The organism is Streptomyces sp. NPDC058045 (assembly GCF_042885635.1).
Taxonomy (GTDB): Bacteria; Actinomycetota; Actinomycetes; order Streptomycetales; family Streptomycetaceae; genus Streptomyces.
This window is the reverse complement of the sequence record NZ_JBHVRR010000043.1, coordinates 1-47,846: the sequence shown is the minus strand read 5'-3', so window position 1 is coordinate 47,846 and position 47,846 is coordinate 1. Positions and strand designations below refer to the sequence as shown.

The following is a 47,846-nucleotide window of genomic DNA, read 5'->3' as shown; positions in this document are numbered from 1 at the left end:
GACTCCGGCGGCGGAACGCGCTCCGAGCCCCCGGATCCAGCCGAATTCCCGGTACATCAGTCACCCGCAATCCCCGGATTACGGACATCAACGGGTGCCCGTACACAGGAAGTTGCCGTAAGGTCGCCCACGCTGCCGTGCCAGTCGCCGAAGGCCCGACGCGAGGAGTCGGGAACCGGCCAGGGGAACGCCGCACGGCGCACCGGACCGTCGACGGAGGGGTGTTGGGCATGGCGGCGCAATTCGGCAAGAGGCTGCGCAGGGGAGCGGTGACCACCGCGGTGGCGGCGGCCGCGATCGCGGCGCTCTCCGCATCGCAGGCCCCCGGTACCCCGGTCACCCACTCCGACGACCGGAACACCGGCTCCACCCCGCCGCCCGCCGAGGAACCCCCGTCCTCCGCCACCGGCGACTCCCCCTACTACACCGACCTGCCGCCGCTGCACAGCCCCGCCCCGCCCGCCGGCGGCAAGACGCCCCCGGACGCCGCCGGGTCCGGCATACCGGCGACCGTGCTCGACGCCTACAAGAAGGCGGAGAGCGCGGTCCGGCAGACGCAGCCCCAGTGCAAGCTGCCGTGGCAACTCCTCGCCGCCATCGGCAAGGTGGAGTCCGGGCACGCCAGCAGCGGCCGGGTCGACAAGGCCGGCACCACCCTCCGCCCGATCCTCGGCCCCGTCCTCGACGGCAACGGCTTCGCCCGTATCACCGACACCGACGGCGGCGCCTACGACGGCGACACCGAGCACGACCGGGCCGTCGGGCCCATGCAGTTCATCCCCTCCACCTGGGCCACCGGCGGCCCCGAGCACCACGGTTGGGGAGCCGACGGCAACGGCGACGGCCGCCGCGACCCCAACAACGTGTACGACGCCTCGCTCGCCGCCGCCCGCTATCTGTGCGCCTCCGGCCGCGACCTGTCCGACGAGCGCAATCTGCACGCGGCGATCCTCAGCTACAACCACTCGCAGGACTACCTCTCCACCGTGCTGGCCTGGATGGAGTTCTACCGCAAGGGCGGCGGGCACGGCGTTCCGGACGGCTCCGACGGTCTGCCCAGCGGCCGCACCCCGACCACGCCCACCCCGACGCCCACCCACCCGAGCCCCTCGCCGACCGACCCGGGCAGGGGCGGCGGCTCCGGCGGCGGCAGCGGTTCCGGCGGCGGCTCCGGTTCCGGCGGCGGCGGCGGTTCCCACGACCCCAAGCCCACCCCGACGCCCACCGAGCGCGTGGCCCAACTGGAGAACGCCGGCAACGCCGCGGTCACCGCCACCGCGGGCGAGTCCTTCGCCGACCGGGTCGCGGCGCGCACCGAGGACGAGGCCGGTACCGCGCTCGCCAAGGTCCGCGTCCGCTTCACCATCGTCGGCGACACCGACACGGTCTTCGACGGCGGCGAGACCACCGCCACCGTGCGCACCGACGCCAAGGGCATCGCCACCGCCCCCGTCCTCAAGGCCGGTGAGAAGACAGGGGACTTCACCGTCCGGGCCACCGTGGTGGGCCGCAAGCTGCCCGCCGTGGACGTCAAGGCCACGGTCAACGCCCGCCAGGCCGACAAGCTGGCCCGCGCCGACGACAAGGACTTCACCAGCACCGCCGGCGGTACGTTCACCGACCGCGTGCAGACGAAGGCCACCTACCAGGACAAGGCCACCCCCGGTGTGCGGGTGCGGTTCAGCCTGGTCGGGACCACCGACGCGGTCTTCGAGGACGGGAAGTCCGCCGCGACAGTGGAGACCGACAAGAAGGGCGTCGCCACCGCTCCGGTGCTCAAGGCCGGTGAGAAAGCAGGGGACTTCACGATCCGGGCCACCGTGGTCGGCAGCAAGGTCCCCGCGGTGGACGTCAAGGCCACCGTCACCGCCCGGCAGGCCGACAAGCTGGCCCGTACCGACGACAAGGAGTACACCAGCACCGCGGGCGGCGCCTTCGCCGACCCGGTCGAGGTCAAGGCCACCTACCAGGACGAGGACGCGCCCAAGGTCGGCACCACCGCCACCCTCGTCAAGTCCGCCGAGGACGGCAGCACCAACGACAAGGGCCCGTACTTCAAGGACGCCGAGGGCCAGCCGGTACGCACCCTCAACCTCGCCACCGGCGCCGACGGCCTGCTCGAACTCCCCGAGCTCTACGCCGACGACTCCACCGGCACCTTCCTGCTCCGCCTCACCACCGAGGGCGGCGCCACCCTCACCGTCGAACTCAAGGTCGCCGCAGCCCCGGCGGCCTAGACAGACAGCACGTCGGGCGGGCCGGGTCGCGCGACCCGGCCCGCTCAGCGTTCCCGGAGCCGGGCGTTGGTGTGGCGGGTGGGCCGGGCCGTGGCGGGGTCCTCGGGCCAGGGGTGGCGGGGGTAGCGGCCGCGCAGTTCGGCCCGCACCGCGCGGTAGCCCTCCGCCCAGAACGACGCCAGGTCCGCCGTGACCGCGGCCGGACGTCCCGCCGGCGACAGCAGATGCACCAGCACCGGCACCCCGGCCACCTCCGGAGTCGCCGCCAGACCGAACAACTCCTGCAGTTTCACCGCCAGTACGGGCTGCCCGCCCGAGTAGTCCAGCAGGACCCGCGAACCGCTCGGCACCTCATACCGCTCCGGCGCCAGCTCCTCCAGGCGCGCCGCCTCACCCGTCGCCCACGGCAGCAGCCGGCGCAGCGCCTGCCCCGCGTCGATCCGCGCCAGGTCCGAGCGGCGCCGCGCCCGCCCCAACTCCGGCTCCAGCCACTCGTCCGCCCGCTCCAGCAGCGCCCCGTCCGACACCCCGGGCCACGCCCCACCCAGCGTGCGATGCAGGAAACCCAGCCGCTGCCGCAACCCGACCGCCTCCCGCGACCAGTGCAGCAACCCCAGCCCCTCCTCCCGCAGCCCGGTCAGCAACGCGGCCCGCAGCAACGCCGGTTCGGCCTCCGCACCCAGCGGGCGGGCCGCCAACTCCACCGCACCCAGCCGCGACACCCGCCGCGCCAGCACCTCACCGTCCGCCCAGCGCACCTCCACCGCCTCCCCGGCCAGTGCCCCCGCCGCGTCCAGCGCCGTCACCTCGTCGATCACCGCACCGAGCCGCACCCGCGCCGACCCCGCCCCCACCGGCCGATCCGCCACCGCCACCGCCAGCCAGGCCGCACCGCCCAGCGCACTCCCCGCCCCCACCTCCGCCCGGGTCCCCGACACCATCAGATACGAGCCGCCACTCGCCCGAGCCACCCGGTCCGGATACGCCAGCGCCGCCACCAGACCCGCCACCGCGTCCTCACCCGACACCCCCTCCACCCCCCGCGGCACCTCCGCCGAACGCAGCGCCGACACCAGCCGCCGGACCTCCTGCCGCCAGCGCGCCCCGTAACCGTCGCCGCCGCGCCGGGCCGCCCGCCACGCCGCGCACAGATCGTCCCCGTAGGAACGCGGCGGCTCCTCCGACAGCAGGGCCACCACCTCCGCCGCCGGCCGCACCCCCGTCCTCGGTGCCGCGTCCAACAGGGCCCGGCCGAGCCGCGGTTGAAGTCCCAGCCGGGCCATCAGCGTCCCGCGGCGGGTGGCCCGGCCCGCGGCGTCCACCGCGCCGACCGCGCCCAGCACCTCCCGCGCGGCCGCCATCGCCCCCGCCGGAGGAGCGTCCAGCAGGGCCAGACCCGAGGCGTCCGGATCACCCCAGCAGGCGGCCTGGAGCGCGAACGCCGTCAGGTCCGCCACCCGGATCTCCGGCAACGGGAACCGCGGCAGCCGCCCGTCCTCCGCCTCCGCCCAGCAGCGGTACACCGTGCCCGGCGCCTCCCGCCCGGCCCGGCCCGCCCGCTGCCGCCCGGCCGCCCGTGAGGCCCGCACCGTGGTCAGCGCGCTCAGCCCGCGCGCCTGGTCCACCCGCGGCTCCCTGGCCAGCCCCGAGTCCACCACCACCCGCACCCCCGGCACCGTCAGGCTCGACTCGGCCACCGAGGTGGCCAGCACCACCCGCCGGCCCGCGCCGCCCGACAGCACCGGGTCCTGCACCGCGGCCGGCGCCCGCCCGTGCACCTGAAGCACCTCCACCCCGCCCAGCTCCCCCAACTGCCCCGCCACCCGCGCGATTTCGCCCACCCCGGGCAGGAAGCACAGCACATCGCCGTCCCGTTCCCGCAGCGCCCGGCGCACCGTCCGCGCCACCTGGGCGAGCAGCGCCGGATCGACCCGCATCCCGTGCGGCGGCCGTACCGCGACGGTCGGCGGCGCCCACACCACCTCCACCGGATGCGCGGTGCCGTGCGCCGCGACCACCGGCGCGTCCCCGAGCAGCCGCGCCCACCCCTCCGTGTCCGTCGTCGCCGAGGCCGCCACCAACTCCAACTCGTGCCGCAGCGCCGCCCGTACGTCCAGTACGAACGCGGCCACCGTGTCCGCGTCCAGATGGCGCTCATGGCACTCGTCCAGCACCACCACGTCCACCCCGGCCAACTCCTGGTCCCGCTGGAGCCGTTGGAGCAGCACCCCGGTGGTGACCACCTCCACCCGCGTCCCCGGACCCGCCACCCGCTCGCCGCGGACCGTGTACCCGACCCGGCCGCCGGGCTCCTCGCCGAGCAGCCACGCCATCCGGCGGGCCGCGGCCCGGGCGGCGATCCGCCGCGGCTCCGCCACCACCACCCGCCGCTCGGGCCCGCCGTCCAGCAGCCCCGCCAGCACCGGCGGCACCAGCGTCGTCTTCCCCGTCCCCGGAGGAGCGGTCAGCACCGCGCACCCGTGCCGCCCCAGCGCCGCCCGCAGTTCCGGCAGCGCCTCCCGTACCGGCAGCGCCCGCCACTCGTCCTCATGTGTCAGGCCCCCAGTCTCACCCACCGTGCGGCGGGCCCGAGTTGGGGAGTTCAGGCCGGGCGCTCGCAGACGAAGATCGCCGTACCGGGGATGAGACGGCCGCGCAGCGGGGACCAGCCGCCCCACTCCTGGCCGTTCCAGTCCGGCCACTCCGGCTCCACCAGGTCGACCAGCCGGAAGCCGCCCGCCACCACATCCCGCACCCGGTCGCCGATGGTGCGGTGGTGCTCCACGTACACCGCCTCGCCCTGCTCGTCCTGCTCCACGTACGGGGTGCGGTCGAAGTAGGAGGAGGCGACGGAGAGGCCCTCGGGGCCCGGCTCGTCGGGGAAGGCCCAGCGGATCGGGTGGGTCACCGAGAAGACGAAGCGCCCGCCCGGCCGCAGCACCCGCCGCACCTCCCGCAGCACCACCACCGGCTCCGCCACGAACGGCATCGCCCCATACGCGGAGCAGGCCAGGTCGAAGGCGCCGTCGGCGAACGGCAGCGCACCCGCGTCCGCCTGCACCAGCCCCACCGGGCCCGCCCCGTCACCGCCGTCGCCGTCACCGATCCGCGTCGCGTGCTGCAACTGCCGGAACGAGAGGTCGAGCGCCACCGCGTCGGCGCCCCGGGCCCGGAGCCAGCGGGAGCACTGCGCGGCCCCGGCACCGATCTCCAGCGCCCGCCGGCCGCGCAGTGAATCCGCCGGACCCAGCAGCCCGGCCTCGGCCTCGTCCAGGCCCTCGGGGCCCCAGACGAAGCGGTCGTCGCCGAGGAAGGCGCCGTGTTCGCGCTGGTAGTCGTCGGCGTTCCGGTCCCACCAGCCGCGGCTGGCCCGGCTGCTCTCCGCGTCGGAGGCGGCACGGCGGGTCGCCGTCGGCTCGGGATCCTCGGCGGCCGGTGCCTGAGCGTCCATCGCGAGCGTTCCGGGGTCTTGGATGATCTGCTCCATAGTCGTATTCTCCGGTCGAACACGCGGACCGGCCGCTCGGCGGGGGCCCGCGCTCCGCCACCGGGGCGTCCCACCAGACCGGTATGCGGGGTTCCGTCGCCGGATGGACCGGGATGCCCCTTGGCGCATTGACCCGCTCCGGCCGCCCCCGTATGCTACAAGTTGCGCTGCGGGCCTGCGCGCTTCAGACAGAGCAGGCTGCGCTCGCATCTGTTGCATGTCCCCTCGGTTGTCGAGGCGCAGACGTTCATTCCCGCTGGTGACACCGGTGGAGAACGGAAAGCGCGCCTCCAAGGCTGTCCGGCTTCTGCAGAGCGAAACAGGCTCCTGGCGTAAGCAGTACCTACGACTCAATGTCCGTACCGGAGCCCTTTCCCACATGACGAGCAGCACCGAGACCACCGCCACCACCCCGCAGGTAGCGGTCAACGACATCGGTAACGAGGAAGCCTTCCTCGCCGCGATCGACGAGACGATCAAGTACTTCAACGACGGCGACATCGTCGACGGCGTCATCGTGAAGGTCGACCGGGACGAGGTCCTGCTCGACATCGGTTACAAGACCGAAGGTGTCATCCCGAGCCGCGAGCTCTCGATCAAGCACGACGTCGACCCCAACGAGGTCGTCGCCGTCGGCGATGAGATCGAAGCCCTTGTTCTCCAGAAGGAGGACAAGGAAGGCCGCCTGATCCTCTCGAAGAAGCGCGCGCAGTACGAGCGTGCCTGGGGCACCATCGAGAAGATCAAGGAAGAGGACGGCATCGTCACCGGTACCGTCATCGAGGTCGTCAAGGGTGGCCTCATCCTCGACATCGGCCTCCGCGGCTTCCTCCCGGCCTCCCTGGTCGAGATGCGCCGCGTCCGCGACCTCCAGCCCTACGTGGGCAAGGAGCTCGAAGCGAAGATCATCGAGCTGGACAAGAACCGCAACAACGTGGTCCTGTCCCGCCGTGCCTGGCTGGAGCAGACCCAGTCCGAGGTCCGCCAGACCTTCCTCACGACCCTCCAGAAGGGTCAGGTCCGCTCCGGCGTGGTCTCCTCGATCGTCAACTTCGGTGCCTTCGTGGACCTGGGTGGCGTCGACGGTCTGGTCCACGTCTCCGAGCTGTCCTGGAAGCACATCGACCACCCCTCCGAGGTCGTCGAGGTCGGCCAGGAGGTCACCGTCGAGGTCCTCGACGTCGACATGGACCGCGAGCGCGTCTCCCTGTCGCTCAAGGCGACCCAGGAAGACCCGTGGCAGCAGTTCGCCCGGACCCACCAGATCGGCCAGGTCGTCCCCGGCAAGGTCACCAAGCTGGTTCCGTTCGGTGCGTTCGTCCGCGTCGACGAGGGCATCGAGGGCCTGGTCCACATCTCCGAGCTGGCCGAGCGCCACGTGGAGATCCCGGAGCAGGTCGTCCAGGTCAACGACGAGATCTTCGTCAAGGTCATCGACATCGACCTGGAGCGCCGCCGGATCTCGCTGTCCCTGAAGCAGGCCAACGAGTCCTTCGGCGCCGACCCGACGGCCGTCGAGTTCGACCCGACCCTGTACGGCATGGCCGCGTCCTACGACGACCAGGGCAACTACATCTACCCCGAGGGCTTCGACCCCGAGACCAACGACTGGCTCGACGGGTACGAGAAGCAGCGCGAGGAGTGGGAGCGCCAGTACGCCGAGGCGCAGACCCGCTTCGAGCAGCACCAGGCGCAGGTCATCAAGTCCCGCGAGGCCGACGCCCAGGCCGCTGCCGAGGGTGGCGACACCGCTGCTCCGGCCGCCGCTGCCGGTGGTGGCGGTTCGTACTCCTCGGAGTCGCAGGACAACTCCGGTGCGCTGGCCTCGGACGAGGCGCTTGCCGCGCTTCGCGAGAAGCTGGCGGGCGGGCAGAGCTGAGCGCTCCGCTCCTCCGGTAACTGATTGAACGGTGGGCCCGTATCTCCCTCGGGGGGTACGGGCCCACTGTGCGTGGGGCTGGGCGGATTTGGGCGGTGCGGATCTTGCGGTGCGGACGTGCGGTGCGGATGTGCGGTGCGCTGTCGGGTGCGGGTCCGCCGTGGGTGCTCGCGCAGTTCCCCGCGCCCCTTTCGGGTTGGGGAATGGCGCGCCCCTTTCGGGTTGGGGAATGGGTGGGGGTGGGTGGGTGTTCTGGTGGAGTGAGATGAGGAGGAGCGGTCACATTGCTTGATCCGCAGGATTTGTACTCGTGGGAGCCCAAGGGCCTCGCCGCGGTGGACCTGGCGCTGGCGCAGGAGTCGGCCGGGCTCGTCATGCTCTACCACTTCGACGGATACATCGACGCCGGCGAGACCGGTGACCAGATCGTCGAGGCCCTCCTCGACGAACGGCCGCACCAGGTCGTGGCCCGGTTCGACCACGACCGGCTCATCGACTACCGCGCCCGCCGCCCCCTGCTCACCTTCCGCGGCGACCGCTGGACCGACTACGAGGTGCCCACCATCGAGGTACGGCTGGTGCAGGACGCCACCGGTGCCCCCTTCCTGCTGCTGTCCGGACCGGAACCGGACGTCGAGTGGGAGCGTTTCGCGGTCGCCGTACGGCAGATCGTGGAGCGTCTCCAGGTGCGGCTCTCGGTCTGCTTCCAGGGCATTCCCATGGGCGTCCCGCACACCCGCCCGGTGGGCCTCACCCCGCACGGCAACCGGGCCGATCTGGTCCCGGGGCACGCCAGCCCCTTCGACGAGGCGCAGATCCCCGGCAGCGCCGAATCCCTCATCGAGTACCGGCTGATGCAGGAAGGGCAGGACGTGCTCGGGGTCGCCGCCCATGTCCCGCACTACCTGGCCCGTTCCGGCTATCCGGACGCGGCGCTCACCGTACTGGAGTCGATCACCGCCGCCACCGGGCTGGTGCTGCCGGGGATCGCGCACGCGCTGCGTACCGAGGCGCACCGCACGCAGAACGAGATCGAGCGGCAGGTCCGCGAGGGCGATGAGGAACTGGTCTCGCTCATCAGGGGACTTGAGCACCAGTACGACGCGGCGGCGGGCGCCGAGAGCCGGGGCAACATGCTCGCGGAACCGGTCGACATTCCCTCCGCCGACGAGATCGGCAACGCCTTCGAACGCTTCCTCGCCGAACGCGAAGGGGACGCCTGACCGCCCCCGCCGCCGCCCCGACCGCCCCGGCTAAGCTGCGCCCATGCTGAGAGTGGGCCTGACCGGGGGCATCGGCGCCGGTAAGAGCGAAGTGTCCCGGCTGCTGGTGGAGTGCGGTGCGGTGCTGGTCGACGCGGACCGGGTGGCCCGCGAGGTCGTCGCCCCCGGTACGCCCGGACTGGCCGCCGTCACCGAGGAGTTCGGGCCCGAGGTGGTGGCCGCGGACGGTTCGCTGGACCGGCCGCGGCTCGGCGCCCTGGTCTTCACCGACCCGGACCGCCTCGCCCGCCTCAACGCGATCGTGCACCCCCTGGTACGGGCACGGTCGGTGGAGCTGGAGCGGGCCGCGGGCGAGGACGCGATCGTCGTACACGATGTGCCGCTGCTCACCGAGAACGGGCTGGCTCCGCTGTACGACCTGGTCGTGGTGGTCGACGCGGCGCCGGAGACCCAACTCGACCGGCTGGTACGGCTGCGCGGGATGACCGAGGATGACGCCAAGGCGCGGATGGCCGCGCAGGCCACCCGGGAGCAGCGCCGCGCGATCGCCGACATCGTCATCGACAACGATGTGCCGCTGGCGGAACTGCACCGCCGGGTCCACGAGGTGTGGGCCGAGCTGACCGCCCGCGCTCGGCGCGGCTGACCCCTCAACGGCGCGGCGCCGGCGGGGAGTAGGGCGGAATGTCGCGGCCCGGCTGGTAGTGCGGGCCCTGGCGGATATGCCGCACGACCAGCGCCAGGTCCACCGTGGCCACCAGCCACAGCGCCCCGCACACCGCGGCCCACCCGGGCTGTCCCACCAGGACGAAGCCGACGGTTCCGGCGATGAACCACACCAGTCCCCACAGGCTCAGCCAGAACCGCATCCGCAGCGCACTGCGCGCGGTCGCCGGCTCACTTCCGGTACGCACCCCGGGTCACCACCTCCAGTACTCCCCAGTGTGCGGCCGGCGCGCGCCCGTCCCAAACCCGGCGGGGAACGCCGCCCGGGACCCCGCTCGTTGGCACCGCATGACCGGAGACATGCGAGAGGGATACCAGGGCACGGGTCCCGGCGCCATCGCGCCGGACGGCTGTGCCGTCGAGCTGTACGCGCGCCTCACCGCGGGGGAGGAGCCCGAGGTGGTGGCCGGGGCGGTGCCGCCCTGGGCGCACATCCTGGAGCTGGGCAGCGGCACCGGGCGGATCACCCATCCGCTGCTGGACCGCGGGTTCACCGTCACCGCCGTGGACGAGTCGGCCGAGATGCTGGCCCACGTTCGCGGCGCCCGCACCGTGCGGTCCCCGATCGAGGACCTGGAGCTGGGGGAGCGCTTCGACGCGGTGCTCCTCGGCTCCTATCTGGTCCACCATGGCGACCCGCGGGTCCGGCGCGGCCTGCTCGACACCTGCCGGCGGCATGTGGCCGAGGACGGCTGCGTCCTGATCCAGCGCGAGGGCCTCGACTGGCACCGGCGCATCCCCCACGAGCGCACCGACCCGCGCGGCTTCACCGTCCGCACACTGTCCGCGGAGCCGGTCGGCGACGGTGTGAACGCCCTGCGCATCGAGTACGTCTTCCCGGACGCGGTCTGGACGCAGGTCTTCCGCTCCCGGCCGCTGACCCGGGAGGAGTTCGAGTCGACGCTGGCCGAGGCGGGCCTCGCCGTGGACCGGTACCTCACCGAGGACGGCACCTGGGTCCGCGCCGTGCCCACGCCGTAGGGGGTGTCTCCCCGATCTTCGCGGGCCCGCGGCCCCTGGCACGCAGGCTGATCCACGAAGCTCGGGGAGACACCCCCTGGTCCGCTCAGGCTTCCGGGTCGTGGAGGCCGCGGAGGCGTTCCAGTTCGCGGCGGTCGCGCTTGGTGGGGCGGCCGGTGCCGCGGTCCCGGACGCCGGCCGGGGCGACGGCCTGCCGCGGCGGGGGCGGCGGGCTGTTGTCGACATACGCCTCGACGGCCTCCGGGGCGCCGACCCGCTTGCGCAGGACCTGCTTCACCACCACGATCCGTTCGCGCCCCGCGTGCCGCAGCCGCACCTCGTCGCCCGGCTTCACGCCGTACGCCGGTTTGACCCGCTCCCCGTTGACCCGGACATGTCCGCCGCGGCAGGCAGTGGCCGCCATCGACCTGGTCTTCACCAGCCGCACCGACCAGATCCAACTGTCCACCCGCACCGAACCCTCAGCACCCATGCCCCGGAGCCTACGGTCTGCGGCCCGCCCGGCGGTCGCCCCGGCCGCGGTCGTACGGTGGGCGCATGGACGGTCTCGGTGAGCTGGACCGGCGGATCACCGGGTGCCGGGCCTGCCCGCGCCTCGTGGAGTGGCGCGAGGAGGTGGCCCGGACCCGACGTGCCGCCTTCCGTGAGCAGACGTACTGGGGGCGGCCGGTGCCGGGCTTCGGGCCGTCGGACGCCTCGCTGCTGGTCGTCGGTCTGGCGCCGGCCGCGCACGGCGGCAACCGCACCGGCCGGATGTTCACCGGCGACCCCTCGGGCGCCGTCCTCTTCGCCGCGCTGCACGAGGTGGGCCTGGCGTCCCGGCCCACCTCGGTCAGCGCCGACGACGGCCTCCGTCTGCGCGGGGTCCGTATCACCGCGCCGGTGCACTGCGCGCCGCCCGCCAACCGGCCCACGCCCGGCGAGCGCGACACCTGCCGGTCCTGGCTCACCGCCGAACTCGGCCTGCTGCGGCCCGTGTTGAAGGCCGCGGTCATCCTCGGCGGGTTCGGCTGGCAGGCAGCGCTGCCCGCGTTCGCCGGGACCGCGTGGACGGTGCCCCGGCCGCGCCCCGCCTTCGGCCACGGCACCCGCACCGTCCTGGCCGCTCGCGACGGGGGCGCGCCGCTCGTCCTGCACGGCTGCTACCACGTCAGCCACCGCAATGTGGCCACCGGGCGGCTCACCCCGGCCATGCTCCGAGAGGTGCTCGCCGCGGCTGCCGCGGACGCCGGCCTCTGACCGTTCACCGAGGCCAGCCGCCGCCCCGTTCCGCCCGGCCTATCCGCGGTGCGGGGCGAGGAGAGCGTTCCTGGCGTGGGACCGTGCAGCCGTCGACCGGGGCAGGACCGTCGGCTGAGGCCGGGGACCGGTGGGGTGGGCGGCCACGCGGGCCTCGGCGGAGAAGGGGCTGCCCGCGGCGGAGTGCATCGAGGCCTGGACCTCCCGCGGACCGGACGGGCGGCGCTCACGGAGCATTACGGCTGAACTGGCCTTGCGGGGGCGGTGGTTGGGGCTGGGGGACGAGGTGTCGGGGGTCGGTGCGGGTGGCTGGTACGGTCCGCGGTCATGGTGGGTGAGTGTGGGGACGAAGAGTTTCTGGCGGGGTTGGCCGGGCGGTTGATGGGGTTGTCGGGGGTGCGGGCGGTCGCGTTGGGGGGTTCGCGGGCGCAGGGGAGGCATCGGCCGGACAGTGACTGGGACGTGGCGGTCTACTACCGGGGTGCCTTCGATCCGGCGGAGCTGCGGGCGGTGGGCTGGCCCGGTGAGGTGTCCGAGGTGGGGGAGTGGGGTGGCGGTGTCTTCAACGGCGGTGCCTGGCTCACCGTCGACGGGCGGCGTACCGATGTGCACTACCGCGATCTGGACGTGGTGGAGCACGAGTTGGCCGAGGCGCGGGCGGGGCGGTTCCACTGGGAGCCGCTGATGTTCCATCTGGCCGGCATCCCCAGCTATCTGGTGGTGGCCGAGCTGGCCGTCAATCGCACCCTGCGCGGCCGGCTGCCCCACCCGGACGGCTATCCGGAGCCGTTGCGCCGGAGCGCGGAGACCGAGTGGCGGGGCCGGGCCGCGCTCACCCTGCACTACGCGGAGGCCCACCACGCCCCGTACGGGCGGCGTACCGAGGTGGCCGGGGCGCTGGCCACCGCCGCGATGCAGGCGGCTCACGCGGAGTTGGCCGCTCGCGGTGAGTGGGTCACCAACGAGAAGACGCTGCTGGACCGGGCCGGGCTGCGGGCGGTGGACGCCCTGCTGGACGGGCTGGGTCCGCGCCCCGAGGAGCTGGCGGGCGCGCTGACCGCCGCCCGCCGGCTCCTCAGAGTTCTCTAGCCCTTACGGCTTGGGCAGGGTGCAGCCCTCGGCTTCCAGGTCGAGCTTGTTGCCGGCGCCGATGCAGGCGGGGATGAGGTACGTCTGCTGGGCGTAGTTGATGCCCTGGTGGACGGTGACCTCGCCGTTCTCGTCGACCTCGCAGGGGTTGTTCATGGTGCACTCCTCACCGTCCTCGTTGCCGGTGTTGTTCACCGCGACGACCTCCCGGGTGGCGGAGTCGACGACGGGGGAGCCGGAGGTGCCGCCGATGGTGTCGCAGGCGGAGGTGTAGCGCACCGAGTCCTTGAACGTCCAGTCGCCTTCCTTGAGTTCATGGACGAAGGCGTCGACGTCGCAGCTGTAGATCTTCTTCCAGTACCCGGAGACCACACTGATCGCGGTGGACTCCTTCGGGTGCTGGTCGGACACGTTCAGCGGCTCGATGCCGTACTGGTCGGCTATCTCCTGGTAGGTGCTGGTGAGTTGGTACAGGGAGACATCGGTGTCGGTCATGGTGGCGTAGGCGAGCTTGTCCGCCTGGACGGTGCCGAGGTCCTTGCCGGCGGCGTCCAGCAGGGTGAAGCTGCGGTCGGACGGCTGGTCGGTGAGGACCTCGCCGGCGCCCGGCATCCCGCTCTCCAGGCAGTGCCCGTTGGACAGCACCAGGGCGGGGTCGGTGGGCTGCGAGTCGGGCATCCGGACCACGGAGCCGGAGCAGTTGCTGAGTGCCACCGTGCCGCTGAAGTCGACGTCCTGGGAGTGGTGGTGCTTGCCGTGGCCGCGGTCGTGGTGGGGGCCGGCCACCGCGGGGGCGGCGCCCGCGCCCAGGATCAGTACCGAGCTGAGCGCACAGAGGAGAGGCTTGTTCATGTGGGGGGTCCTCTTCGGTCCGTAGGGGGTGTGCAGTTGTCATGCGCATTCTCCTGGTACGGGCGGCTGCGGACAACGGCTACGGACCAGGCGGGCGATGAACGGCAGGTGGGGAGGGGGGAGTTGGCCGCTCTTCGGCGGACCTCAGACCCCCAGCCGGTACGAGGCCGCTTCCCGCCACCCCGCCCCGTCGAAGACCGCCAACTGCACCTCGCGCACCCGCACCGACAGCGGAAGCGCGGGCCGGGCCGCCGCCTCCAGCGCGTCGTGGACGCCGGGCGGGGTGCCCGGCGCGTCGTGGACGGCCAGCGTCAGATGCGGATCGAGCCCCTCCCCGAAGATCCCCCGGTACGGCACCGCGGCCGGCCACCGCTCCCGTACCGCCTTGGTCAGCGCCCGTACCGGGTCCGCCAGTTCCGGCGCCAGGTAGAGCACTCCGGGCCAGCGTCCGAACTCCCTGAAGCCCAGGGTGAACTCCCGCTGTCCGGCGAGGAGTTCGGCGAGCGCGGCCTGGGCCGGGCGGTCGATGAGGGAGTGGTGCAGAAAGGGGTAGAGCACCGTGACATGCCCGGTGGAACCGGTACGCACCAGGGGATCGGCCGCCGGTACCCGGATGCTCAGCGAGGTCTCCCCGACCCGATCCGGCCACCCATCGCCCGCGTCCCCGCCCACCTCATCCACGCCCCGCTCCACCCTGTACGCCCTCACGCCCCGGAACGTGCCGGGTGGACCGTCGCGAACAGGCCCCGTACCGGGGTGCCGTCGGGCAGTCGCCAGTGGCCCGCGACATGGCCGAGGGCGCCCTCGGGCGGGGTACCGGCACCGTCGGACGCCGGGGTCAGCACCCGGTGCAGCCTCAACTCCCCGCCGGGCAACGGCACTTCGGTACCGTCTGTCCCGTCGGCCGCCGCACCCGGCACCACGGCACCCGAGGGCGTCGGCGTACCCGAGAAGGAGCGGACGATGTCCCGGTCGGGGGTGTCGCTCTCGCCCTGCGCCTGCGGCTCCGCCCGCCCCTCCACCAGCGCGGCCAACTCGGCCACCAGCACCGGGTCCTGGCAGCCGTCATACACCCAACGCCGCCCCAGCACACCGTGCTCCGACGTCCCGACCAGCGCCTCCGCGGCACCCTCCAGCGGGGCGCCCCGGTAGGTGAGCGGCACCAGATAGGTGACGGGGCCGCCGCCGTCCGCGCCGTCCGTCACCACCATGAACTCGACACCGACCTCGCCCCGCGGATCGTCCAGCCGGAAACCGCCCGCCTTCGCCAACTCGGGCGCGCCCGCACCCCGGTACCAACTCCGCGAGGGCAACCAGCCCGCCAGCAGCTCCAGTTTGCCGGGCTCCATGGTGGTGCGGTGGATGAACGCCATACCTGTGAACTCTCCCTGCTGTCACGTCGACCGGCGCCGAGCCATGGCAAAAGCCCAGCTATGACAAAGCCGAGCTATGACAAAAGCCGAGCTGCGACGAAATCCGGCCTCCATCCTCACTCATCCCGCCTGACCGCCGCAGACTGCCTAACCTGACCCCCATGACCACCCCCACCGATCCGGCCGAGGGCCTGCTCGACGACCCGTACCGCACCTACGCACGGCTGCGCGGCACCGCGCCCGTGCACCGCATCGCCGGTACCGACGGGCGTCCCGCCTGGCTGGTCACGCGGTACGCCGATGTCCGCGAACTCCTCGCCGACCAGCGGCTCTCGCTCGACAAACGACATGCGCGGCCCGGCTCGTACCACGGCTTCGGGCTGCCCCCGGCGCTCGAAGCCAACCTGCTCAACATGGACCCGCCCGACCACACCCGTATCCGCCGGCTCGTCGTCCGCGCCTTCACCGCCCGCCGTACCGAGGAACTGGCCGCCCCGATCCGGCACACCGCGGACCAACTGCTCGACGCCATCGAGCCGTTGGGGCGGGCCGAGTTGGTCGACGCCTATGCCGCGCCGCTGCCCATCACCGTCATCTGCGATCTGCTCGGCGTACCCGAGGGGCACCGCAGGGACTTCCGGGAGTGGACGGACGCACTGGTCGCCCCGGACCCGGCCGACCCCGGGGCGGCCCGGAACGCGGTCGGCGCGATGCACGCCTTCTTCACCGCGCTCCTCGCCGAGAAGCGGCGCGAACCGGGCGAGGACCTGCTGTCCGCGCTGATCGCCGTCCGCGAGGAGGGCGACCGGCTCAGCGAGGACGAGCTGATGTCGCTCGCCTTCCTCATCCTCGTCGCCGGCTACGAGAACACCGTGCAGCTCATCGGGAACGCCGTACTCGCCCTGCTGGACACCCCCGGCGCCCTGGACGCCCTGCGCGGTGGCGGCCCCGAGCGGTACGCCGCCGCGGTGGAGGAGGCGCTGCGCTTCGACGGGCCCGCGCTCCTCGCCATCCGCCGCTTCACCCGTACCGAGGTCGGCGTCGGTGCGGTCACCGTGCCGGCCGGGGAGACCGTGCTGCTGTCCCTGGGTTCCGCCCACCGCGACCCGGAGCGCTTCACGGAACCGGACCGCTTCGACCCCGGGCGGGACACCTCGGGCCATCTGGCGCTGGGCCGCGGCATCCACCACTGTGTGGGCGCCCCGCTCGCCCGGCTGGAGACCCGGATCGCGCTGGAGGCACTGGTGGAGCGCTTCCCACGGCTCGCCCTCGACCTGCCGCCGGAGGGCCCCGCGCACCGCCGCTCACTCCGGGCCCGCGGACTGACCGCGCTACCGGTCACCTTCTGACGCGCGTACCACTGCCCCAACTCCCGGGCGCCACCGATGAGTTCCGGCGCGCCCGGCGGTCCAACCCCTTGGCAGGCAGTCCACGCCCGAGCACCGGAGGAAACATGTCGCTTCCGCAGATCGTCACCCGTGAGGAGTGGCTGGCCGCCCGCAGGGAGTTGCTGGCCGCGGAGAAGGCGGCCACCAGCGCCCGCGACGAACTCAACACCGCACGGCGCGAACTGCCCATGGTGGAGATCACCAAGGAGTACGACCTGGAGGGCGCCGACGGCCCCGCGAGGCTGCTCGACCTCTTCGAGGGGCGGCCCCAACTCATCGTCTACCACTTCATGTTCGCCCCCGAGTGGGAGACCGGCTGCCGTAGCTGCTCCGCCTTCCTGGACCAGATCGGGCACCTCGCCCACCTCCGGGCCCGCGGCACCACCCTGGCCGCCGTCTCCCGTGCCCCCTTCACCCGCATCCTGCCGTTCAAGGCCCGCATGGGCTGGACGGTGCCCTGGTACTCGTCGTACGGCAGCGACTTCAACTACGACTTCCATGCCTCCTTCGACGCCGCGATCGCCCCCATGTCGTACAACTACGCGCCCATCGAGGCGCCGGCCGACGGGCAGCCCTTCGACCTGCCGGGGGTGAGCTGCTTTCTGCGGGACGGCGGCCGGGTCTTCCACACCTACTCGGCCTTCGCCCGCGGCCTGGACGGGCTGAGCTTCACCAGCAACCTCCTCGACCTGACGGCGCTCGGCAGGCAGGAGGAGTGGGAGAAACCGTCCGGCCGCTCCTCAGCCCTCGGCGCCCCGGCCGGCAGCCCGCGGGTCCGCTACCACGACGAGTACGAGGACTGAGGCGAGTACGGGGCTGATGACGGGTGCGGGACGGCGGCGCCGGTCGTGGTCAGGAGTGGACGGGGCGCGCCCAGCAGGGGCGGGCCCCGGTCATCCCGCACAGGACGAGATAGAGCGGGATCGGCGGTGTGTACGGCACGCTGCCCGTCGGCCGGTGGATCAGCCCGGGGGAGCGGCGGGCGTCCGGGACCAGGGTGCCCGAGGTGTAGTGCGCGGGCGCGGGCCACTCCATGGCGACGTCCGAGTCGGAGGGGACCAGCCACCACATATGCGCCCCGTCGCCGTAGACGCAGCCCACTCGCGGCAGCCGGTCCAGCATCCGGCGGCCGAACGCGGCCGGGACCGCGACCGCGTCGCAGCCCAGCGGTGCCTTCATCCCGTGCGGTACCGCGAGCCGGGCCGGGGTAGCGGTCGGCCTGCGGCGGCGGCGGTCCAGCATGACCAGCGAGTTCAGGCCGAGCGGACGCCGCAGTGCGGTCACAGCCATCCGGCCTCCGTTCCCGGCCCGCTGCCCTCCGATTCCGGTCCCGATTCCCGTCCTTGTGCAGGCCCCGGTCCCGATTCCGGTTCCGGGAAGATCCGCTCGGCGTGGGGCGGGCACGGTTGCTCCGGGACCGCCGGGCAGTCCGGCTCCGGCACACCGTCGTACGGCAGCTCCGCCCAGACCAGCAGCCCGGCGCCGCTGTCGTCGGCACCCCAGGCGCTGCACACCGCGGCCACCAGCAGCAGCCCGCGGCCGTACTCCTCTTCCTCGTCCGCCCGGCAGGGGCGCGGGTCACCGTGTGCGCGGCCCTCGTCGCGGACCGCTATCCGCACCCGCCCGTCCCCGTCCTGGAGTTCGCAGACGATGGACCGGGAGCCGGTGTGCACCAGGGCGTTGGTGACCAGCTCCGAGACGACCAGTTCCGCCGATTCGCAGGTGGCGCCGGAGACCGCCCAGGAGCTGAGCCGCGTCCGGGTGGTCCGCCGGGCCAGCGCGGCCGAACCGGGGTGTGCGGCCAGCTCGAAGCGGTAGCGGCGGGGGCCGGCCACATCGGGGCCCGCCCCGGTCGCCGTACCCGTACCGCCGGCCTCTAGGGCGCCTGTTCCTAACGGCGGAGACGGATTCACGCCTGCCACTATCGCCTCGCCGCCAACACTTGGCAAGTGGCACTCTGAAAAATGCAGAGTGCACTGACTGAGGGCCGGGGCCCGTGGCACACTGCTGGCAACAGCTCGCTGTGCGGGCCCAATTGGCCTGCTTTCGTGCCGTCCGGCACGGTGTGCCCGGGATCTGGAGGAGATGGGACGTGAGCGAACCGCGCTCCGCACCGACCGTCGGCCAGGTCGTCCTCGGGCGCCGCCTCCAGGACCTGCGGGAGGCCGCCGGCCTCAAACGCGAGGAGGCCGCGAAGGTCCTGCGCGTCGCCCCCGCCACCGTCCGCCGGATGGAGATGGCCGAGGTCACCCTCAAGATCCCCTACCTCCAACTCCTGCTGTCCGCCTACGGGGTGGACGAGGAGGAGACCGAAGCCTTTGTCTCCCTCGCCGAGGAGGCCAACAAGCCCGGCTGGTGGCAGCGCTTCCACGACATCCTCCCCAACTGGTTCTCCATGCACGTCAGCCTGGAGGGCGCCGCGAGCCTCATCCGCTCCTACGAACCGCACTTCGTCCCCGGCCTGCTCCAGACCGAGGCCTACGCACGCGACGTGATGCGGTCCGGCGCCGTCGGCCAGACCCGGCCCGAGGACATCGAGGGCCATGTCGCGCTGCGGTTGCAGCGGCAGGAACTGCTGCACCGCGCGGACTCCCCCCGGCTGTGGGTGGTCATGGACGAGACGGTGCTGCGGCGGCCGGTCGGCGACACGGCGCTGATGCGGGCGCAGATCGACCACCTACTGGAGATGGGGGAGCTCCCCCATGTGACCGTCCAGGTCTCGCCGTTCGCCTCCGGACCGCACCCCGGCACCTACGGCCCGTTCGTCCTCTTCCGCTTCCCCATGCCGGAACTGCCGGACATGGTCTACAGCGAGTACCTGACCGGTGCCGTCTACCTCGACGCGCGCGCCGAGGTGGCCACCCATCTTGAGGTCATGGACCGCATGGCGGCCCACGCCGCCACAGCACATCGCACGAAGGAGATCCTGCGCGATCTCCGCAAGGAGCTGTGAATGGACCCCCGGATATACAACGGTATGCCCGCACGCGAACTGGGCACCGCCGGCTGGCACAAGCCGTGGAGCGGGGGCAACGGCGGCAACTGCGTCGAGGCCATGAAACTCGCCGACGGCCGGATCGCGGTACGCCAGTCCGCCGACCCCGACGGGCCCGCCCTGATCTACACCCCCGGTGAGATCCGCGCGTTCATCCACGGCGCCAAGTCCGGCGAGGCCGATTTCCTGCTCTCCTGACCCACCACCAACGGCCGCCGCCCGCCGCCGACTTACCGGGCTCCGCCGGCCCCGCCCGGCGCGGGCGCGGCATGATGGGCGGGATGCGACTCGAAGCGATCACCTGGGAGCGGCTCGGCGAAGCACTCGCCGACCACCTGCGCGAGCTGCGGCCCGCCGACGGCAGCCCCTGGCCGAAGGTCGCCCTCGACGGGGCGCCCGCCGCCGGCCCCGCCGCACTCGCCGCCCGCCTCGCGGACGCCCTGCGCACCCGCGGCCTGCCCGTACTGACCATCGCCGCCGACGACTTCCTGCGCCCCGCCTCCCTCCGCCTCGAACACGGCCACCGCGACCCCGACTCGTACTACGGCGACTGGTACGACACCGGGGCGCTGTGGCGGGAGGTCTTCGGGCCGCTGGAGCCGGGCGGCAGCGGGCGGGTGCTGCCTGACCTGTGGGACCCGGTCGCGGACCGTGCCACCCGCAGCGCCCACGTCCCGCTCGCCCCCGGCGGTGTGCTGCTGCTGCACGGGCCGCTGCTGCTGCACCACTGGTTCCCCTTCGACCTCACCGTCCATCTCGCCCTCACCCCGCCCGCCCTCGCCCGCCGCACCCCCGAGGCCGAGCAGTGGACCCTGCCCGCCTTCCACCGCTACGACCGGGAGACCGCCCCCGCCACCACCGCCGACGTACTGGTGCGCGCCGACGACCCGAGACGCCCCGCCTGGTCCGGACCGCCCACCTGCACCGAGGCGTGAGCGCGGCGCAGCGGGGCGGGCGACCCGGAGGGTGACAGGGGTGCTCCGGGTGCCCGGCCGGGCGCCGCACCGTCGGGCGGCCGGTGCCACCATGCAGATATGACCCACCTCGACGGCTACCTTCTCGACAACCGACGCACCGAGGCGGGGCGCCGCTTCGACGCCTTCACCGAACTCTTCGACCCGTTCACCTTCCGGCATCTGGAGCGCCTGGGCGTGGGGCCCGGCTGGCGGTGCTGGGAGGTCGGCGCGGGCGGGACCTCCGTGGTGAACCGGCTGGCCCGCACCGTCGGCCCCACCGGCCATGTCCTCGCCACCGACATCGACCTCACCTGGGCCGCCTCGACCGCCCGCCCGCCGGTCGAACTGCTCCAGCACGACGTCGCCGCCGACCCGCCACCCGGCCAGGGCTTCGACCTGGTCCACGCCCGCCTCGTCCTGGTCCATGTGCCGGAGCGGGAACAGGCACTCGCCTCCATGGTCAAATCCCTGCGGCCCGGCGGCCGGCTTCTCATAGAGGACGCCGACCCCGCCCTCCAGCCGCTGGCCTGCCCCGACGAGTCCGGCCCCGCACAGCAGCTCGCCAACCGGCTGCGCACCGGCTTCCGTTCACTGCTCGCCGAACGCGGCGCGGATCTCGCCTACGGCCGCACCCTGCCCCGGCTGCTGCGCTCCAGCGGCCTGGTCCAGGTGGAGGCCGACGGCTACTTCCCGCTCGCCTCCGCCGCCTGCACCGCCCTGGAGACGGCCACCATCGGCCAGGTACGGGACCGCCTGGTCGCCGCGGGGCTCGCCAGCGACGAGGAGATCGACCGCCATCTGGCCAATGTCGCCCAGGGCGACATGGACCTGGCGACCGCACCGCTGATCTCCGCCTGGGGCCGCAAGCCCTGACCCGCCCGGCCCGTCCGGGCGGACGCGGGGCGGCGCCGCCCCGCGCCAGTGCCTTGCGGTCCCCGCCCGGTGGCCGCAGCCTTGGCACATGACCGACCATTCGGCACGCTTCGATCATCTCGTCCTCTGGGTCGAGGACCCGGTCGCCTCCGCCGCGTTCTACGAGCGCACGCTGAACCTCCTCCCGCTGAGGCTGGCCGAGTACATCGACCGCACGGTGCCCTTCCCCTCCGTCCGGCTGACCGAGGAGACCATCATCGATCTGATGCCCCGCTCGATGGCACCCCGGATGACCATGCTGCCCGGCGCCGCAGCCAGCGCCGGGCACCCCGTCAACCACTTCTGCGTGGCCCTGACCGGGGCCGGTTTCGACGCCCTGCTGGCCCGGCTCGCAGAATCCGGAACGGCCATCTCCGCCGTCTCGGAGGACTCCTTCGGTGCCCGCGGGAACGCCGTCCGCAGCTTCTACTTCGCCGACCCCGACGGCAATATCGTCGAAGCCCGCCACTACGACCCGGCGCCCACCCCCTGACCTGATCAGGCCCGATCCGGTGCCCGGTCAGAACAGCGGCTCGGGCAGCACTCCCTCCAGGGCGAGCAGCCGCCGCTTCGTCTCCAGACCCCCGCCGAAACCGCCCATCCCGCCGCCGCTCTCCACCACCCGGTGGCAGGGCACCACCACCGGCAGCGGATTGGCGCCCATCGCCGCGCCCACCGCCTGCGCGGCCTCCGGCTGCCCCACCCGCGCCGCCAGCTCGCCGTACCCGACGAGCGTGCCGAAGGGGACGCCGGTGGACAGCTCTTGCAGCACCCGGCGGTTGAAGCCGGTGGTCAGGGACCAGTCCAGCGGCAGCTCGAACTCCCGTCTGCGGCCCGCGAGATACTCCTCGGTCTGGCGTATCGCCCCGGCCAGCGGCTCCGTACCGGGATCGCGTACCGGCTCGGTGCCGAGGCGTTCGCCGAGCCGCTCCACCGCGGCCCGGCGTATCGGCTCCTCGGCGTGGAAGGCGACCTGGACGAGACCCGTGCCGGTGGCGGCGAGCAGCAGCGGGCCGATGGGGGTGTCCAGCACCGTCCATCCCACCGCCGACCGCTCCGCAAGCCCTTCGCTACTCATGCGGACCACCGTAGACGCCGCCACTGACAACGCCCCCGGACAGCCGGTCAGCCCCTCCTACCGGGCGGCCACCGCCGGGGCGGCCGAGCCCGCGGGGCCCGGGGCGCCGTAGCCGCCGAGGGCGCCGCGCACCACATCGGGGCGGTTGGAGATGATCCCGTCCACCCCGTCCCCGGTCGCCTTGCGGGCCGCCGCCGCGTCGTCCACCGTCCACACGAAGAGCTGGAGCCGCCGCCCGTGCGGACCGCGCTGCCCGTGCACCGCCCGCACATAGTCGGCGGAGAGCGCGGTACGGCTCGGGTTGATCTGGTCGCAGAAGGCGGCGTAGCCCGGCAGCCGGTCCTCGGACGGGGCGCCCAGGAAGGCGGTGCGCAGATCGGGGCGGAGTCCGTGCACGGTACGCATACTGTCCGCGTTGAAGCTCTGCACCACCAGCCGGTGCGCCACCCGGCCCGGACTCAGCCAGCCCTCCCGCCCCAGTTCGTCCAGGATCTGCCGCTCGATGCCCGGGTACAGTTCGGGCGCCTTGAACTCCAGCAGCAGGTTCTGGTGGTGTGCCGCCACCCGCCGCAGCCACTGCGCCAGCGTCGGCACCCGGGTACCGGCGAAGCCCGGCGCCTTCCAACTCCCCGCGTCCAGGCCCGCGATCTCCGCCGCGGTGAAGTCCCCGACGCGCCACGGCGCCCGCTGCGGATAGCGCTGCTCGGCGTCGGTGGTGCGCCGCAGATCGGTGTCGTGGATCACCACCAGGCGGCCGTCCCGGGTGCGCTGCACATCGGTCTCCACCCAGTCGATGCCCAGCTCATGGGCCCGGTCCAGGGCGGGCAGGGTGTTCTCCGGGGCCTCGGCGGAGGCCCCGCGGTGCGCCACCACCACGGGGGTCCGCACCGCGCGGGCCGAGGACGCGGGCAGTACCAGCGTGCAGGCGGCGACGAGGACGGCGGTGAGAGCGGTGGCGGCGCGTGGGTGCACAGGGACTCCTTGCGTCGTGAGCCGGGGGCGCGGGCCGGGGCGCGAGCGCCGGACGGCCGTCGCCCTACATCACTTTCAGTCAGAGCCTCCCAGCAGAAAGTGACCCCTGTCCTGGTGAAGCGTGGCCGGAGAGTGAAGGGAGGGGGACGGACGACCACGGTTGACGCGCAATGTGATGGGGCGGAATCCTTTGCCGGAACATCGTTCGCATGGCCCGGTACCGGCCATACCCTCGGCCTCGACCCCAGTGGTCACGGCCCGTCGCACGGGGCGGCGGATTCCCGGCCGGAGGGACGGCGGGGGGACGACAGGTGGGAGGGCAGCCGCGGATGGAAGCCACGACCAACGGCTTCAGCTACGGTCTCGTCACGCCGGTGGTGGCGTTTGTGATGGCATGTCTGGGAGGGGCGCTCGGACTGCGCTGCGTCACCAGATCCCTCAGCACGGTACGGCCCTGGCGGGCGGGCTGGCTGGCCCTCGCCTCCGCGGCCATCGGCTCCGGCGTCTGGACCACGCATTTCGTCGCCATGATGGGCTTCACCATCGAGCACGCCGCCCTGGGCTACAGCACGGCCGTGATCTACGCCAGCCTCGGCGCCGCCGTGCTGATGGTCGGCGCGGGCGTCTTCGTCGTCGGCTACCAGGGCCTCACCGGGCGCTCCCTGCTCACCGGCGGCACCATCACCGGCCTCGGCATCGCCTCCATGCACTACCTCGGCATGGCCGGGATGCGGCTGGACGGCCTGGTCGAGTACAACACGCTCACCGTGACCGCCTCCGTGGCCATCGCGGTGGTCGCCTCGGTCGGCGCGCTCTGGGCCGCGGTCCGCGGGGGCGGGCTGCTGTGGAGCCTCGGCGCCAGCGTGATCATGGGCTCCGCGGTGGTCGGGATGCACTACGTGGGCATGGCCGCGATGCACGTCAAGCTGGCCCACCCGGCGCACGGCACGGTCGCCGACTCACCGGCCAGGACGCTCGCCCCGCTGCTGATCGGGCCGGCCATCCTGCTCCTGCTCGCGGGTGTGGTGGTGCTCTGCGACCCGTTCCTGGTGGCCGGCCGCCGGCGCCGCCCGGAGCCCGCAGGCATCCCGGCACCCGCCGCCCGTGGGGACCGCGCGGACCTGCTGCCCAGGGGCGGTGCCGCGGCCGCGGTGCCCACTCAGCGGGGGACCGGCGGGCAGGTGCCGAGCGGTGTCCCCGCACCGGAGCCGTCCCGCTCCGCACCCTGACCGGACGGCGTTGTCAGTGGCGGGTCGTACGGTGGAACCATGCCCGTATCGAACATCGAAGAGCTCCGAAGTGAAGGCGCCCGGCCTTTCGAGGTCGTCAGCCCGTACCAGCCGAGCGGTGACCAGCCGACGGCCATCGAGGAGCTGGACCGCCGGGTGCGGGCGGGGGAGAAGGACGTCGTCCTGCTCGGCGCCACCGGCACCGGCAAGTCCGCCACCACGGCCTGGATGATCGAGAAGCTCCAGCGCCCCACCCTCGTCATGGCGCCGAACAAGACCCTCGCCGCCCAGCTCGCCAACGAGTTCCGCGAGCTCCTGCCGAACAACGCGGTCGAGTACTTCGTCTCGTACTACGACTACTACCAGCCCGAGGCGTACGTCCCGCAGTCGGACACCTACATCGAGAAGGACTCCTCCATCAACGAGGAGGTCGAGCGCCTGCGCCACTCCGCGACCAACTCCCTGCTCACCCGCCGTGACGTGGTCGTGGTCGCCTCCGTCTCCTGCATCTACGGCCTGGGCACCCCGCAGGAGTACGTGGACCGCATGGTGTCGCTGAAGATCGGCGACGAGATCGACCGGGACGAACTGCTCCGCCGCTTCGTGGACATCCAGTACACCCGCAACGACCTCTCCTTCGTCCGCGGCACCTTCCGCGTCCGCGGCGACACCATCGAGATCTTCCCGGTCTACGAGGAACTGGCCGTCCGGATCGAGATGTTCGGCGACGAGATCGAGGCGCTGTCCACCCTGCACCCGCTCACCGGCGAGGTCATCAGCGACGACCAGCGGGTGCATGTCTTCCCCGCCACGCACTATGTGGCAGGACCCGAGCGCATGGAGCGCGCGGTCAACGACATCGAGAGGGAACTGGGCGAGCGCCTCACCGAGTTGGAGAAGCAGGGCAAGCTGCTGGAGGCGCAGCGGCTGCGGATGCGCACCACCTACGACATCGAGATGCTCCGCCAGATCGGCTCCTGCTCCGGCGTGGAGAACTACTCGATGCACTTCGACGGCCGCGAGCCCGGCAGCCCCCCGCACACCCTGCTCGACTACTTCCCGGACGACTTCCTCCTCGTCATCGACGAGTCGCATGTCACCGTCCCGCAGATCGGCGCCATGTACGAGGGCGACGCCTCCCGTAAGCGGACCCTGGTCGACCACGGCTTCCGGCTGCCCTCCGCGCTGGACAACCGCCCGCTGAAATGGGAGGAGTTCCAGCAGCGCATCGGCCAGGCGGTGTATCTGTCGGCCACCCCGGGGAACTACGAGCTGTCCCGGTCCGACGGCTTCGTGGAGCAGATCATCCGCCCCACCGGCCTGGTCGACCCGGAGGTCGTGGTCAAGCCCACCGAGGGCCAGATCGACGACCTGGTGCACGAGATCCGCACCCGCACGGAGAAGGACGAGAGGGTACTCGTCACCACCCTCACCAAGAAGATGGCCGAGGACCTCACCGAGTACTTCCTCGAACTCGGCATCCAGGTCCGGTACTTGCACAGCGACGTGGACACGCTGCGCCGGGTCGAGCTGCTGCGGGAGCTGCGCGTCGGCGAGTTCGACGTACTGGTCGGCATCAACCTCCTCCGGGAGGGCCTCGACCTGCCCGAGGTCTCGCTGGTGGCGATCCTCGACGCGGACAAGGAGGGCTTCCTGCGCTCCGGCACCTCCCTGATCCAGACCATCGGCCGCGCCGCCCGCAATGTCTCCGGCCAGGTCCATATGTACGCGGACAAGATCACCCCGGCGATGGAGAAGGCCATCGACGAGACCAACCGCCGCCGGGAGAAGCAGCTCGCGTACAACACCGAGCGGGGTATCGATCCGCAGCCGCTGCGCAAGAAGATCAACGACATCGTGGCGACCATCGCCCGCGAGGAGGTCGACACCGAGCAGTTGCTCGGCACCGGCTACCGCAAGGGCAAGGACGGCAAGGGCGCCAAGGCCCCGGTCCCCTCGCTCGGCGCCGCGGACGGCAAGCCGGCGGGCAAGGGCACCCGGGCCAAGGCCGCGGCGAGCACCCCCACCGACCGTCCCGCGGCCGAACTGTCCGAGCAGATCGAGGAGTTGACGGACCGGATGCGGGCGGCCGCCGGGGATCTGCAGTTCGAGATCGCGGCCCGGCTGCGGGACGAGATCTCGGAGATGAAGAAGGAGCTTCGGCAGATGCGCGAGGCGGGTCTGGCCTGATCACGCAGGCGCGCAGGTCGGCAGTGTTGCAAGAGCGACACAAAACGGGGACCGGGGGCGGCGTTGTCAGTGCCGCTGACTAGGGTTTCCGTCAAGCCGTGCACAGCACGGCACAGGGGAACGTTCGAGAGGGGACGGCACGTGACGGTCAACCTGTCCAAGGGCCAGGCCATCAGTCTGCAGAAGAACGACGGGGGCACGCTGACCGCGGTGCGCATGGGGCTCGGCTGGCAGGCGGCGCCGCGGCGCGGGCTGTTCGGCTCCCGCACCCGGGAGATCGACCTGGACGCCTCGGCCGTCCTCTTCGCCGACAAGCAGCCGGTGGACGTGGTCTTCTTCCAGCACCTGGTGAGCGACGACGGCTCCGTCCGGCACACCGGGGACAACCTGGTCGGCGGCGCCGGCCAGGGCGGGGACGACGAGTCGATCCTGGTGGATCTCCAGCGCGTCCCGGTCCACATCGACCAGATCGTCTTCACGGTGAACTCCTTCACCGGGCAGACCTTCCAGGAGGTGCAGAACGCCTTCTGCCGCCTGGTCGACGAGACCAACGGCCAGGAGCTGGCCCGGTACACGCTGGACGGCGGCGGCCAGTACACCGCCCAGATCATGGCGAAGGTCCACCGTGCGGGCGGCGGCTGGCAGATGACCGCCCTCGGCACCCAGGCCAATGGGCGCACCTTCCAGGACCTGATGCCGGCGATCCTGCCGGCGCTGTGACCACGACCCCGTACCGCTGTGCCCGGCACGGCGGTACGGGGCGAGTGCGGCGGCCCGTCCGCCGCTGGACGAGACATCGGACCGCGGGGCGCGGCCGGACAAGGGGGCAGGGGCGATGGCGGCCGAGCTGGTCAGGGGAGAGAACCACCCTCTGGAGCTGACCCGGTTGGAGATACGGGTCTCGGCCGGCGGTCCGGTGGCGGTCGCGGCCACCCTGGGCGACGCGGCGGGCCGGGTGGGCGGCGCGCAGTCCGTGGCCCATCCCGGAGCGCCGGTACTCCCGGGCATCGAGGTGTCCCGGCAGGCCGCCAAGGAGCACCGGGTCGCCGTGGACCTGGAGGCGATGCCCGAATCGGTGCACCGCATCAGCGTGCTGCTGGCGCTGCCCGAAGGCACCGGCGGGCCGGCCCGGTTCGGCGCGATGCCGGCCCCGTTCGTCTCGCTGACCGGCACCGACGGCACTCTGGTCGCCGGCTTCACCCTGACCGGTCTGGACAGCGAGTCCGCGGTGGTGTCCCTGGAGATCTACCGCCGCCAGGCCACCTGGAAGGTACGGGCCGTCGGCCAGGGCTACGCGGGCGGTCTGGCCGCCCTCTTCGCCGACCAGCAGCTTCCGGAGCCGGCCGCCCTGTCCACCGCGGTGCACGAGGCCGTGGCCCAGGGCCTGTCCCGCTCGGTCCCGGCCGGAGCCCCAACCGCCGGCACCCCCAACTCCGTCCCGCCGACCACCGGTCCACCGACCACGGGCAGACCCGACTCCGGCACCCCCAACTCCGGTGCGCCGACCACCGGTTCGCCCCACGCCGGTGCGCCCAGCTCGGGCACGCCGACCGCTGGCTCGCCCAACTCCGGTGCGGCACCCACCGGTTCGCCCCGTGGCGGTGCGGCGTCCACTGGGCGGATCGACTACACCCACCCCGGGCGCAGTACCACCGCCCCGCCGCCGCCCGTGCCCGAGGCGCCGCCCGCCGCCCCCGGGCAGCCCGCGGTCCCGGTCGCCGGGGACGCCACCGGCTGGAGCATGGACGAGCGGCTGTACAACCAGGTCTGGGGCATGTTCGAGGACCTGGCCCGGGCGGTCGCCGCCTACCGCAGCGCGGTCGACTTCGCCGAGTCCCGCCAGGAGCAGGAGCTGGACCGCGCGCTGTCCGACCCGCGGGCCCGGATCGGCGGCGCCGCCGACGCGGCCCGTGCCGAGGCGAGACGCCGCCACGGCGACCTGGTCCGCCAGGCCGCCGGGGTGCTGGACCGCGAAGTCGCCCGGCTGGTCGCCGAGTCCGAGGTGGTCGAGCCGGCCCTGCCCCCGGCCTACGCCCGCTGGGACAACCCGGTCTGGCAGGGCTACCGGGTGCCCGTGGACCCGCCGATGGCGATGCGGCTGGGCGATCTGACCCTGGCGGAGAGCGGCAGCCTGCACATCCCGATGCTGGTCCGGCTGCCGCTGGAGCGCGGGCTGTGGATCGACAGCGGCCGCTCCAGCCGCTCCGCCGCCACCGTCGCGGACCCGGGGGAGCTGCGCCGGCTCGCGCTGGAGAGTGCGGTGGTCATCGCGGCCCGGCTGATGGCCATCCATCCGCCCGGCGAGTTCGGCGTCCAGGTCATCGACCCGGCGGGCACCGCGACCGGCGCGCTCGACCCGCTGCTGCGTTCCGGCGTACTGCCCGCGCCGCCCGTGCCGGGTGCCGCCGGGGTCACCACCACCCTCGCCCAACTGACCCGGCGGGTGGACCTGGTGCAGATGGCGGCCCGCGGCGGTGCCGGGGACGCCCTGCCGCCCGATGTGGACCTGGCCCGGCAGCTCCTCCTGGTACACGACTTCCCGCACGGCTTCGACGACCGGGCGGTGACCCAGCTCCGTTATCTCGCGGACGAGGGGCCCGAGGTGGGCGTCCATCTGCTGATGGTCGCGGACCGGGAGGACGCCGCCGGGTTCGGGCCGCTGCTCGACCCGCTGTGGCGCTCCCTGCTGCGGCTCACCCCGGTCCCCGACGACCATCTCGCCGACCCCTGGGTCGGTCATGCCTGGACCTTCGAGCCGCCGTCGGTTCCCCCCGGCAGCGAGGTGCTGCACCGCGTATTGCCGCAGGTCGCCGCAGCCCGCGAGGCCTGGCGCCGCTGACACCGGCCCCCGCCCCGCCCCCGGAAACACAGACCGTTCTTCACCGATACCGCAGCCTCCCGTTACCCAGCGTTTTACCTTTCCTTGGTGTTTCCTGTACTGTTCTTTGGGCGGAGGGGAGTACTCCTGCTGCGGCGCAGTCGTCAGTACGGACCGTGAAGGTCCCGGGGCGCCGGCCCGAGGAGCGCAGGCCAGATCGGCCCGCCCCGGGTGGAAGAGACCTCCGGCAGCCACAGGCTGAGACCTGCCACACCTACTGCCGGAGGCGTCATGGATGTTTCTCTCACGCTCTGGGCCCTGACCGTCGTGGGCCTCGGGCTCCTCATCGGGGCCGACTTCTTCATCGGCCGCAAACCGCACGAGGTCTCCCTCAAGGAGGCCGCGATCTGGACCGTCGTCTGGATCGTGCTCGCCGGACTCTTCGGCGCGGGCCTGCTGCTGTTCGGCTCCGGCAAGTCCGCCGGGGAGTTCTTCGCGGGCTACATCACCGAGAAGTCGCTGAGCGTCGACAACCTCTTCGTCTTCGTCCTGATCATGGGCAAGTTCGCCGTGCCGGCCCGCTTCCAGCAGCGCGTCCTGCTGATCGGCGTGCTGATCGCGCTGGTGCTGCGCGCCGTCTTCATCGCCGCGGGCGCCGCCGTCATCGACCGCTTCTCCTCGGTCTTCTTCCTCTTCGGCGCCTTCCTCATCTGGACCGCAGTCAAGCTGATCCAGGAGGCCAGGGCCGACGCGGACGACGAGGAGTTCGAGGAGAACCGGCTGCTGAAGGCGGCCGAGCGCCGCTTCGGGGTGGCCGACCGCTACCACGGCACCCGGCTGTGGATCCGGCAGAACGGCAAGCGCGTGATGACGCCGATGCTCGTCGTCATGCTGGCCATCGGCACCACCGACGTCCTCTTCGCACTCGACTCCATCCCCGCGATCTTCGGCCTCACCCAGGACCCGTACATCGTCTTCACCGCCAACGCCTTCGCGCTGATGGGGCTCAGGCAGCTCTACTTCCTCATCGGCGGGCTGCTCAAGAAGCTCGTCCACCTCAGCTACGGCCTCTCCGTCATCCTCGCCTTCATCGGCGTCAAGCTCGTGCTGCACGCACTGCACGAGACCGGCGTGCCCGTCCCGGAGATCTCCACCGCGGTCTCCCTGGGCGTGATCTGCGCCGTGCTGGTCGTCACCACCGTGACCAGCCTCGTCGCCTCCCACCGGCAGGCCGAGGCGGAGGCCGAGGGCAGCGGCGAGGACCCCCTGGCGACCACCGGCGACCGACGGGAGCACTGAACCCAGCCCATGTACGAAGGCCAGCACACGCCCGACACCCAGCACACGCCCGACGGCCGGCACCCCCACGACCCGCACCACGCACCGGAACCGACCGACGCGGGGTGGGACGGGGACCCGGCACCCGGAGTGCACCCTCGCCCCCCGTCTGGAACGATCGGCGGCATGATCACCAGGCTCGCCGCACTCACCCGGCACTGGACGGGCCTGCTCCCGGTCCTCGCCGTGGTGCTGCTCGTCCTCACCTGGGGCCGCGATATGCCGGGCTTCGTCGTCGGCGTGATGACCCTGGTCCTGGCCGGTGCGGTGCTGGCCGCCGTGCACCACGCGGAGGTCGTCGCGCACCGCGTCGGCGAACCCTTCGGCTCCCTCGTCCTCGCCGTCGCCGTCACCGTCATCGAGGTGGCGCTCATCGTCACGCTCATGCTGGACGGCGGCGACAAGAGCGCCACCCTGGCCCGGGACACCGTCTTCGCCGCCGTGATGATCACCTGCAACGGCATCTTCGGACTCAGCCTGCTCGTCACCTCCATGCGGCACCGGGTCGCCGTCTTCAACCCGGAGGGCAGCGGCGCCGCGCTCGCCACCGTCGCCACCCTCGCCACCCTCAGCCTGGTACTGCCGACCTTCACCACCACCAAGCCGGGCCCCGAGTTCTCCACCCCCCAACTCACCTTCGCCGCCCTCGCGTCGCTCGCCCTCTACGGCCTCTTCGTCGCCACCCAGACCGTGCGGCACCGCGACTACTTCCTCCCGATCACCCGGCAGGGCAAGGTCATCGACGTCGACGACCACGCCGACACGCCCAGCCGCCGCACCGCCCTCAACAGCCTCGGCCTGCTCAGCCTCGCCCTCATCGGCGTCGTCGGCCTGGCCAAGGGCGTCTCCCCGACCATCGAGTCCGGGGTGGACGCGGCCGGGATGCCGCAGGCCGTGGTCGGTGTCGTCATCGCCCTGCTGGTGCTGCTGCCCGAGACGATCGCCGCGGTCCGCGCCGCCCGCCGGGACCGGGTGCAGACCAGCCTCAATCTCGCCCTGGGCTCCGCCATGGCCAGCATCGGCCTGACCATCCCCGCCGTCGCTCTCGCCTCGCTCTGGCTCACCGGACCGCTCACCCTCGGCCTCGGCGCCACCCATATGGTCCTGCTGGTGCTGACGGTGGTGGTCGGCACCCTCAGCATCGTGCCCGGCCGCGCCACCCCCCTCCAGGGCGGCGTCCACCTCGCCCTCCTCGCCGCCTACCTGGAACTCTCCGTCAACCCCTGACCGCCCGCGTCAGTACCGCACGGTGATCCGCCGCGCCGGCCCGTCCACCCGCACCACACCCCCGTACGGCACCACCAGTTGCGGGTCGGTGTGCCCGAGGTCCACCCCGAAGACGACGGGCAGGCGCGGCGCGTACCGCGAGAGCGCCCGCAGCACCGCCTCCCGCTGCGCCCGGCGGTACTCCTCCCGCTCCCGCGCACCCCGCCGTTCCGCCAGCGACCAGGCCCGGGCCCGCCCCATCAGCAGCGCCGAGAACCGCCCGAGCAGCCCCCGCTCGCCCAACTCCCCGAGCAACCGGAAGACCTCCTCCGCCGAAGGCAGCTCCTCCGAAGTCTCCAGGAAGAGCACACAGTTGTCGTAGGCGGCCGGGTCGCGGGCGATCTCCCGGCCATCCGCCAGCAGCCGGGCGACGACCTCCAGACAGCCGCCCCAGGTCCGCCCCTCCACCACACCGCCGGGCCCCTCCCAGGGCCCGTGCCAGCACCAGCCGGGCGCCGGCCCGGTCTCCGGCTCCGCAGTGAACGTCGCCGGATCGTCCCAGGGCCGGTTCACCTCCCCGAACCGCTCCGGCGGCCTCAACTCGTAGGGCCCGCTGGTGAACAGCGCGGCCCGCAGCGACTCCTCGGTGAGCGGAGCCATCGCCCCCGGCCGCCCCAGCTCGCACATCACCGACCCGCCGTGGTACCCGACGATCCCGGTGTTCCACAGGAAGGCCAGCAGATTGGTGTTGTCGCTGTACCCGAGGAACCGCTTGGGATGCCCCCCGATCAACTCCCGGTCCAGCAGCGGCAGTACGGTGATCTGGTCCTCGCCCCCGATGCTCGCCAGGACGGCCGCCACCGAGGGGTCCGCGAACGCCGTGTGCAGATCGTCCGCCCGCTGCCGGGGAGTTGAGCGCAGCAGCCGCGTCGACGGGTACTCCACCGGCTCCAGACCGAACACCGAACGCAGCCGCCGCAACCCCAACTCGTAGGGCGCGGGGAAGAGTTCGGGCAGGCCGCCGGAGAGGGACACGACCGCGATCCGGTCCCCGGGGCGCACCGGGGGAGGAGGGGTGAACGTCGGCTGGACCATGCCCGGAGGCTACGGCGGCCCGCCCGCCCGTCGCACCCGATTTCCGGCCCCGTGATAGACCGGCATCCGACAGCCGCCCCAGGCCGCCCGGCCCCCGCAACGCCCAAGGAGCACCGTGCCCCGCACCTTCGCCAGCGCCCCGGTGATGGTCCTCAACGGACCCAATCTGAACCTCCTCGGCAAGCGCCAGCCCGAGATCTACGGCACCGACACCCTCGCCGACATCGAGGCCCTCTGCTCCGAGGCCGCGGCCGTCCACGGCGGCACCGTCGACCTGCGCCAGTCCAACCACGAGGGCGAGCTGATCGACTGGATCCACGAGGCACGCGAGGCGCACTCCGGGATCGTCATCAACCCGGCCGCCTACACCCACACTTCGGTGGCCATCCTGGACGCCCTGAACACCTGCGACGGCCTGCCGGTGATCGAGGTGCACCTTTCCAACGTGCACCGGCGCGAGGAGTTCCGGCACCACTCGTATGTCTCGCTGCGCGCCGACGGCGTCATCGCGGGCTGCGGCATCCAGGGCTACGCCTTCGCAGTGCACCGGGTCGCCACGCTGTGCGGCGCGGGCACCGCTGCCGCCTGACCCTGGTGCGGCGGCCTCCCCGGAGGCGTTTTCGCAGGTCAGGGCTGATTGTCAGTGGCGGGTGCCACTATCGGGGGCATGTCTTTCGGACCGCGCGACATCCCGTACCGCAGTGCCCCGCGCCTGCCCCGCCCGTCTCGGGGCGGGTCGGCGCGGGGCCGGGCGGTGTCACCAGCCGCGCTCGCGCCACTCGCCGAGGTGCGGCCGCTCCGCGCCCAGCGTGGTGTCCTTGCCGTGGCCGGGATAGACCCAGGTCTCGTCCGGCAGCGGGCCGAAGATCTTCTCCTCCACATCGTCCAGCAGCCGGACGAAGGCCACCGGGTCCTTGGAGGTGTGGCCCACACCGCCGGGGAAGAGGCAGTCGCCGGTGAAGACATGGGGGTGGCCGTGCAGGTCGTCGTAGACCAGCGCGATCGAGCCCGGGGTGTGGCCGACCAGATGCCGCACCGTCAGCGCCACCCGTCCCACACGCACCTGGTCGCCGTCGGCCAGCGCCACATCGGTGGCGACGGGGATGCCCTCGACGTCGTCCCGCCCGGCCTGGGTCCGCGCCCCGGTCGCCGCGACCACCTCGGCCAGCGCCTGCCAGTGGTCGGGGTGGCGGTGGGTGGTGACCACGGAGGCGATGCCGTCCTCGCCGATCAGGGTGAGCAGCGTCCTGGGCTCGTTCGCCGCGTCGATCAGCGCCTGCTCGCCGGTGGCGCGGCAGCGCAGCAGATAGGCGTTGTTCTCCATCGGGCCGACGGCCACCTTGGAGATCATCAGGTCCCGCAACTCATGCACATCCGCGGGGCCGCCGACCCGCACATCTCCGCTGTACGTCATGGCCGCCAGCCTACCCAGGGCTACAGCGGCGGCAGCGGCGGCAGTGTGCCACCGGTCACCGCCAGCGCGGTGCCGTCCCGGCGCCCGGCCAGCCAGCCCATCACCTCGGCCGCGGTCCCGGACACCTCGACCGTCCCGCCCCCGGCGCCGCCGCCGGTGGTCCAGCTCCGCCCGTCCGCCGTGATCCGCACCGGCACCACCTCGGGGTGGCCCTCGAAGCGTGCGGTGAGGAAGCCGGTCTCCCGTTCCACGAAGGCGCCCGGCAGATCCTCCAGCTCGTATCCGGCGTCCAGGTCGACATGGTGCAGCTCCACCTCGATCAGCCGCCGGAAGGGCACCCCGGACGCCGAGTCGGTGATGCCGTTGCGCAGTTCCACCGTGCGGGACCAGTCGGTGGTGAGTGCGGCCTGCTCCTCCAGGCGGAGCGCGCTCGCCCTCAGATCGGCGAGCTGCTCGGCCGCGCCACGGGGGGCGTCCCGCTCGATGTCCTCGTCCCGGGCCGTTTCGCTCTCGTACATGGGGCGGCCGGCGAGGACGTTCACCAAGGCGTCCGCGTTGCGGGAGAGATGGGCCAGGACATGGCCGCGGGTCCAGCCCGGCAGCCGTGACGGTCCGGCCAGGTCCGCGTTGTCCAGTCGGGCGGCCGCGGTCAGCAGCCGGTCGGTCGCGTCACGTACAGATGCGAGGTCGTGCACATGATCGTTCATGGCTCCGAAGATAGTCCCGCCACTCCTTCGGGTGAAGGTGGCGACCGACCCCCTTGAATCGAATGTGCGTGCTATAGGCTCGGCCGGGGCATCGGGCATCCTGGAAGTCCGGGTCCGGGCCGGCCGGGAATGACCGGGCGGCGGCGGAGGTTGCACCCAAGCGGGAAAGCACCGCTCGCCGAAGACGGCCCCCTCAAGCCTGTGGGTGACCGGGGCCCTGCCCTTGTCTCCCTCTCTCAAGAAAGGTGCGGACCGGCGTGGCCGACCGTCTCATCGTCCGTGGCGCGCGCGAGCACAATCTGAGGAACGTCTCGCTCGACCTGCCACGCGACTCCCTCATCGTCTTCACCGGTCTGTCCGGATCCGGCAAGTCCTCCCTCGCCTTCGACACGATCTTCGCCGAGGGCCAGCGCCGCTACGTCGAGTCGCTCTCCTCGTACGCGCGGCAGTTCCTCGGGCAGATGGACAAGCCCGACGTCGACTTCATCGAGGGCCTCTCGCCCGCCGTCTCCATCGACCAGAAGTCCACCTCGCGCAATCCGCGCTCCACCGTCGGCACCATCACCGAGGTCTACGACTACCTCCGGCTGCTCTTCGCCCGGATCGGCAAGCCGCACTGTCCCGAGTGCGGGCGCCCCATCGCCCGGCAGTCGCCGCAGGCCATCGTGGACAAGGTGCTGGAGCTGCCCGAGGGCAGCCGCTTCCAGGTGCTGTCGCCGCTGGTGCGCGAGCGCAAGGGCGAGTTCGTGGACCTCTTCTCCGACCTCCAGACCAAGGGCTACAGCCGGGCCCGGGTGGACGGCGCCACCGTCCAGCTCTCCGAGCCGCCCACGTTGAAGAAGCAGGAGAAGCACACCATCGAGGTGGTGGTGGACCGCCTCACCGTCAAGGACAGCGCCAAGCGCCGCCTCACCGACTCGGTGGAGACCGCCCTCGGCCTCTCCGGCGGCATGGTCGTCCTCGACTTCGTGGACCTCCCGGAGGACGACCCCGAGCGCGAGCGGATGTACTCGGAGCACCTCTACTGCCCCCATGACGACCTCTCCTTCGAGGAGTTGGAGCCCCGCTCCTTCTCCTTCAACTCGCCCTTCGGCGCCTGCCCGGACTGCACCGGCATCGGCACCCGGATGGAGGTCGACCCGGAGCTGATCGTCCCCGACGAGGAGAAGTCCCTGGACGAGGGCGCCATCCACCCCTGGTCGCACGGCCACACCCGGGACTACTTCGGCCGGCTCGTCGGAGCCCTCGCCGACGCCCTCGGCTTCCGTACCGACATCCCCTTCGCGGGTCTGCCGCAGCGTGCCAAGAAGGCGCTGCTGAACGGCCACAAGACCCAGATCGAGGTGCGTTACCGCAACCGCTACGGCCGCGAGCGGGTCTACACCACGCCCTTCGAAGGCGCCGTGCCGTTTGTGAAGCGGCGGCACAGCGAGGCGGAGAGCGACTCCAGCCGGGAGCGCTTCGAGGGCTATATGCGCGAGGTGCCCTGCCCCACCTGCGAGGGCACCCGGCTCAAGCCGATCGTGCTGGCGGTGACGGTGATGGGCAGGTCCATCGCCGAGGTCTCCGCCATGTCCATCAGCGAATGCGCCGAGTTCCTGGGCGCCATGAAGCTGAACGCCCGCGACCGGAAGATCGCCGAGCGCGTCCTCAAGGAGGTCAACGAGCGCCTACGGTTCCTGGTCGACGTCGGCCTCGACTACCTCTCGCTGAACCGCGCGGCGGGCACCCTCTCCGGCGGCGAGGCCCAGCGCATCCGCCTCGCCACCCAGATCGGCTCCGGCCTGGTCGGCGTGCTCTACGTCCTGGACGAGCCGTCCATCGGCCTGCACCAGCGGGACAACCACCGCCTGATCGAGACCCTGGTCCGCCTCCGCGACATGGGCAACACCCTGATCGTGGTCGAGCACGACGAGGACACCATCAACGTCGCCGACTGGGTCGTGGACATCGGCCCCGGTGCCGGTGAGCACGGCGGCGAGGTCGTGCACAGCGGCCCGTTGAAGGGACTCCTCGCCAACCACCGGTCGATCACCGGGCAGTACCTCGCCGGCAAGCGGTCCATCGCCCTGCCCGACATCCGCCGCCCCGCGGACCCCGGCCGCCGCCTCACCGTGCACGGCGCCCGGGAGAACAACCTCCAGGACATCGACGTCGCCTTCCCGCTGGGCGTCCTCACCGCCGTCACCGGAGTCTCCGGATCCGGCAAGTCCACCCTGGTCAACGACATCCTCTACACCCACCTCGCCCGCGAACTCAACGGCGCCCGCAGCGTGCCCGGCCGGCACACCCGCGTCGACGGCGACGACCTGGTGGACAAGGTGGTGCACGTCGACCAGTCACCCATCGGCCGCACCCCCCGCTCCAACCCGGCCACCTACACCGGCGTCTTCGACCATGTGCGCCGCCTCTTCGCCGAGACCACCGAGGCCAAGGTCCGCGGATACCTGCCGGGCCGCTTCTCCTTCAACGTCAAGGGCGGCCGCTGCGAGAACTGCTCCGGCGACGGCACCATCAAGATCGAGATGAACTTCCTGCCGGATGTGTACGTACCGTGCGAGGTCTGCCACGGCGCGCGCTACAACCGGGAGACCCTGGAGGTGCACTACAAGGGCAAGTCCATCGCCGAGGTGCTGGACATGCCCATCGAGGAGGCGCTCGGCTTCTTCGAGGCGGTCCCCGCCATCGCCCGCCATCTGCGGACGCTCAACGACGTCGGCCTCGGCTACGTCCGCCTCGGCCAATCGGCGCCCACCCTCTCCGGCGGTGAGGCCCAGCGCGTCAAGCTGGCCAGCGAACTCCAGAAGCGCTCCACCGGCAGCACCGTCTACGTCCTGGACGAGCCCACCACCGGCCTGCACTTCGAGGACATCAGCAAGCTGATCTCGGTCCTCTCCGGTCTGGTCGAGAAGGGCAACACGGTCATCGTCATCGAGCACAACCTCGATGTGATCAAGACGGCCGACTGGGTCGTGGACATGGGCCCGGAGGGCGGCAGCGGCGGCGGTCTCGTCGTCGCGGAGGGCACCCCCGAGCAGGTCGCCTCGATCCCCGCCAGCCACACCGGCAAGTTCCTCCGCGATGTGCTGGGCCCGGACCGCATCAGCGACGCCACCCCGGTGAAGAAGGCCCCCCGCCGCACCACCGGACCGGCCTCCGCCCGCGCCACCAAGTCGGCCGCTACGGCGAAGAGTTCGGCCCGCGCCAGGAAGTCCTGAAGGTCCGGCCGCAAGCCCGGACGTCCCGCCGCGCGCCGGTGCCCCCGCCAGGCACCGGTGCGCGGGGAAGTAGCCGAGGGAGTCCTCTATTCCGCCGCCAACTCCCGTGCGTACGGGGGCTGGGCGCCGGGGCGGGAGCAGGTGAGCGCCGCGGCGCGGGCGGCGAAGCGGAGGACGTCCTCCCAGGTGTCCTCGGGCAGTGCGGCCAACGCCGGTGCGGAGAGGGCGTCATGGGCGGCCAGTCGATGCAGCAACGCCGCGTTGACCGTGTCGCCCGCCCCGATGGTGTCCACCACCGTCACCGGCTCACCCGGCACCGACACCTCCCCGCGCCGCGTCAGCACCGTCAGCCCCTTCCCACCCCGGGTGACCACCACCGCCGCCGGACCCGACGCCAGCCACTCCGCCGGGCTGCCGCCCAACCACCCGGCGTCCTCCTCGGAGAGTTTCAGCAGCCCCGTGAAAGGCAGCCAGCCGCGGAAACGGGCCCGGTACGCCTCCGGGTCCGGGATGAGGCCGGCCCGGATGTTCGGGTCGAGCGCGGTGAGGAGCCCCTGCCCGGCAGCCCGCCGCATCAGCTCCGTATAGGCGGTGGCGCCCGGCTCCAGTACCAGTGAGCAGGTGCCGAAGGACAACGCCCGGGTGGCGCCGGGTAGTTGACGGGGCGCGGTGAACAGGCGGTCCGCGGTGCCCTCGACATAGAAGCCGTACCCGGCGGAGCCGTCCTCGCCGACCGAGGCGACCGCCAGCGTCGTCGGCTCCGTACCCCGCTGCACCAGCGACACATCCACCCCCGCCGCCCGCAGCCCGTCCAGCAGTGCCGTACCGAAGGCGTCCGAGGACACCCGGGAGCAGAAGGCGGCCGGGGAGCCTAGCCGCCCCAGCGCCACCGCCGTGTTGTACGGGCCGCCGCCGAGCCGGGGCGCGAGATCCGCCAGCGCTCCCGGGACCCGCGGTACCAGATCGATCAGGGCCTCACCTGCGACGACGATCAACGGTCTGTTCCTCTCCGTGAAGTCGGTATCCGTGGAAGGCGGTCCGTCCGCTTCGGGGCCGCCGCGTCGTCCGGGCAGCCGCAGGAGGAACGGTGGACGAAGGCGCAGGGCAGCCGGACAGTGCGCGGCGGGCGGTCCGGCGCGTCCACCCGGTCCAGCAGCAGCCGTAGCGCTGTGGCCCCGATCTCCGCGGCGGGCTGGGCGACGGCCGTGAGCCGCGGCTCGAAGAGGTCCGCCCAGGGGAAGTCGCCGAAGCCCACCAGTGCGACATCCCGCGGCACCCGCCGCCGCAGGGCGCGGAGTGCGCGCAGGGTGCCGAGGGTCATCGCGTCGTTCGCGGCCAGCAGCGAGGTCGGCGGGGCGGGCCGGTCGAGCAGCGCGCGGGCGGCGGCCTCGGCGCCGTCGGCCGTCGAGTGCCCGGCCGCGACCAGCGCCGGATCGAAGCGGAGCCCGGCCGCCGCCAGCCCCGCCCGGTAACCGGCCAGCCGCTCCCGGCTGGTGCTCAGCCCCGCGAGCCCCGCGATCAGCCCGATCCGGGTGTGGCCGAGCCCCGCCAGATGCGCCACCAACTCCTCGGCGGGCCCCGCGTTCTCCGCCCCCACCTGATCGAACGCCCAGCCCCCGCCCCCGTCCTCCGGGGCTGGTACGCGATCCAGCAGGACCGTCGGTACGCGGTGCCGCCGCAGGTAGTCGAGGAGCGCGGCCGGGGCGGCGGACGGGGTGAGGATCAGGCCGTCCACCCGCCGCTGGTGCAGCAGCCGCACCACCCGCAGCTCATGCCCCGGATCGTCGTGTGGATCGGCGACCAGCAGGCCGTACCCGTGCTCCAGGGCGGCGGCCTCGACTCCGCTGAGGATCTCGGCGAAGTACGGGTGCCGGGCCGCGGAGACCGCGAGGCCCACGGTCCCGGTGCGGGCGGTGACCAGGGAGCGGGCCAGGGTGTTGTGGGTGTAGCCGAGGGCCTCGATGGCGTCCAGCACGGCCTGCCGGGTGGCGGGCCGGACCGGGCGGGTGCCGTTCAGCACATGCGAGACCGTGGCCGCGGACACCCCGGCCCGCCGCGCCACATCCGCCATGGTCGCCATCCCGCCCCACTCCGCCGCCGGTCACCGACCGCGAAGCTACCCGACACCCACCCCGCAGGTAAACGCTTACGCAACCGCTTGCGGACGACCCCCGGCGGATCCCGGCGGACGCGGAGCCGCCGCGCCCACCCGCCCGCGGGCCCCGGGTGCCGCCTGGATATCCTCGGCGGGCGACCACGGAACACCCGTCCGACCAGGGGAGACGTCATGCCGAGCCGTCCGCGTCCGCCGCGCCGTACGCTGCTGCGTGGTGCCGCCACGGCGCCGGTGGCCGGGCTGGGCCTCGCCGCCTGCGCACCCCAGGACGACTCGACGGTCGCCGCCCTCCCCACCGCCCCCGTGGACCTCGGCCCGGAGAAGGACATCCCGGCCGGCGGGGCGCGGCTCTTCGCCGACGACCAGGTGGTCGTCAGCAGGTCCGGGGACGGCACCTGCAAGGCGTTCAGCACCATCTGCACCCACCGCAAGTGCGTCATGAACGACTTGGAGGCGACCACCCTCACCTGTGTCTGCCACGGCAGCAAGTTCGACGCGACCAGCGGCAAGGTCCTTCATCCACCGGCCAGTTCACCCCTGATCGAGCTGCCGGTACGGGTGGAGAAGGGCAACGTGGTGGTCGGCCCGGCGGACCGGACCTGACCCGCTCCGCGGCCCCTCCCCGGGAGGCGGTCGCGGCGCCCGCCGGGACCCCGTACGACAGTAGGGTGTGGGCATGGCCGACCCCTCCTCCTACCGTCCCAAGCCGGGACAGATCCCCGACTCCCCGGGGGTCTACCGCTTCCGCGACGAGCACCGCCGGGTGATCTACGTGGGGAAGGCGAAAAGCCTGCGCCAGCGCCTGGCCAACTACTTCCAGGACCTGGCCGGACTGCACCCCCGCACCCGCACCATGGTCACCACCGCCGCCTCCGTCGAGTGGACCGTGGTCACCACCGAGGTCGAGGCGCTCCAGCTCGAATACACCTGGATCAAGGAGTTCGACCCGCGGTTCAACGTCAAGTACCGCGACGACAAGAGCTATCCGTATCTCGCGGTGACCCTGAACGAGGAGTTCCCCCGGGTCCAGGTGATGCGCGGCAAGAAGCGGAAGGGCGTGCGCTACTTCGGGCCGTACGGTCATGCCTGGGCGATCCGGGACACCGTCGATCTGCTGCTGCGGGTCTTCCCGGTGCGCACCTGCTCGGCCGGTGTGTTCAAGAACGCGGCCCGCACCGGCCGCCCCTGCCTGCTCGGCTACATCGGGAAGTGCTCGGCGCCCTGCGTGGGCCGCGTCACCCCCGAGGAACACCGTGAACTCGCCGAGGAGTTCTGCGACTTCATGGCCGGCCGCACCGGCACCTATCTGCGCCGCCTGGAGCGCGGCATGGCCGAGGCCGCCGAGGAGCTGGAGTACGAGCGGGCGGCGCGGCTGCGGGACGACATCGGGGCGCTGCGCAAGGCGATGGAGCGGAGCGCGGTGGTCCTCGCCGACGCCACCGACGCCGATCTGATGGCCCTCGCCGAGGACGAGCTGGAGGCCGCCGTACAGATCTTCCATGTACGGGGCGGGCGGGTGCGCGGCCAGCGCGGCTGGGTCACCGACAAGGTCGAGGCCGTCACCACCGCCGACCTGGTCGAGCACGCCCTCCAGCAGCTCTACGGCGAGGAGAGCGGCGACGCGGTGCCCAAGGAGGTGCTGGTGCCCGCACTGCCGGAGCCGGTGGTTCCGGTACAGGAGTGGCTGAGCGGGCGGCGCGGGGCGCAGGTCTCGCTGCGGGTCCCGCAGCGCGGCGACAAGCGGGCCCTGATGGAGACGGTGGAACGCAACGCGCAGCAGGCCCTCGCCCTGCACAAGACGAAACGTGCCTCCGATCTGACGACCCGCTCCCGCGCCCTGGAGGAGATCGCCGCCGCCCTCGACCTGGACAGCGCCCCACTGCGGGTCGAGTGCTACGACATCTCGCATCTCCAGGGCGACGACGTGGTGGCCTCCATGGTGGTCTTCGAGGACGGGCTGGCCCGCAAGAGCGAGTACCGGCGCTTCCAGATCAAGGGCTTCCGCGGCCAGGACGACGTCCGCTCCATGCACGAGGTGATCACCCGCCGCTTCCGCCGCTACCTCGCCGAGCAGGAGCGGACCGGCGCCTGGTCCGCGGGGGAGCAGGCCGGCGGCGACCCGGACCCGGCGGCCGGGCCCGCGCTCGCCGAGGAGGACGCGCTCACCGAGGAGAACGGCCGCCCCAGGCGCTTCGCGTACCCGCCGCAACTGGTCGTGGTGGACGGCGGGCAGCCGCAGGTGGCGGCCGCCCGGCGGGCCCTGGACGAGCTGGGCATCGACGACATCGCGGTGTGCGGCCTGGCCAAGCGGCTGGAGGAGGTGTGGGTGCCGGACGAGGACGACCCGGTGGTCCTGCCCCGCACCAGCGAGGGCCTCTACCTGCTGCAACGGGTACGCGACGAGGCGCACCGCTTCGCCCTCGCCTACCAGCGCACCAAGCGGGCCAAGCGCTTCCGGTCCGGCCCGCTGGACGACGTACCGGGCCTGGGCGAGACCCGTAAGCAGGCCCTGGTCAAGCATTTCGGTTCGGTGAAGAAGCTCCGCACGGCCACGGTGGACGAGATCTGCGAGGTACCCGGCATAGGCCGGAAGACGGCGGAGACCGTGGCCGCGGCCTTCGCCGCCGCGGCTCCCGCCGCACCCGCCGTGAACACGGCGACAGGAGAGATCATGGAAGACGAGGAGCCCGGTACCGGTGCCCGCGCCGCGGACGCCCCGGGCAGTGCACAGGATCGACGGGGGCAGGAGACATGAACGAGCGCAGCACCCACCGAGACGGTTCCGGGGAACCGGGCACCCCGGACCAGGCCACCACACCCGAGGGACCGCCCACCCCGGACACGTCCGCACCTCCCGAAGCCGCCGCGGCACCCGGGGCAGGGGACGCCGAAGCCGCCACCCCGGAGCTGGTGATCATCTCCGGGATGTCCGGCGCCGGGCGCTCCACCGCCGCCAAGTGCCTTGAGGACCTCGGCTGGTTCGTCGTGGACAACCTGCCGCCCGCCCTGATCCCCACCATGGTCGAGCTGGGCGCCCGCTCGCAGGGCAACGTCGCCCGGATCGCCGTCGTGGTCGACGTCCGCGGCCGCCGCTTCTTCGACAACCTGCGCGAGTCCCTGGCCGACCTGGATGCGCGGAACGTCACCCGCCGCATCGTGTTCCTGGAGTCCTCCGACGACGCCCTGGTGCGCCGCTTCGAGTCGGTGCGCCGGCCGCACCCGCTCCAGGGCGACGGCCGCATCGTCGACGGCATCTCCGCGGAACGCGAGCTGCTGCGGGAACTGCGCGGCGACGCCGACCTGGTGATCGACACCTCCGGCCTCAACGTGCACGAACTGCGCGCCAAGATGGACGCCCAGTTCGCCGGCGAGGAGGAGCCCGAACTCCGCGCCACCGTCATGTCGTTCGGCTTCAAGTACGGCCTGCCGGTGGACGCCGACCTCGTCGTGGACATGCGCTTCCTGCCGAACCCGCACTGGGTTCCCGAGCTGCGCTCCTTCACCGGCCTCAACGAGGAGGTCGCCGGCTACGTCTTCAACCAGCCCGGAGCCAAGGAGTTCCTGGACCGGTACGCCGAGCTGCTGCACCTGGTCGCCGCCGGGTACCGCCGCGAGGGCAAGCGCTATGTGACCATCGCCGTCGGCTGCACCGGCGGCAAGCACCGCTCGGTGGCGATGTCGGAGAAGCTCGCCGCCCGCCTCGCCGCGGACGGTGTGGAGACCGTGGTGGTGCACCGGGACATGGGCCGCGAATGACCGACCGCATCCCGCGGCTCGGCAGGCTGCGCCGGGGCGCGCTCCCCACCCAGAGCGACCCTTCCCGGCGCAGCGCCCGCGCCGGGCGGGTCGGGCGCGGGCGGCGCGGTGCGGCGCCCAAGGCCGTCGCCCTCGGCGGCGGAATGGGCCTGTCCGCCTCGCTCGCCGCCCTGCGCCGGATCACCGGCGACCTCACCGCCGTGGTCACCGTCGCCGATGACGGCGGCTCCAGCGGCCGGCTCCGCGACGAGATGGGCGTACTGCCCCCCGGTGACCTGCGCAAGGCGCTCGCCGCGCTCTGCGGTGACGACGACTGGGGGCAGACCTGGGCCCGGGTCATCCAGCACCGCTTCCACTCCGGCGGCGAGATGCACGGCCACGCCGTCGGCAATCTCCTCATCGTCGCCCTGTGGGAGCAGCTCGGCGACCATGTGCAGGCGCTCGACCTGGTGGGCCGGCTCCTCGGCGCACACGGCCGCGTCCTGCCGATGTCCGCCGTCCCCCTGGAACTCCAGGCCCTGGTACGCGGCCACGACCCGGCCCGCCCGCACGACGTGGACACCGTACGGGGCCAGGCCACCGTGGCGCTGACCACCGGCGAGGTGCAGTCCGTGCATCTGGTGCCGCACGATCCGCCGGCGGTGCCGGAGGCGGTGGCCGCGGTACTGGACGCGGACTGGGTGGTCCTCGGCCCCGGCTCCTGGTTCTCCTCCGTCATCCCGCACCTGCTGGTGCCCGAGCTGCTGGACGCGCTGCTCACCACCAAGGCCCGGCGGGTGCTCTCGCTGAACCTCGCGCCGCAGCCCGGCGAAACCGAAGGCTTCTCACCGCAGCGTCATTTGGAGGTTTTGGCACGACACGCCCCTAAACTCGCCCTGGACGTGGTGCTGGCCGACGAGGCGGCGGTGCCAGACCGGGACTCGCTCACCGAGGCCGCCGACCGTTTCGGCGCGGCGGTGGAGCTGGCGCCGGTGGCCCGGCCCGACGGCACCCCGAGGCACGATCCGGAGCTGTTGGCCGCCGCGTACGACCGTATTTTTCGGATGCATGGAAGGATCGGCCCATGGCGATGACGGCAGCGGTGAAGGACGAGGTCTCCCGGCTTCCCGTCACCCGTACCTGCTGCAGGAAGTCGGAGGTCTCGGCGATGCTGCGGTTCGCCGGCGGCCTGCACCTGGTCAGCGGGCGCATCGTGATCGAGGCCGAACTGGACACCGCGATGGCGGCCCGCCGCCTCAAGCGGGACATCCTGGAGATCTTCGGGCACAGCTCCGAGCTGATCGTGATGGCCCCGGGCGGGCTGCGCCGCGGCTCGCGCTATGTGGTCCGGGTGGTGGCCGGCGGCGACCAACTCGCCCGCCAGACCGGCCTGGTGGACGGACGCGGCCGCCCCATCCGCGGTCTGCCCCCGCAGGTCGTCTCGGGCGCCACCTGCGACGCGGAGGCCGCCTGGCGGGGCGCGTTCCTGGCGCACGGCTCGCTCACCGAGCCCGGCCGGTCCTCCTCGCTTGAGGTGACCTGCCCCGGACCCGAGGCGGCCCTGGCGCTGGTGGGGGCGGCCCGCAGACTGTCCATCGCCGGCAAGGCCCGCGAGGTGCGCGGCGTCGACCGGGTCGTGGTCCGCGACGGCGACGCCATCGGCGCCCTGCTGACCCGGCTCGGCGCCCATGAGTCGGTCCTCGCCTGGGAGGAGCGCCGGATGCGGCGCGAGGTCCGGGCCACCGCGAACCGGCTGGCCAACTTCGACGACGCCAACCTGCGGCGCTCGGCCCGTGCGGCGGTGGCCGCCGGGGCGCGGGTGCAGCGGGCGCTGGAGATCCTCGGCGAGGAGGTGCCCGAACACCTCGCCGCCGCGGGCCAGTTGCGGATGGAGCACAAGCAGGCCTCGCTGGAGGAGCTGGGCGCGCTGGCCGACCCGCCGCTCACCAAGGACGCGGTCGCCGGCCGGATCCGGCGGCTGCTGGCGATGGCCGACAAGCGGGCCCAGGACCTGGGTGTCCCGGGCACCGAATCGAACCTCACGGAGGAGATGGCGGGCGACCTCGCGGTGTGAGCGAGGGCTCGCCCGGATGAGCGGCGAAAGTGCGGCTGACCTGGTCGTTTGAGCGGTTCCGCGGCCGGATGAGCGGGGTCGGCGGGGAGCTACCGGCGGGTTCCGGGCAGCGGGTCGTCCCAGCCTCCGTTCGATGAGACCCGACGGGCCCGGGGGAGGTAGGGTCGGGAGCGGTCGGGGACATCCCAATACATCTCGCCGGCGTCGAAACCGGCGTACCAACGAGGAGATCGGTTCGTGACGATCCGCGTAGGCATCAACGGCTTTGGCCGCATCGGTCGCAACTACTTCCGCGCGCTGCTTGAGCAGGGTGCGGACATCGAGATCGTGGCTGTCAACGACCTGGGTGACACCGCGACCACCGCCCACCTGCTGAAGTACGACACCATCCTGGGCACGCTCAAGGAGCCCGTGTCGCACACCGCCGACACCATCACCGTGGGCGACCACACCATCAAGGTGCTCTCCGAGCGGAACCCGGCCGACATCCCCTGGGGTGAGCTGGGTGTGGACGTGGTGATCGAGTCCACCGGCATCTTCACCAAGCGCGACGACGCCGCCAAGCACCTCGCGGGCGGCGCCAAGAAGGTCCTCATCTCGGCTCCGGCCAAGGACGAGGACATCACCATCGTCATGGGCGTCAACGAGGACAAGTACGACCCGGCGAAGCACCACGTCATCTCCAACGCCTCCTGCACCACCAACTGCGTGGCGCCGATGGCGAAGGTCCTCGACGAGAACTTCGGCATCGTCAAGGGCCTGATGACGACGGTCCACGCGTACACCAACGACCAGCGCATCCTGGACTTCCCGCACAAGGACCTGCGCCGCGCCCGCGCCGCCGCGGAGAACATCATCCCCACCACCACCGGTGCCGCCAAGGCCACCGCGCTGGTCCTGCCGCAGCTCAAGGGCAAGCTGGACGGCCTCGCCATGCGCGTCCCGGTCCCCACCGGCTCGGTCACCGACCTGGTCGTGGAGCTGGAGCGCGAGGTCACCAAGGACGAGGTCAACGCCGCCTTCGAGAAGGCCTCCCAGGAGGGGCCGCTCCAGGGCAAGCTGTTCTACACCGCCGACCCGATCGTCTCCTCGGACATCGTCGGCACCCCGCCCTCCTGCACCTTCGACTCGCTGCTGACGATGGCCGACGGCAAGACCGTCAAGATCATCGGCTGGTACGACAACGAGTGGGGCTACTCGAACCGCCTCGTCGACCTCACGGTCTTCGTCGGGGACCAGCTCTGATCCGTATCAGCGGTACGGCAGGCGACAGCTCGATGTGAGGAACAGGGTCCGGACGGCGCGACGGAGCGCCGTCC

Annotated in this window: 43 protein-coding genes and 1 pseudogene; 28 read left to right on the top strand and 16 right to left on the bottom strand. The window is 72.5% G+C overall.

All coding sequences use genetic code 11. The features are described 5' to 3' along the window. Positions 1-230 precede the first annotated feature (230 nt). On the top strand, positions 231-2,237 hold the full coding sequence (locus tag ACFVST_RS22910; protein WP_390155059.1) for a lytic transglycosylase: 2,007 nt from the start codon (positions 231-233) through the stop codon (positions 2,235-2,237). Positions 2,238-2,281: 44 nt separating this feature from the next. Here ACFVST_RS22910 and hrpB read toward each other — a convergent pair whose 3' ends face one another. Continuing rightward, positions 2,282-4,813 carry an ATP-dependent helicase HrpB gene (gene hrpB / locus ACFVST_RS22905; protein WP_390155056.1) on the bottom strand — a complete coding sequence of 844 codons (2,532 nt, stop codon included), beginning with the start codon at positions 4,811-4,813 and terminating at the stop codon, positions 2,282-2,284. A 26-nt stretch (positions 4,814-4,839) separates the two neighbouring features. After that, positions 4,840-5,724 carry a class I SAM-dependent methyltransferase gene (locus ACFVST_RS22900; RefSeq protein ID WP_390155054.1) on the bottom strand — a complete coding sequence of 295 codons (885 nt, stop codon included), beginning with the start codon at positions 5,722-5,724 and terminating at the stop codon, positions 4,840-4,842. Between the two features lie 379 nt (positions 5,725-6,103). Between ACFVST_RS22900 and rpsA the strand changes: the two genes are divergently transcribed. The 3 genes from rpsA to coaE all read left to right on the top strand — a co-directional run bounded on the left by rpsA (position 6,104) and on the right by coaE (position 9,472). Next, a complete protein-coding gene (gene rpsA, locus ACFVST_RS22895; RefSeq protein ID WP_390155051.1) occupies positions 6,104-7,603 on the top strand; it encodes a 30S ribosomal protein S1 in 1,500 nt (499 codons plus the stop codon). Positions 7,604-7,887: 284 nt separating this feature from the next. Further along, on the top strand, positions 7,888-8,826 hold the full coding sequence (locus tag ACFVST_RS22890; protein ID WP_390155048.1) for a PAC2 family protein: 939 nt from the start codon (positions 7,888-7,890) through the stop codon (positions 8,824-8,826). Between the two features lie 43 nt (positions 8,827-8,869). Continuing rightward, a complete protein-coding gene (gene coaE / locus ACFVST_RS22885) occupies positions 8,870-9,472 on the top strand; it encodes a dephospho-CoA kinase (protein ID WP_390155045.1) in 603 nt (200 codons plus the stop codon). Between the two features lie 4 nt (positions 9,473-9,476). Here coaE and ACFVST_RS22880 read toward each other — a convergent pair whose 3' ends face one another. Further along, positions 9,477-9,740: a DUF6343 family protein gene (locus ACFVST_RS22880; RefSeq protein ID WP_390155042.1), complete on the bottom strand. Its 264-nt coding sequence runs from the start codon at positions 9,738-9,740 to the stop codon at positions 9,477-9,479. A 112-nt stretch (positions 9,741-9,852) separates the two neighbouring features. Here ACFVST_RS22880 and ACFVST_RS22875 point away from each other — a divergent pair, with 112 nt between their 5' ends. Further along, a complete protein-coding gene (locus tag ACFVST_RS22875) occupies positions 9,853-10,533 on the top strand; it encodes a class I SAM-dependent methyltransferase (protein ID WP_390155039.1) in 681 nt (226 codons plus the stop codon). Positions 10,534-10,618: 85 nt separating this feature from the next. Here ACFVST_RS22875 and ACFVST_RS22870 read toward each other — a convergent pair. Beyond that, positions 10,619-10,990, bottom strand: a pseudogene (locus ACFVST_RS22870) (RNA-binding S4 domain-containing protein); the annotation flags it as partial. An 80-nt stretch (positions 10,991-11,070) separates the two neighbouring features. Between ACFVST_RS22870 and ACFVST_RS22865 the strand changes: the two are divergent. Further along, positions 11,071-11,772: a uracil-DNA glycosylase gene (locus ACFVST_RS22865; protein ID WP_390155036.1), complete on the top strand. Its 702-nt coding sequence runs from the start codon at positions 11,071-11,073 to the stop codon at positions 11,770-11,772. 327 nt (positions 11,773-12,099) lie between these two features. Continuing rightward, positions 12,100-12,861, top strand: a complete 762-nt coding sequence (locus ACFVST_RS22860; protein WP_390155033.1) for a nucleotidyltransferase domain-containing protein — start codon at positions 12,100-12,102, stop codon at positions 12,859-12,861. Between the two features lie 3 nt (positions 12,862-12,864). Here the strand turns inward: ACFVST_RS22860 and ACFVST_RS22855 are convergent, their stop codons facing one another. The 3 genes from ACFVST_RS22855 to ACFVST_RS22845 form a co-directional block, all read right to left on the bottom strand. Then, positions 12,865-13,713: a trypsin-like serine peptidase gene (locus ACFVST_RS22855; protein WP_390155030.1), complete on the bottom strand. Its 849-nt coding sequence runs from the start codon at positions 13,711-13,713 to the stop codon at positions 12,865-12,867. A 144-nt stretch (positions 13,714-13,857) separates the two neighbouring features. After that, positions 13,858-14,421: a 2'-5' RNA ligase family protein gene (locus ACFVST_RS22850; RefSeq protein WP_390155027.1), complete on the bottom strand. Its 564-nt coding sequence runs from the start codon at positions 14,419-14,421 to the stop codon at positions 13,858-13,860. Beyond that, positions 14,418-15,086: a 1,4-alpha-glucan branching protein gene (locus ACFVST_RS22845; protein ID WP_390155026.1), complete on the bottom strand. Its 669-nt coding sequence runs from the start codon at positions 15,084-15,086 to the stop codon at positions 14,418-14,420. The genes ACFVST_RS22850 and ACFVST_RS22845 overlap by 4 nt, the downstream gene beginning before the upstream one ends. A gap of 161 nt (positions 15,087-15,247) precedes the next feature. Between ACFVST_RS22845 and ACFVST_RS22840 the strand changes: the two genes are divergently transcribed. Both ACFVST_RS22840 and ACFVST_RS22835 read left to right on the top strand, forming a co-directional pair. After that, positions 15,248-16,435, top strand: a complete 1,188-nt coding sequence (locus ACFVST_RS22840) for a cytochrome P450 (protein ID WP_390155023.1) — start codon at positions 15,248-15,250, stop codon at positions 16,433-16,435. Positions 16,436-16,539: 104 nt separating this feature from the next. Continuing rightward, positions 16,540-17,277: a DUF899 domain-containing protein gene (locus ACFVST_RS22835; RefSeq protein WP_390155020.1), complete on the top strand. Its 738-nt coding sequence runs from the start codon at positions 16,540-16,542 to the stop codon at positions 17,275-17,277. A 49-nt stretch (positions 17,278-17,326) separates the two neighbouring features. On the opposite strand, the gene ACFVST_RS22830 is transcribed toward ACFVST_RS22835, so the two are convergent. Both ACFVST_RS22830 and ACFVST_RS22825 read right to left on the bottom strand, forming a co-directional pair. After that, positions 17,327-17,764, bottom strand: a complete 438-nt coding sequence (locus ACFVST_RS22830) for a hypothetical protein (protein WP_390155018.1) — start codon at positions 17,762-17,764, stop codon at positions 17,327-17,329. Further along, complete coding sequence (locus tag ACFVST_RS22825; RefSeq protein ID WP_390155015.1) at positions 17,755-18,387, bottom strand: ATP-binding protein; 633 nt, start codon at positions 18,385-18,387, stop codon at positions 17,755-17,757. Before ACFVST_RS22825 ends, ACFVST_RS22830 begins: the two co-directional genes overlap by 10 nt. A gap of 179 nt (positions 18,388-18,566) precedes the next feature. On the opposite strand from ACFVST_RS22825, the gene ACFVST_RS22820 reads away from it, so the two are divergent. The 5 genes from ACFVST_RS22820 (at position 18,567) to ACFVST_RS22800 (ending at position 21,830) form a co-directional block, all read left to right on the top strand. After that, positions 18,567-19,427, top strand: a complete 861-nt coding sequence (locus ACFVST_RS22820) for a helix-turn-helix domain-containing protein (RefSeq protein ID WP_390155012.1) — start codon at positions 18,567-18,569, stop codon at positions 19,425-19,427. Further along, on the top strand, positions 19,428-19,667 hold the full coding sequence (locus ACFVST_RS22815) for a DUF397 domain-containing protein (RefSeq protein ID WP_390155009.1): 240 nt from the start codon (positions 19,428-19,430) through the stop codon (positions 19,665-19,667). It begins immediately after the preceding gene. Positions 19,668-19,750: 83 nt separating this feature from the next. Next, complete coding sequence (locus ACFVST_RS22810; RefSeq protein WP_390155006.1) at positions 19,751-20,404, top strand: uridine kinase; 654 nt, start codon at positions 19,751-19,753, stop codon at positions 20,402-20,404. 99 nt (positions 20,405-20,503) lie between these two features. After that, positions 20,504-21,298: a methyltransferase domain-containing protein gene (locus ACFVST_RS22805; protein WP_390155003.1), complete on the top strand. Its 795-nt coding sequence runs from the start codon at positions 20,504-20,506 to the stop codon at positions 21,296-21,298. An 88-nt stretch (positions 21,299-21,386) separates the two neighbouring features. After that, positions 21,387-21,830 (top strand): VOC family protein, encoded by a 444-nt coding sequence (locus ACFVST_RS22800; protein WP_390155000.1) that lies wholly within the window; start codon positions 21,387-21,389, stop codon positions 21,828-21,830. A 27-nt stretch (positions 21,831-21,857) separates the two neighbouring features. On the opposite strand, the gene ACFVST_RS22795 is transcribed toward ACFVST_RS22800, so the two are convergent. Continuing rightward, positions 21,858-22,415, bottom strand: a complete 558-nt coding sequence (locus ACFVST_RS22795; protein WP_390154997.1) for a methylated-DNA--[protein]-cysteine S-methyltransferase — start codon at positions 22,413-22,415, stop codon at positions 21,858-21,860. Between the two features lie 57 nt (positions 22,416-22,472). Further along, a complete protein-coding gene (locus ACFVST_RS22790) occupies positions 22,473-23,387 on the bottom strand; it encodes a glycerophosphodiester phosphodiesterase (RefSeq protein ID WP_390154994.1) in 915 nt (304 codons plus the stop codon). A gap of 329 nt (positions 23,388-23,716) precedes the next feature. Here ACFVST_RS22790 and ACFVST_RS22785 point away from each other — a divergent pair, with 329 nt between their 5' ends. The 6 genes from ACFVST_RS22785 to ACFVST_RS22760 all read left to right on the top strand — a co-directional run bounded on the left by ACFVST_RS22785 (position 23,717) and on the right by ACFVST_RS22760 (position 32,189). Next, the gene (locus ACFVST_RS22785) at positions 23,717-24,616 is read left to right on the top strand and encodes an MHYT domain-containing protein (RefSeq protein ID WP_390154991.1); all 900 of its coding nucleotides are present in this window, start codon (positions 23,717-23,719) and stop codon (positions 24,614-24,616) included. A gap of 39 nt (positions 24,617-24,655) precedes the next feature. Continuing rightward, on the top strand, positions 24,656-26,806 hold the full coding sequence (gene uvrB / locus ACFVST_RS22780; protein WP_390154989.1) for an excinuclease ABC subunit UvrB: 2,151 nt from the start codon (positions 24,656-24,658) through the stop codon (positions 26,804-26,806). A 141-nt stretch (positions 26,807-26,947) separates the two neighbouring features. Further along, on the top strand, positions 26,948-27,526 hold the full coding sequence (locus ACFVST_RS22775; protein ID WP_390154986.1) for a TerD family protein: 579 nt from the start codon (positions 26,948-26,950) through the stop codon (positions 27,524-27,526). Positions 27,527-27,641: 115 nt separating this feature from the next. Further along, complete coding sequence (locus ACFVST_RS22770; RefSeq protein WP_390154983.1) at positions 27,642-29,645, top strand: TerD family protein; 2,004 nt, start codon at positions 27,642-27,644, stop codon at positions 29,643-29,645. A gap of 270 nt (positions 29,646-29,915) precedes the next feature. After that, the gene (locus ACFVST_RS22765; RefSeq protein WP_390154980.1) at positions 29,916-30,923 is read left to right on the top strand and encodes a TerC family protein; all 1,008 of its coding nucleotides are present in this window, start codon (positions 29,916-29,918) and stop codon (positions 30,921-30,923) included. 165 nt (positions 30,924-31,088) lie between these two features. Next, complete coding sequence (locus tag ACFVST_RS22760; protein WP_390154977.1) at positions 31,089-32,189, top strand: calcium:proton antiporter; 1,101 nt, start codon at positions 31,089-31,091, stop codon at positions 32,187-32,189. Between the two features lie 9 nt (positions 32,190-32,198). Here ACFVST_RS22760 and ACFVST_RS22755 read toward each other — a convergent pair whose 3' ends face one another. Continuing rightward, positions 32,199-33,263, bottom strand: coding sequence for a S66 peptidase family protein (locus tag ACFVST_RS22755; protein ID WP_390154974.1), 1,065 nt, complete (start codon positions 33,261-33,263; stop codon positions 32,199-32,201). Between the two features lie 115 nt (positions 33,264-33,378). Here ACFVST_RS22755 and aroQ point away from each other — a divergent pair, with 115 nt between their 5' ends. Continuing rightward, on the top strand, positions 33,379-33,852 hold the full coding sequence (gene aroQ / locus ACFVST_RS22750) for a type II 3-dehydroquinate dehydratase (protein WP_390154971.1): 474 nt from the start codon (positions 33,379-33,381) through the stop codon (positions 33,850-33,852). Between the two features lie 168 nt (positions 33,853-34,020). Here aroQ and ACFVST_RS22745 read toward each other — a convergent pair whose 3' ends face one another. Both ACFVST_RS22745 and ACFVST_RS22740 read right to left on the bottom strand, forming a co-directional pair. Further along, the gene (locus ACFVST_RS22745) at positions 34,021-34,677 is read right to left on the bottom strand and encodes an MBL fold metallo-hydrolase (RefSeq protein WP_390154969.1); all 657 of its coding nucleotides are present in this window, start codon (positions 34,675-34,677) and stop codon (positions 34,021-34,023) included. A 20-nt stretch (positions 34,678-34,697) separates the two neighbouring features. Further along, positions 34,698-35,384, bottom strand: a complete 687-nt coding sequence (locus ACFVST_RS22740; RefSeq protein WP_390154966.1) for a maleylpyruvate isomerase family mycothiol-dependent enzyme — start codon at positions 35,382-35,384, stop codon at positions 34,698-34,700. Between the two features lie 257 nt (positions 35,385-35,641). Here ACFVST_RS22740 and uvrA point away from each other — a divergent pair, with 257 nt between their 5' ends. Then, complete coding sequence (gene uvrA / locus ACFVST_RS22735) at positions 35,642-38,602, top strand: excinuclease ABC subunit UvrA (protein ID WP_390154963.1); 2,961 nt, start codon at positions 35,642-35,644, stop codon at positions 38,600-38,602. 86 nt (positions 38,603-38,688) lie between these two features. Here uvrA and ACFVST_RS22730 read toward each other — a convergent pair whose 3' ends face one another. Further along, complete coding sequence (locus ACFVST_RS22730; RefSeq protein ID WP_390154960.1) at positions 38,689-39,597, bottom strand: carbohydrate kinase; 909 nt, start codon at positions 39,595-39,597, stop codon at positions 38,689-38,691. Then, complete coding sequence (locus ACFVST_RS22725) at positions 39,594-40,682, bottom strand: LacI family DNA-binding transcriptional regulator (protein WP_390154958.1); 1,089 nt, start codon at positions 40,680-40,682, stop codon at positions 39,594-39,596. Before ACFVST_RS22725 ends, ACFVST_RS22730 begins: the two co-directional genes overlap by 4 nt. Before the next feature lie 207 nt (positions 40,683-40,889). Here ACFVST_RS22725 and ACFVST_RS22720 point away from each other — a divergent pair, with 207 nt between their 5' ends. The 6 genes from ACFVST_RS22720 (at position 40,890) to gap (ending at position 47,772) form a co-directional block, all read left to right on the top strand. Then, on the top strand, positions 40,890-41,321 hold the full coding sequence (locus ACFVST_RS22720; RefSeq protein WP_390154955.1) for a Rieske (2Fe-2S) protein: 432 nt from the start codon (positions 40,890-40,892) through the stop codon (positions 41,319-41,321). A gap of 73 nt (positions 41,322-41,394) precedes the next feature. Continuing rightward, positions 41,395-43,473 carry an excinuclease ABC subunit UvrC gene (gene uvrC / locus ACFVST_RS22715; protein WP_390154952.1) on the top strand — a complete coding sequence of 693 codons (2,079 nt, stop codon included), beginning with the start codon at positions 41,395-41,397 and terminating at the stop codon, positions 43,471-43,473. Continuing rightward, a complete protein-coding gene (rapZ, locus tag ACFVST_RS22710) occupies positions 43,470-44,474 on the top strand; it encodes an RNase adapter RapZ (RefSeq protein ID WP_390154949.1) in 1,005 nt (334 codons plus the stop codon). Before uvrC ends, rapZ begins: the two co-directional genes overlap by 4 nt. Next, complete coding sequence (gene yvcK, locus ACFVST_RS22705; RefSeq protein WP_390154946.1) at positions 44,471-45,547, top strand: uridine diphosphate-N-acetylglucosamine-binding protein YvcK; 1,077 nt, start codon at positions 44,471-44,473, stop codon at positions 45,545-45,547. The genes rapZ and yvcK overlap by 4 nt, the downstream gene beginning before the upstream one ends. Continuing rightward, complete coding sequence (whiA, locus tag ACFVST_RS22700; RefSeq protein WP_390154943.1) at positions 45,538-46,527, top strand: DNA-binding protein WhiA; 990 nt, start codon at positions 45,538-45,540, stop codon at positions 46,525-46,527. The genes yvcK and whiA overlap by 10 nt, the downstream gene beginning before the upstream one ends. 237 nt (positions 46,528-46,764) lie before the next feature. Next, positions 46,765-47,772, top strand: a complete 1,008-nt coding sequence (gene gap / locus ACFVST_RS22695; protein WP_390154940.1) for a type I glyceraldehyde-3-phosphate dehydrogenase — start codon at positions 46,765-46,767, stop codon at positions 47,770-47,772. The last annotated feature ends 74 nt before the right edge of the window (positions 47,773-47,846 follow it).

Coding starts and splice junctions, on each gene's coding strand:
- ACFVST_RS22910 (WP_390155059.1), top strand. CDS start 231: ATGGCGGCGCAATTCGGCAAGAGGCTGCGCAGGGGAGCGGTGACCACC.
- ACFVST_RS22900 (WP_390155054.1), bottom strand. CDS start 5,724: ATGGAGCAGATCATCCAAGACCCCGGAACGCTCGCGATGGACGCTCAG.
- rpsA (WP_390155051.1), top strand. CDS start 6,104: ATGACGAGCAGCACCGAGACCACCGCCACCACCCCGCAGGTAGCGGTC.
- coaE (WP_390155045.1), top strand. CDS start 8,870: ATGCTGAGAGTGGGCCTGACCGGGGGCATCGGCGCCGGTAAGAGCGAA.
- ACFVST_RS22875 (WP_390155039.1), top strand. CDS start 9,853: ATGCGAGAGGGATACCAGGGCACGGGTCCCGGCGCCATCGCGCCGGAC.
- ACFVST_RS22865 (WP_390155036.1), top strand. CDS start 11,071: ATGGACGGTCTCGGTGAGCTGGACCGGCGGATCACCGGGTGCCGGGCC.
- ACFVST_RS22860 (WP_390155033.1), top strand. CDS start 12,100: ATGGTGGGTGAGTGTGGGGACGAAGAGTTTCTGGCGGGGTTGGCCGGG.
- ACFVST_RS22855 (WP_390155030.1), bottom strand. CDS start 13,713: ATGAACAAGCCTCTCCTCTGTGCGCTCAGCTCGGTACTGATCCTGGGC.
- ACFVST_RS22845 (WP_390155026.1), bottom strand. CDS start 15,086: ATGGCGTTCATCCACCGCACCACCATGGAGCCCGGCAAACTGGAGCTG.
- ACFVST_RS22840 (WP_390155023.1), top strand. CDS start 15,248: ATGACCACCCCCACCGATCCGGCCGAGGGCCTGCTCGACGACCCGTAC.
- ACFVST_RS22835 (WP_390155020.1), top strand. CDS start 16,540: ATGTCGCTTCCGCAGATCGTCACCCGTGAGGAGTGGCTGGCCGCCCGC.
- ACFVST_RS22830 (WP_390155018.1), bottom strand. CDS start 17,764: ATGGCTGTGACCGCACTGCGGCGTCCGCTCGGCCTGAACTCGCTGGTC.
- ACFVST_RS22815 (WP_390155009.1), top strand. CDS start 19,428: ATGGACCCCCGGATATACAACGGTATGCCCGCACGCGAACTGGGCACC.
- ACFVST_RS22810 (WP_390155006.1), top strand. CDS start 19,751: ATGCGACTCGAAGCGATCACCTGGGAGCGGCTCGGCGAAGCACTCGCC.
- ACFVST_RS22805 (WP_390155003.1), top strand. CDS start 20,504: ATGACCCACCTCGACGGCTACCTTCTCGACAACCGACGCACCGAGGCG.
- ACFVST_RS22800 (WP_390155000.1), top strand. CDS start 21,387: ATGACCGACCATTCGGCACGCTTCGATCATCTCGTCCTCTGGGTCGAG.
- ACFVST_RS22795 (WP_390154997.1), bottom strand. CDS start 22,415: ATGAGTAGCGAAGGGCTTGCGGAGCGGTCGGCGGTGGGATGGACGGTG.
- ACFVST_RS22785 (WP_390154991.1), top strand. CDS start 23,717: ATGGAAGCCACGACCAACGGCTTCAGCTACGGTCTCGTCACGCCGGTG.
- uvrB (WP_390154989.1), top strand. CDS start 24,656: ATGCCCGTATCGAACATCGAAGAGCTCCGAAGTGAAGGCGCCCGGCCT.
- ACFVST_RS22770 (WP_390154983.1), top strand. CDS start 27,642: ATGGCGGCCGAGCTGGTCAGGGGAGAGAACCACCCTCTGGAGCTGACC.
- ACFVST_RS22765 (WP_390154980.1), top strand. CDS start 29,916: ATGGATGTTTCTCTCACGCTCTGGGCCCTGACCGTCGTGGGCCTCGGG.
- ACFVST_RS22760 (WP_390154977.1), top strand. CDS start 31,089: ATGATCACCAGGCTCGCCGCACTCACCCGGCACTGGACGGGCCTGCTC.
- ACFVST_RS22755 (WP_390154974.1), bottom strand. CDS start 33,263: ATGGTCCAGCCGACGTTCACCCCTCCTCCCCCGGTGCGCCCCGGGGAC.
- ACFVST_RS22745 (WP_390154969.1), bottom strand. CDS start 34,677: ATGACGTACAGCGGAGATGTGCGGGTCGGCGGCCCCGCGGATGTGCAT.
- ACFVST_RS22740 (WP_390154966.1), bottom strand. CDS start 35,384: ATGAACGATCATGTGCACGACCTCGCATCTGTACGTGACGCGACCGAC.
- ACFVST_RS22725 (WP_390154958.1), bottom strand. CDS start 40,682: ATGGCGACCATGGCGGATGTGGCGCGGCGGGCCGGGGTGTCCGCGGCC.
- ACFVST_RS22720 (WP_390154955.1), top strand. CDS start 40,890: ATGCCGAGCCGTCCGCGTCCGCCGCGCCGTACGCTGCTGCGTGGTGCC.
- uvrC (WP_390154952.1), top strand. CDS start 41,395: ATGGCCGACCCCTCCTCCTACCGTCCCAAGCCGGGACAGATCCCCGAC.
- rapZ (WP_390154949.1), top strand. CDS start 43,470: ATGAACGAGCGCAGCACCCACCGAGACGGTTCCGGGGAACCGGGCACC.
- yvcK (WP_390154946.1), top strand. CDS start 44,471: ATGACCGACCGCATCCCGCGGCTCGGCAGGCTGCGCCGGGGCGCGCTC.
- whiA (WP_390154943.1), top strand. CDS start 45,538: ATGGCGATGACGGCAGCGGTGAAGGACGAGGTCTCCCGGCTTCCCGTC.